The sequence below is a fragment of the Pseudomonas sp. SK2 genome (genome assembly GCF_016772395.1).
Classification (GTDB): domain Bacteria; phylum Pseudomonadota; class Gammaproteobacteria; order Pseudomonadales; family Pseudomonadaceae; genus Aquipseudomonas; species Aquipseudomonas taiwanensis.
This window is the reverse complement of the sequence record NZ_CP061944.1, coordinates 1,548,326-1,605,996: the sequence shown is the minus strand read 5'-3', so window position 1 is coordinate 1,605,996 and position 57,671 is coordinate 1,548,326. Positions and strand designations below refer to the sequence as shown.

Below are 57,671 nucleotides of genomic sequence, written 5' to 3'. Positions count from 1 at the left end.
CAAGGATTACTCGTCAGCGCCCTTGTCGATCACTTTGCGACCACGGTATACGCCTTCTGGCGACACGTGGTGACGCAGGTGTACTTCACCGGTGGTTTTCTCTACCGACAGCGCGTTTTCCGACAGGGCGTCGTGGGAACGGCGCATGTCACGGGCAGAGCGGGATTTTTTGTTCTGCTGAACAGCCATAATTGATTAACTCCTAAACGTTTGGGTCACGCTTTAACTGCGCCAAAACACTGAACGGGTTGGACCGCGATACCTCGTCCTTGCTCGATTCGGGCTCGTCTGCGCCCGCCGGCTGCTGGCATTCTTCCGGATGATGAGCAGGCACGATTGGCAAGGCGAGCAGAAGCTCTTCCTCGATCAATGCCTGCAGATCCAAAGGATCTTCGCCCAGTTCCAGCACGTCATAGCCTTTCGGCAACGACTGGGTATTCGCACCCTCCTTCACCACAGCGTATGTACATTCGCTGTGAATCGGCAGGGTGACCAGCTCAAGACAACGCTGGCAAACCATTTTGACTTCGACATCCAGCTCGCTGTGGATAACCACCACGTGCTGTTCATCTCGTTCAAAATCGAACTTCGCCTGCACCGTACCGACATCGTCGGAAAGCGGGTCGCAGAGTCTTTCCAAATCAGCGAGTAGCAGCGAACCATTAATGGTTACGCCACGATCGGCTAATTTGCGCGGGTCAACGTGAGGTGGAATCGGGTCATTCAACATAGGCGCAGCATTCTAGGGATGCCCCCCGCCCCTGTCAAAGGAAATTCGGCGGCATCTCACATGTTAGAATTCGGTTCAAACGATCAGGAGTCTATCATGCTTCCCTTGTTACTGGCTTCCAGCTCTCCCTATCGGCGCGAACTGCTTGAGCGCCTGCGCCTGCCCTTTATCTGGGCAAGCCCCGACGTAGACGAGCGCAGGCTTGATGACGAGCCGGCTACGGAGCTGGTTCGACGTCTTGCCAGACAGAAGGCGCAAGCACTGGCGGTCAGCTACCCGGACCACCTTATTATCGGCTCCGACCAGGTAGCGGTGCTCGGCGAACAGATCCTCGGCAAGCCCCATACGTTCGAACGGGCCTGCGAGCAACTGCTGGAGGCCAGCGGACAGCAAGTGACCTTCCTGACCGGCCTGGCGCTACTGAACAGCGCCACAGGGCAATGCCAGGTCGATTGCGTGCCGTTCACGGTGACGATGCGAGAGCTAGATCGAGCGCGCGTGGAGCGTTACGTGGAAGCGGAACGACCACTCGATTGCGCGGGCAGCTTCAAGGCAGAAGGGTTGGGCGTGAGTTTGTTCAAAAGCACCCATGGGTGCGATGCGACCAGCCTAATCGGGCTGCCGTTGATTCGGCTGGTGGATATGTTGAAGGTTGAGGGGGTGGCAGTGCCCTAGTACGGCCTGGGGGCTTCGGCGCGAGTGAGATCGAGCGCCGCCCGCGCGGCGCATCGCGAGCAAGGCTCGCTCCTACGTCTGTTTCGGGCCAATTATGCCTGTGGGATCTGCGCGCGACCGCTTTGGTGCTGGGCGCGATATTGAGCCGTACAAACAAGGCGGTCGCGCGCGCCTATTGCTGGGGTTACTGGCCCGAAACAAACGTAGGAGCGAGCCTTGCTCGCGATGCGCCGCGCGGGCGGCGCTCGATCTCACACCCACCTCAGCGCGCGCGACGATCACTCAACGCAACTGAACCCCCTGGAACCCCATCCACATCGCCAGGTGCTCCGCCACACTGGCACCAATGCGCTTGGAGAACCGATCGAACGGCGACTCTTCCACAGTGAAGTCCACCAGTGTTTTCTCGCCAACGACCTCACGCGCCACATAGCTGGCACTGCCCAGGCCATCCACCAACCCCAGCGCCTTGGCCTGCTCACCGGACCAGATCAGGCCACTGAACAGCTCCGGATGCTCCTTGTCCTTCAAACGATCGCCCCGCCCCTGCTTGACCATGGCGATGAACTGCTGATGCGTGGTGTTCAGCACACCCTGCCAGAACGCCCTCTCCTCAGGCTTCTCAGGCGAGAACGGATCAAGGAAGGCCTTGTGCTCGCCTGCCGTATAGGTGCGACGCTCGACACCGAGCTTCTCCATCGAGCCAACGAAGCCATAACCCGCCGCGGTAACCCCGATAGAACCCACCAAGCTAGCCTTGTCGGCATAGATTTCGTCAGCGGCGCTGGCAATGTAGTAGGCACCGGAAGCCCCCAGATCGCTGATCACCGCATAGAGCTTGATAGCCGGGTATTCGGCCCGCAGACGCCGGATCTCGTCATACACGTAACCCGCCTGAACCGGACTGCCCCCCGGGCTGTTGATGCGCATCACCACGGCCTTGGTCTTGGCATCCCTGAACGCCTCGCGCAGCCCCTTGACGATATTGTCGGCGCTGGCTGCTTCCTGGTCGGCAATCACCCCACGCACCTCGACCAGCGCGGTGTGACTGGCACTGCGCGAAGCCGCCTTGTCCACATCCATCATCGGCATGAACAGGAACAAGATGCCGAACAGGTAGAGAAAGGTCAGCAGCTTGAAGAAAATCCCCCAGCGGCGCGCGCGGCGCTGCTCCTGAACACCCGCCAGCAGGGTCTTCTCCAGCAACTTCCAGCTCTTGCGCTCTTCGCCGTCACCTTCGGGCTCGGGCGCCTTCCATTCGTCAGCCATGCTCACCTACCTTGGAATTGAACGTGCGCGGGACCGGACAGCCAGTCGCGCAACTGAGAAAAATGATCGATGCACACTTGCGGGCCAAATTCGGCCAACGCGTGCAGCGACATGGCGCCATAACCCACTGCAACCGAGTGCATGCCGGCATTGCTGGCCATTTGCAGGTCGAATGCCGAATCCCCCACCATCAACGCACGCCCGGCATCGACCCGGCAGTGGCCGAGAATCTGCTCGAGCATCAGCGGGTGCGGCTTGCCGCGCGACTCATCCGCCGCACGCGTAATATCGAAAAAGTGCTCCCAGCCATTGGCCTTGAGCACCCGATCCAGGCCTCGACGGGCCTTGCCAGTGGCCACCGCCAAGCGGTAGCCCTCGGCACGAAACGCTTCCAGCGACTCCACCACGCCGTCGAACAACGGCGAAGGCTGTTGATCCAGAGCCACGTAAATATCGGCATAGTGCTGACGGAAACGTTCAACCTGCACAGCATCGAGATGCGGATACAGCGTGGCAATGGCCTCATCTAGCGCCAGGCCGATGATCCCTTTCACCGCCTCATCATCACTTGGCAACTCGCCAGCGCGCTCGGCAGCGACGTTCATGGCATGAACGATGCGACCAATGGAATCGGCCAGAGTGCCGTCCCAGTCGAAGATCAACAGCTCGTAACGGCTTCGCATGGATCAGCTCGCACTCAAGCGTTCAATGGTCTTGGCCCACATTTCATCCACGGGCGCTTCGAGCTTGAGCTCACCACCATCCGGCAGCGGCACGGTCAGGGCATAGGCATGCAGGAACAGGCGCTTGCCACCCAGCTCGCGGATCTCGCGGGAGAAATCTTCGTCACCATACTTGCTGTCGCCGGCAATCATGTGACCGGCATGCAAGGTGTGCACGCGTATCTGATGGGTACGACCGGTGATCGGACGCGCCTCGACGATGGTCGCGAACTCACCGAAACGGCGCAGGACGCGGAACAGCGTCAACGCCTCCTTGCCCTCTTCATCCACCTCGACCATACGCTCACCGGAGCGCAGGTTGCTCTTCTGCAAGGGCGCACTCACCTGCTTCTTGGACGTCGGCCAATGTCCGCGCACCAGCGCCATGTAGCGCTTGTCGACGCCATCACCGCGCAACGCGGCATGCAGGTGGCGCAACATGCTGCGCTTCTTGGCAATCATCAGCAGGCCAGAGGTGTCGCGGTCCAGGCGGTGCACCAACTCCAGCTCCTTGGCTTCCGGACGCAATTGACGCAGCGCTTCGATCACACCAAAGCTCAGGCCGCTACCGCCATGCACGGCGATGCCAGCCGGCTTGTTCATCACGATCAGCGCCTTGTCTTCGTAGACGATGGCCGCCTCCAACCGCTGCAACAAGCCCTGGGCGACCGGCGCTGGCTCGTCGCGCTCAGGCAGCCGGACAGGCGGTACACGGACGATGTCGCCAGCCTGAATCTTGTATTCAGGCTTGACCCGCCCCTTGTTCACCCGCACCTCACCCTTGCGCAGGATGCGGTACACAAGTGTCTTGGGCACGCCCTTGAGGGCCGTAATGAGAAAATTGTCGATGCGTTGGCCGGCAAGTTCCGGCGCGACTTCGATCAGCTGAACGCCGGAAGTCGGAGGGGTATTGGTCGTCATGGCGGGATCATAACAATTTTTTATGGAATTGAAGCACTTAATCATTACTGCTATAGTCGCGAACGCCGCCAAAAGCGGCAGGCCAGCGGCACCAGGCTCTTCGCCGGCCCTGACCAACGCAATTCTCGAGGACGCGAGGCCGTCCGACGGGGTTTTCGCCAGTTTACCGAATTGCCTGGAATCGCCACCAGCGCTGTGTAGAGAAGACCGAAAAAAAACGACAAGTGCGGTGTTTCACCTGCTTACCCGATTCTTTTCGCTGCACCTCTGCCCGCCCGTCGCTTCCACGCAACGTTTGGCGAATGCTTCGGAAATACCTGCCTCGGACATGAATGGCGCCAGCCCAGAACATGCGCTGGCGAAAAATGCAACCCGTTGCGGATTCAGCGCGCGGCAGCACCCGAATTATCAGGGATACGTGCAGGGTGGAGATGCACAGCCCTCGGACCGTGTAGCACCGCGTCCGGCCACCGGCCCACTGAATGGCCGGCGAGCGGATAAGGTCCTGAACAGATGCCTCCGGGCGTCCACGGCTGACGGTTGATTCCTCCTCCTGACTGAGTGCACGAGGCCTGCTTGGTTGATTCGGATACCACAGGCTTCATGACACCGCAGCAAACAGGACGCGTCGTCGCGACAACGGCAGGCTGGGCAACCGGCTGGTGCCGAACGTCGCCAGACACGGGGGTGGCCTTACCACCCTTTGCGCACCTTGGCACCGACCATGAGAAGTCGTGTGTGCCGAACGCCGTTTCCGGCAGCCCGGAAACCGACGGTACAACATGAAAAGAATGCTGATTAACGCGACTCAACCCGAAGAGTTGCGTGTAGCCCTGGTGGACGGCCAACGTCTCTACGACCTGGACATCGAGTCCGGGGCCCGCGAGCAGAAAAAGGCCAACATCTACAAAGGCAAGATCACCCGGATCGAACCTAGCCTCGAAGCCGCCTTCGTCGACTTCGGCTCCGAACGTCACGGCTTCCTGCCGCTGAAAGAAATCTCCCGCGAATACTTCAAGAAAGCCCCTGAAGGCCGCGTCAACATCAAGGAAGTCCTCAGCGAAGGCCAGGAGGTCATCGTCCAGGTCGAGAAGGAAGAACGCGGCAACAAAGGCGCCGCCCTGACCACCTTCATCAGCCTGGCTGGTCGCTACCTGGTATTGATGCCCAACAACCCGCGCGCCGGTGGCATCTCCCGCCGCATCGAAGGCGAAGAGCGCAACGAGCTGCGCGAAGCCCTGAACGGCCTCACCGTTCCCGGCGACATGGGCCTGATCGTGCGCACCGCCGGCCTGGGCCGCAGCAGCGAAGAAATGCAGTGGGACCTCGACTACCTGCTGCAGCTGTGGACCGCCATCAAGGAAGCGTCCCAGGATCGCGCCGCGCCTTTCCTGATCTACCAGGAAAGCAATGTCATCATCCGCGCCATCCGCGACTACCTGCGCCAGGACATCGGCGAAGTGCTGATCGACAGCATCGACGCCCAGGAAGAAGCCCTGACCTTCATTCGCCAGGTCATGCCGCAGTACGCCAGCAAGGTCAAGCTGTACGAAGACAGCGTGCCGCTGTTCAACCGTTTCCAGATCGAAAGCCAGATCGAGACCGCCTTCCAGCGCGTCGTCGACCTGCCGTCCGGCGGCTCGATCGTGATCGACCCGACCGAAGCCCTGGTGTCCATCGACATCAACTCGGCGCGCGCCACTAAAGGTAGCGACATCGAGGAAACCGCCCTGCAGACCAACCTGGAAGCGGCCGAGGAAATCGCCCGCCAACTGCGCCTGCGCGACATCGGCGGCCTGATCGTCATCGACTTCATCGACATGACCCCGGCCAAGAACCAGCGTGCCGTCGAAGAACGCGTGCGCGAATGCCTCGAAGCCGACCGCGCCCGTGTCCAGGTTGGCCGCATTTCGCGTTTCGGCCTGCTGGAAATGTCCCGTCAGCGCCTGCGTCCGTCGCTGGGCGAAAGCAGCGGTATCGTCTGCCCACGCTGCTCCGGCACCGGCATCATCCGTGACGTCGAGTCGCTGTCGCTGGCGATTCTGCGCCTGATCGAAGAAGAAGCGCTGAAAGACCGCACCGCCGAGGTTCGCGCCCAAGTGCCGATCCCGGTCGCGGCCTTCCTGCTCAACGAGAAACGCAACTCGATCACCAAGATCGAACTGCGTACCCGTGCGCGCATCATCATCCTGCCGAACGATCACCTGGAGACACCGCACTTCGAAGTCCAGCGCCTGCGCGACGACAACCCGGACGTGCTGAACAACCAGTCCAGCTACGAAATCGCCGCCGCCGAGACCGAAGAAGCGCCGCAGCCGACCGCCACCCGCACCCTGGTTCGTCAGGAAGCCGCTGTCAAGACCGCCCCGGCCCGCGCCAACGCACCGGTCCCGAGCGCTGAAGAACAGCCTGCCGCAACACCCGCCCCGGCCCCGGCCCCGAGCGCACCAGAACCAAGCCTGTTCAAAGGCCTGGTGAAGTCGCTGGTCAGCCTGTTCGCCGGCAAGGAAGAGCCTGCCGCAGCGCCAGCGGTCGCCGCCGAGAAGCCCGCTACTGAACGCCCTCAACGCAACGAAGAGCGTCGTAACGGTCGCCAGCAGAGCCGCAACCGAAACGGCCGTCGCGACGACGAACGCAAGCCGCGTGAAGAGCGTGCCGAGCGCGCCCCACGCGAAGAGCGCCAGCCGCGTGAGGAACGTGCACCGCGCGAGGAGCGTGTCGCCCGCGAAGAGCGCGCCCCACGCGAGGAGCGTCAACCACGCCAACCCCGCGAAGATCGCCGTGCCAACCGTGAAGAGCGGGTACGCGAACTGCGCGAACCGCTGGACGCCGCACCGACCGCGCGTGAAGAACGTCAGCCCCGAGAAGAACGCGCACCGCGTGAAGAGCGTGCGCCTCGCGAAGAACGTGCACCGCGTGAGGAACGCGCGCCACGTGAAGAGCGCGCTCCGCGTGAAGAACGAGCACCACGCGAAGAGCGGGCTCCGCGTGAAGAACGCGCTCCACGCGAAGAACGCGCCCCCCGTGAGGAGCGTGCGCCGCGCCCACCGCGTGAGGAGCGCCAGCCTCGCGCTAGCGAACAGGCTGCGGAGCAGGCCGAAGAGCAACTGCCGAACGAAGAGCAACTGCAGGACGAGCTGGAAGGTGCCGATGGCGAGCGCCCACGCCGCCGTTCGCGCGGTCAGCGTCGTCGCAGCAACCGCCGTGAGCGCCAGCGCAATGCCAACGGCGAGCTGATCGAAGGCAGCGAGGAAGAAGGCAGCGAAGAGCAGCCACAACAGCACCAGGCCACCGAGCTGGGTGCCGAACTGGCAGCCGGCCTGGCCGTCACCGCCGCGGTCGCCACCAGCAACATCAGCGCCACCGCCGAGGCCGAAGCCAATCAGCAGGCAGAGCGTGCCACCGCTGAAGTCGCCAGCACTGAAACCGTCGAAGCGCCTCAGGCTGCCGAGCAGGTTGAAGCAAGCGTCAAGGCTGAACAGGCTGAAGAAGTGGCGATTGCCCCTGCGGTCGAACAGCCAGTCAGCGAGCCGGTCGCTCCGGTTGAAGCCAGTGTCGAGCCGGCAGTGGAAGTCGCGCCACAGCCTGCGGTAGAAGAAGCCTCTGCGGTGGTTGTCGAAGCGCCGGCGGAAGTAGCCGCCGTTGAAGCACCTGCCGTCGAAGTCGAGCAGGCACCTGTGGTCGTTGAAGCGGCCCCGGTTGCCGAGCCCGTGGTCGAGGCCCCGGCGGTCGAAGCCCAGCCCGAAGTAGCGGCCGAGCCCGCCCCTGTGGTTTCCGAGCCAGCAGCGGCTGAAGCACCTGCTACCGTGATGCTGCCAAACGGCCGTGCACCGAACGACCCACGTGAAGTGCGCCGCCGCCGCCTCGAAGCCGAAGCAGCGGCCAAGGCTGCGCAAGAAGCGGCTGCGTCGGCTGGAGAGCCAGCGCTGGAAACCGCTGACGAGCAGAAGCCACACCACGGTTGATGCCATCGCCTGAGTGAAAAAGCCCCGCCAGTGCAAACTGGGCGGGGCTTTTTCTTGGGGAGCGTTTTGGTTTGAGGATGGATGCGCTTGTCGGAGGTTTTTCAGCGGCTTTGAGATCGAGCGCCGCCCGCGCGGCGCATCGCGAGCAAGGCTCGCTCCTACGCTTGTTTCGGGCCAATGAGTCCTGCGGGATTTGCGCGCGAGCGCTCTGTCACACGACGCAAGAAAGCGGTCACGTGCGCCTGTCACAGACATGTTTGGCCGTAAACAAGCGTAGGAGCGAGCCTTGCTCGCGATGCGCCGCGCGGGCGGCGCTCGATTTACCCACCACCTCTAAACCCAAGACAAGCGCAAGGCAACCCCAGCCCTCAGTAGAGGTTGGGCTCCATCTCCAACTCAACCCCAAACCGTTCGTAAATATCCGCTTGAATCCGTCGCGCCAGATCATGCAACTGCGCCCCACTTGCCTGGCCATGATTGACCAGCACCAGCGCCTGCAACCGATGCACGCCGGCATCCCCATCACGGTAGCCCTTCCAGCCCGCCTGTTCGATCAACCAACCCGCCGCCAGCTTGACCTGGCCATCGGCCTGGGCATACGCCACCACGCCTGGATGCTGTGCACGAATTCGCTCAGCCACCGCTGCGGGTACCACCGGGTTCTTGAAGAAGCTCCCGGCATTGCCAAGCTCGGCCGGATCAGGCAATTTCTCGCGACGAATGCTGCAGATCGCGTCGCTTATCGCTTGCGCAGTCGGCTGTTCGATGCCTTGCTCCGCCAGACGCTGGCGCACCGGGCCGTAATCCAGATGCGCCTGCAAGGCTCGGCTCAGGGCAAAGCGCACGCGCAAGATCAGCCAGCGGCCTGGGTTGCGCTTGAATACGCTGTCACGGTAGCCGAACGCGCATTCTTCCAGGGCAAAATCCCGCACCTCGCCGGTTTCCCGGTCGAGCGCGGTCAACCCAGCGAACACGTCCTTGATCTCGACGCCATAGGCACCCACGTTCTGAATTGGCGCCGCGCCAACAGTGCCGGGGATCAAGCTCAAGTTCTCAAGACCACTGAAACCCTTCGCCAACGTCGATTGCACGAAAGGATGCCAGGGCTCACCGGCCTCGGCCTCGACCACCACGCGACTGCCATCGTCCAGCAACACCCGCTGGCCGCGACTGGCCATGTGCAGCACCAGTGCGTCGATGTCGCGGGTCAGCAGCAGGTTACTGCCTCCCCCCAGAACGAACACCGGCACGTTACACTGCTGCGCCTCGGCCAACGCCGCGCGCACTTCGGCATCGCTGTGGGCCTGGACAAAATATCGTGCCTTCACGTCGATGCCGAAGGTGTTGTAGGCCTTGAGCGATACCTGCTCCTGCCAATGCGCCGTCATAACCGCCCCTTGATTTCCACGACCAGCTCGCGGCATGCCGCTTCGATCAGGTCCAGCACGCGCTCGAAACCTTCTGCCCCACCGTAGTAAGGGTCTGGCACTTCGTCGAGCTCAGCACCGTAGCGGCGCAGGAACAGGTCCAGCTCGCCTTTTGCCGTATGCGGACGCAGGGCGCGCAGGTGGCTGAGGTTGCTTTCATCCATGGCCAGAATCAGGTCGTACTCGGCGAAATGCGCCGCCTTCACCTGCTGCGCACGTTGCCGCGACAGGTCGTAGCCACGCGCCAGCGCCGCCTTGCTGGTGCGGCTGTCAGGGGCTTTGCCCACATGCCATTCAGCCGTGCCGGCCGAGGCCACGTGCACCTGGTCGGCCAGGCCAGCGGCCCGCAGTTGATGGCGTAGCACCCCTTCGGCGGTTGGCGAACGGCAGATGTTGCCCAGGCAGACGAACAGAACGCGCATCAGGCCTCCAGCAAGCGCCGGACGCGCTCCAGGTCTTCAGGGGTATCCACACCCACCGCTGGCGCTTCGATCGCATCTTCGACGTGAATACGCACGCCATGCCACAGGGCGCGCAGCTGTTCCAGTGCCTCGGTCTGCTCAAGCCAGCATGGGCCCCAGCTGACGAAGTCCTGGAGGAAGCCCACGCGGTAGGCGTACATGCCAATATGGCGGCGGTAAGGCACGCTCTCGGGCAGTCGATCGCGGTCCTTGGCGAAAGCATCGCGAGCCCACGGCAGTGGCGCGCGGCTGAACGTGAGGGCCAGCCCGTTCTTGTCGCTGACCACCTTGACCGCGTTGGGATTGAACACCGCCTGCGGCTCGTGGATCGGCTCTGCCAGGGTGGCAATGCCCGCTTCCGGATGGGCCGCCAGGTTAGCCGCCACCTGGTCGATGATCACCGGGGGAATCAGCGGCTCGTCGCCTTGCACGTTGACCACGATGGCATCGGCAGGCAGTCCCAGGTGGGCCGCCACTTCGGCCAGACGGTCGGTGCCGGACTCGTGGTCGGCACGGGTCATCAGCACTTCGGCGCCGAATGCCTGGCAGGCTTCGACGATACTGCTGTCGTCGGTGGCGATCACCACGCGGTTGGCACCGCTCTTGCGGGCCTGTTCCCAGACGTGCTGGATCATCGGCTTGCCGGCGATCGGCAACAGCGGTTTGCCCGGAAGGCGCGTGGAGCGCAGGCGGGCCGGAATGACCACGGTGAAGTTCAGGCTCATTTGTCCAGACGCTCGTCGTCGGTCAGGGTGCGAGCCTCGCTCTCCAGCATAACCGGGATGCCATCGCGGATCGGGTAGGCAAGGCCTGCACCTTTGCTGATCAGCTCGGTCTTGTCGGCGCTGAGCTTGAGCGGGCCCTTGGTGATCGGGCAAGCCAGGATGTCGAGCAGTTTGGTGTCCATGGAAAGCGTCCTTGAGGCCAGGTGGCCGTGTGTTGAATAAGGGCTCAGGGCTGGGGCAGCAAGCGCTGCAGCTGGCCGTCGAACCAGCCGACGAACGCTGGCGAGGGCTGCGCCTCGACGGTGAGGTACCACCAGTCATCCGCTGCGAAGGCCCGGCATTTGACCGCATCTTTCTCGGTCATGACCAGCGGCAACGGCGGGCTGAAGGCCAGGCTTTCAGCGCTGAACTGCGCGTGGTCAGCGAAAGGATGCGGCACCGGCTGCCAGTTTAGCCCTAGGAGGGTGTTGAAGAAACGTTGGGGGTTGCCGATGCCCGCCACGGCGTGCAGTGCCTGGCCGGCAGGGAAATGGTCCAGCGCACGACGCTCGCCACTGCGCAGGTTGACCAGCGCAGAGGGCTGCAGGCTGAAGGCGAAACCACCCTCGCGGTCAGCGCTGGCGCCGTTGAGCAGCACCGCATCGGCCGCCTGCAGGCGCTCGGCTGGCTCGCGCAAGGGCCCAGCCGGCAAGCAGCGGCCATTGCCCAGGCCACGGGCGGCGTCGATCAGCACCAGTTCCAGGTCGCGGGCAAGGCGGTAGTGCTGCATGCCGTCGTCGCACAGGATCAGGTCCAGTGGTTCGCTGGCCAGCAGCGCCTGCACGGCGCGGGAGCGGTCTGGGTCGATCATCAACGGCACGCCTGTGCGCTGGACGATCAGCAACGGCTCGTCGCCGGCCTGTTCGGCACTGTGCTCGGCGCTGACGCGCCACGGCAACTGCGGCGGCTTGGCGCCATAGCCACGGCTGACCACGCCGACCTTGAGCCCGCGCTGGCGGCAGTGGTCGATCAACCACAGAATCATCGGTGTCTTACCGGTACCGCCGACGGTGATGTTGCCCACCACGATGACCGGCACCGGCGCACGGTAGCTGGGGCTTTCGCCGCTGAGAAATCGCGCGCGCTTGCCCACCACCACACGCCGGTACAAGGCTTCGAGCGGGCGCAGCAGGGCCAGGGCCGGGTGCCCGGCATACCAGGCCGCGAGCAGACGGTCAGCGAAGGCCATCAAGGCGTCCCCTGGGCAGCCTCGACAGTGGTCATGCGCAGGTGGCTGAAACCGAGCTTACCGGCAGCATCCATCGCAGTGACCACGGCCTGGTGCGGGGTTTTGCCATCGGCGCTAATGGCCAGTGGCAACGTAGTGTCACCACCGGATTCGCGCTCGATGGCCTCGGTCAGGGTGGCCAGGTCGCTCTTGGGCAGCAGGTGGTTGTTCACCGAGTACACGCCATCGGCACTGATGGTGATTTCCACCAGTTTGTCCTGGTCGGCTGGTGGCTGCTCTGCACTGGCGGCCTCGGGCAGTTCGACCCGCAACTGGGTTTCGCGGGTGAAGGTGGTGGTGACGACGAAGAACAGCAGCAGCACGAACACCACGTCGATCAGCGACGCGAGGTTGATGTCGACGTTCTCCCGCTGGCGATTGCGCCGGAACTTCACGCCTTGCCTCCAGCCACTTCCACTTCGCGGTCGCCCTGGATCACTTCCACCAGCTTGATCGCTTCCTGCTCCATGCCGACCACCAGCTCATCGATGCGGCGCAGCAGGAAGCGATGGAAGAACACTGCCGGAATACCGACCATCAGGCCCGCAGCGGTGGTGACCAGGGCCTTGGAGATCCCCCCGGCCAACACGGCAGCATTGGCGGTCATCTGCGAGCCCATGAAGGCACTGAAGATGTCGATCATGCCCAACACGGTGCCCAGCAGGCCGAGCAGCGGAGCCATGGCGGCGATGGTGCCCAAGGTGCTGATGTAGCGCTCCAGTTCGTGGATGACGCGCGAGGCGGCTTCCTCGATGCACTCTTTCATGATTTCGCGGCCATGGCGGGAGTTGGCCAGGCCTGCGGCGAGGATTTCACCCAGCGGCGAGTCGGCGCGCAAGGCCTTGAGCTTGTCACTGGTAAGCTGTTTGTCCTTGATCCAGATCCACACCTGGCCCAACAGGTGCGGCGGAGTGACACGGCTGGCGCGCAGGGTCCACAGGCGCTCGACGACGATAGCCATGGCGGCGATGGAGCTCAGAATGATCGGCAGCATCATCCAACCGCCGGACTTGACCAATTCCCACACAGTAAACGCCCCTTCGGAAAAAGGCCGCCACTCTACCATAGGACCGGAGGGGGCTCATCTGCCGGAGGTCAGGGAATTGTGCCGACGGCACTGGCCCTATCGCCGCCAAGCCGTCTCCCACAGGCATCAGCGCGGTACCTGGCTGGATGGCGAGGGGGCTGCCGCACGCCAGAAACGCCGCTGCGCACGCAGGCCCTCTACCCCACCGCGATGCCCCAGGCGCAAGCGCAATGCCCCCTCCACCGCCGTATCATGGATCACCACGCCATGGCGCCGGTAGCGTTCGATCACCTGCGGGTGCGGATGGCCAAACCCATTGTTGCGCCCTCGCGAAATCAACACGCCACGCGGCTTGGTGGCCTTGATGAAAGCCTCGGTGGACGACGTGCGGCTACCGTGATGGGGCGATTGCAACCAGTCGATGTCGGGCTGCTCGCTGGCGGCCAGCCAGGCACGCTCGGCACCCGCCTCCATGTCACCCGCCAAAAGCAGCCGCTCGCCTTGCGCCTCGACCAGTAGCACGCAAGAGCGGTCATTGCTGCCTTGCGCCTCGGGCCATCGCCACAGCGAAAAGCGCACGCCATCCCATTCCCAGCGCTCATCGCTGACGCAGGGCTGCGCTCCAGACAGCGCCTGTGCCTCTCCCGCCAGCAGGCGCCCGATGGGCAACCCGCGCGCCACAGCCTGCGCGCCACCGGCGTGGTCGGCATGGGCATGGCTGATCAGCATCATGTCCAGGCGGCTCACCCCCAGCTTGCGCAGGGTCGGCAGCACCACCCATTCACCCAGGTCGCTGTCACCGCGTGCCGGCCCTGCATCGTACAGAAGGCTGTGGGTTCGGGTTCGCAGCAGTACCGCCAACCCTTGGCCGACATCCAATTGCCAGACCTCCACCTGCCCCTGCGGCACCTGCTCTGGCGGTACCCACAAGGCCAGCAGCATCAACCCACCCAAGCCACGCAGTGGCACGCCTCTGGGCAACAACACCAGCAGTGCCCCGCCCGCCACCAACAGCCATGCCCACAGGGGCAATGCAGCGGGCATCCAGGCAGAACGCCAACCCGCCACCTTGCCCAAAAGCCAGAAGAGCAGCTCCAACAAGCCACCCGCCAGCCACAGCAAGCCCTCGCCCACACTGCCCAATGGCAGCAGCAGCGTGCCGAGCAACGCCAGCGGCAACACCGTCAGGCTGATCAAGGGCACTGCAAAGAGGTTGGCCAGGGGCGCACTCAGGCTGACCGGCAGCCCTGTGGCGAGCAACACTGGCAGCAGGCCAATGGCGATTACCCACTGCGCACGGGTCCAGGCTTGCCAGGGTCGCCAGCCACCCAGACGTGCGCTGAAGCAGTAAATGAGTACGGCCACCGCGGCGAAAGACAACCAGAACCCGGGCAACAACGCAGCCAATGGCTCGAACAACAGCACCGCGATGAGCGCCAACAGCAAGGGTATCCCGGAACCGATGTGGCGGAAGCGCAGGCGCCAGGCCAGTACCACGGCCAACATCAAACAGGCTCGCTGCACCGGCACGCCCCACCCCGCCAGCCCGCCATACCCCAGCGCCGCCGCCATGGCCAGGCCACAGGCCCACGGCAGCCAAGGCTGGCGATGAGGCCAGAGCCCCCAGCGCGCCAGCCCGGCGACCAACCCGTACAGCAGGCCGGCCACCAGACCGATGTGTTGCCCGGAGATGACCAGCAAGTGCACCGTGCCCGTGGCCTGCAAGGTTTGCCAATCGTCCCGGGCCAATGCCGCTCCATCGCCCAACACCAAGGCAACCAGCGCGGCTTCACGGCCCTGTGCCTGGACCGCGAGCAGCCGCTGACGCAGTTGGTCGCGCCAACTGCCCGCTACGGACGACAGCTTCTCGCCGGCCTTGACCGTGCCGGTTGCGCCGATCCGTCGGGCCAACAGGCTTGCCTCGCGGTCCGGGCCATGGGGGTTGAGCAAGCCTGTCGGACGCTGCAAGGTCACGGCCAGACGCCAGTGTTCGCCCGCGCGCAGCGGCGGACCGTCGAACCAGCTCAGTTGCAGACGGGTCGGTAACTCGGCTCGGCGCGAGAGTGGCTGCGACAACTCAAAACGCACGCCTTGCGCGGTGCGAGTCGGCAACCCGACCACCCTGCCCTCCAGCCATAACGTACGGCCATCGAGCTGCGGCGCCAACCGATCATCCAGGGCCTGCTGGGCCGACCAGCAGGCCCAGCACACGCCCAGCAGAAAACAGGCGACCGGCCACCACCGAACACACAGGCAGCCCAAGCCACAGCACAGCAACAGCAATAGCCAGCCGACCGACGGCAAGGCCGGCAGAAACCCCAGGCACAACAGCCCAATGGCGAGCGCAAGCATCCCTTTGCGCATGAGATAGAGCTCCAGAAGCGAAAATACCTTCTGAGGCATAGACGAATTGGCGCCTGAGCTTGCTCAACAATTGTCACAAACTCTGAACAAGGCAGAGATGGAATCAGGGCATACTGCCTTCATCAACGCCCCGGGAGCCTACATGCCGCGCCGACTTTTCAAACGCTACATGCCGGACCCGACCAGCATTCGGGAACACAAGTCCTTACGCTTTTTCGGCAAGCTGCTGCATGACCCGAACCTCTGGCACCTGAACCGCCACTCGGTGGCGCGGGCCATGGGGGTTGGCCTGTTCGCGGCGCTCATTCCCATTCCCATGCAAATGCTGCTGGCAGCCAGCCTGGCCATTCCGGTGCGCGGCAACCTGCCGATCGCGGTCAGCCTGGTGTGGCTGACCAACCCGCTGACCATGCCGCCGGTGTTCTTCGTCACCTACATGACCGGTGCCTGGTTGCTGCAGACACCGGCACGCACGCTGCCCGACGACCTGACCTTCGAATGGATCACCGACCAGCTGTCGACCCTCTGGCAGCCCTTCCTGCTGGGTTCGGTGGTATGCGGAATCGTCCTCGGCATCCTTGCCTACTTCACCACCATGGCCTACTGGCGCTGGTGGGTGGGCCGGCAGTGGCGCCGCCGCCAATGCCGGTGCAAGGCCTCAGGCGCGCATGCCGCGGCCGCTGACCAGCAGGCGAACGCACACCACGTAGAGCACTGCGGTGGCGACCAGCATGAAGGTGATCGCCGTGCCAATGCTGATGTCCGACACCCCTAGGATGCCGTAGCGGAACGAGTTGACCATGTGCAGCACCGGGTTGGCCAGCGACACGGTCTGCCAGAACGGCGGTAGCAGGTTGATGGAGTAGAACACCCCACCCAGGTAGGTCAGCGGCGTCAGCACGAAGGTCGGGATGATCGAGATATCGTCGAAGTTGCGCGCAAACACCGCATTGACGAAGCCCAGCAGCGAGAAGATGGTCGCGGTCAGCAACACCACCACCACCGTCACCCCCAAGTGATGGACCTGCAAATGGGTGAAGAACAACGACAGGATGGTCACGATCACACCCACTGCCAGGCCCCGCAGCACGCCACCCAGCACGTAGCCGACCAGAATGGTGTGCGGCGAAACCGGCGACACCATCAGCTCTTCGATGGAACGCTGGAACTTGCTGCCGAAGAAGCTCGACACCACGTTGCCGTAGGAGTTGGTGATCACCGACATCATGATCAAGCCCGGGACGATGTACTCCATGTAGGTGAACCCGCCCATGTCGCCGATCTGCCGACCGATCAGGTTACCGAAGATAACGAAGTACAGGACCATGGTGATCGCAGGCGGCAGCAGGGTCTGCGGCCAGATGCGCAGGAAGCGCCGTACTTCGCGGTAGACGATGGTGTTCAGGGCGACCCAGTTGGTGCGCAGTTCCACACTCATACGGCCACCTTCGACAGGTTCTTTTCCACCAGGGACACGAACAGCTCCTCGAGTCGGTTGGTCTTGTTGCGCAGGCTCTGCACCTCGATGTTCTGCAGCGCCAGCTGGCCGAACAGCGCGGTGATGCCAATATCCTTGTCCACCTGCACCTCCAGGGTGTGCGGGGTCAGCAAGCGGCAGGGGTATCCTTGCAATGTCGGTGCGCTGGCCAGGTCTTGCTTGAGGTCCAGCACGAAAGTCTCGACGTGCAGCTTGCCCAGCAACTGGCGCATGCTGGTGTTCTCGACGATGGTGCCGTGGTCGATGATGCCGATGTTGCGGCACAGCTGCTCGGCTTCTTCGAGGTAGTGAGTGGTCAGGATGATGGTGATGCCCTTCTGGTTGAGCTCGGTGAGGAAGCTCCACATCGAGCGGCGCAGCTCGATGTCCACACCTGCGGTCGGCTCGTCGAGAATCAGCAGACGCGGCTCATGGATCAACGCGCGGGCGATCATCAGACGGCGCTTCATGCCGCCGGACAGCGAACGCGACTGCACGTCACGCTTGTCCCACAACCCCAGTTGGGTCAGGTACTTTTCGGCGCGCTCCTTGGCCACCTTGGGCGGGATGCCGTAGTAACCGGCCTGGGTCACGACAATGTCGAAGGTCTTTTCGAACTGGTTGAAGTTGAATTCCTGGGGGACCACGCCCAGGCAGCGCTTGAGCGCCGCTGGCTCGCGGTCCAGGTCATGGCCGAACACGCTCACCGTGCCACTGGTCTTGTTGACCAGGGTCGAGAGGATGCCAATGGTGGTGGACTTGCCAGCACCGTTGGGGCCAAGCAAGGCGAAGAAGTCACCTTCGGCGACGTCAAGGTCGATGCCCTTGAGGGCCTGGAAGCCGTTGCCGTAGGTCTTGGTCAGCTGTCGGATGGACAGGGCGGAACTCATAGCGGGTCACGTACCGAGTGAAAAGGTCAGGACACGCCAGGGCAGGTCACTGGCGCAGTGAGTGCGGCCATGGTGCAAGGCCTGGCCGCACAAGTACAGTCATGTCTATTGATAGTGACTATCGAAGCGGCATCAAGTCAGCGCAGTCATCACCGCGGCCTGGTAGGCGGGCCGCTGTTTCAGGCGCGCGTACCAAGCCTCCAGATGGCGCATTTCCGGGCGCTCGATAGGCATTTCGAACCAGGCATAGATGAAGCAACCCAGTGGGATGTCACCCATGCCGATCTGGTCACCGGACAGGTATGGCTGGTGGGCCAGGGTCTGGTCGGCGATCGACAGCAGTTCGGCACATTGCTTGTGCGCCGCATTGATCGCCACCCAGTCGCGCTGGTCTTCGGGGGTGCGCAGCAGGCCCCAGAACAATGGGCGGAACGGGCCGGCGAAGGATGAGGTGGTCCAGTCCATCCATTTGTCCGCCAGGGCGCGCTGGTGCGGGTCGTCCAGGTACCAGCCCTGCTCTGCACCGTATTCTGCGCACAGGTAGCGGACGATGGCGTTGGATTCCCACAGGGTCAGGTCGCCGTCTTCGAGCAGGGGCACCAGGCCATTGGGGTTGCGAGCCCGGTAGTGCGGCTCGTTGACCACGCCGAAGGCACCGCCGGCATCGATGGACTCGAAATCAAGGCCCAGCTCATGGGCGATCCACAGCGCCTTGCGCACATTGCTCGAATTCTTGCGGCCCCAGATCTTCAGCATGGCAACGTCCTTATGAATGCGGGAGGGGCACAGTCTACTCCAGACCTTCGCCGCCTGTACCGGCCCTTTTGCGGGTAAACCCGCTCCTACAGGATCGCCCCAACCTTCAGGCCATCGATATTCCTCTAGGAGCGGGTTTACCCGCGAAAGAGCCGGCACAGGCAAACAAACAACTGAAACTCCCACCGCCACACCCTGTCACTGTTGTGAACCTGTCGTTCACAGCGATGCGTCTAAGCTATCTGGGACGGCTCAAGCCCCTGGTTCCAAGGAGGACCGATTATGTTGCTGTTGTGGTTGGTGGTGCTGGTGATCGGCGCAGCGTACCTCACGCATCGGCGCTTGGCGCCCTTGCAGATTCTCGGCACCATGGCGGCCTATGTGCTGCTGATGAGCATTTTCAGCAGCGCACCTGGCTGGCTGCTGGCGCTACTGTGGATCGTGCTGGCCCTGAAGACTGCCCTGGTTGCACTGCCGGAATGGCGGCGCAAGGTATTCACCGGCCCGGTGTTCAAATGGTTCAAACGGACCCTGCCGCCGATGTCGCAGACCGAACGCGAAGCCATCGAAGCCGGCACCGTCTGGTGGGACGGCGAACTGTTCAGCGGCCGCCCCGACTGGGGCACCCTGCTTGCCTACCCAGCGCCCAGGTTGACCGAAGAAGAACAGGCATTCATCGATGGCCCTGCCGAAACGCTTTGCGCCATGGTCAGCGACTGGCAGATCGGTCAGGACATGGACCTGCCGCCCCAAGCCTGGCAGTACATCAAGGAACAGGGCTTCTTCGCCCTGATCATCCCCAAGGAATACGGCGGCAAAGGCTTCTCGGCCTACGCCCACTCGCAGGTAGCCATGAAGCTCGCCACCCGCAGCGGCGACCTGGCCTCGACGGTGATGGTGCCCAACTCGCTGGGCCCCGCCGAACTGCTGCTGCATTACGGCACCGACGAGCAACGCAACCACTACCTGCCGCGCCTGGCACGCGGCGACGAGATCCCATGCTTCGCCCTCACCGGCCCGCTGGCCGGCTCCGATGCCGGCGCGATGCCCGACACCGGCATCATCTGCAAAGGCCAGTGGAACGGCGAAGAAGTGCTCGGCCTGCGCCTGAACTGGGAGAAGCGCTACATCACCCTCGGCCCCGTCGCGACGTTGCTTGGGCTGGCATTCAAGGCCTATGACCCGGACCATCTATTGGGTGAAGAGACAGCACTGGGCATCAGCCTGGCCCTGATCCCCACCGACACCGCTGGGGTCGAAATCGGCAGACGCCACCTGCCTCTGGGCGCTGCCTTCATGAACGGCCCCAATAGCGGCAAGGATGTGTTCGTACCGCTGGACTTCCTGATCGGCGGCCAGGCCATGCTCGGCAAGGGCTGGATGATGCTGATGAACTGCCTGTCGGTGGGCCGCTCGATCTCGCTGCCGGCCGTTGGCACCGGTGCGGCCAAGTACACCAGCCTGGTCACCGGCCAGTACGCCAACATTCGCGAACAGTTCAACGTGCCATTGGCAGCCTTCGAGGGCATTCAGGCGTCGCTGGCGCGCATTGGCGGCAACGCCTGGCTGATGGACAGTGCCCGACTGCTGACAGCAAAGGCCGTGGACCTGGGGGAAAAACCCTCGGTGCTGTCGGCGATCCTCAAGTACCACCTGACCGAGCGTGGCCGCGAATGCATCCAGCACGCCATGGACGTGCACGGTGGCAAGGGCATCATCATGGGGCCGAACAATTACCTGGGCCGCAACTGGCAAGGGGCGCCGATCTTCATCACCGTCGAAGGCGCCAACATCCTTTCGCGCAACCTGATGATCTTCGGTCAGGGCGCCATTCGCTGCCACCCGTTCGTGCTCAAGGAGATGGCCCTGGCCGGCCGGGAAGACAGTGACCAGGCACTGAAGGAATTCGACGACCTGCTGATGAAACACATCCTGTTCGCCGCCGGCAACGCCGCCAGTACGCTGATACTCGGGCTGGGGCTAGGGCGCCTGGAGAAAGTACCGGGCGATACGTTGAGCCAGGGCTACTTCCGCGCCCTCAATCGCCAGGCTGCCGCCTTTGCTCTACTGGCGGACCTGTCGATGATGCTGCTTGGCGGTGCGCTCAAGCGCCGCGAACGCCTGAGTGCACGCCTGGGCGATGTGCTGAGCTACCTGTATCTGTCCAGCGCCGCACTCAAGCGCTACCACGACCTGGGTTCGCCAGGACACATGCAGCCCTTGCTGCGCTGGGCCATGGAAGAAAGCCTGGGCCAGGCCGAGGAAGCCCTGGATCAGTTGCTCGACAACTTCCCTAACCGGTTTGTCGGCTGCGCGCTGCGCGTGCTGGTGTTCCCGTTCGGCCGCCGTCATACAGGGCCGAGCGATGAATTGGATGCCGAAGTGGCGGCACTGATCGGGCGCAGCAAAGGCGACCCGGCGCTGGAAGCGTTGTTGGCCGGCTGCTTCCGACCACACGCCAAAGACGACCCTGTGGCAGCACTGCAGCGGGCCTGTGATCTACTTGATGAAGTAGGGCCATTGCGCAAGGTGCTGCATCAGGCAATCAAGGAGGGAAAGGTGCAAACGGCGCTCGGTCAATCGGTGATCGACGCGGCAGTCGAATGCGGCGTGCTTCAACCCGGCTCGGCACAACGGCTGCGCGAAGCAGAGCAAGCCTGCCGCGCAGTGATTGATGTGGACGCTTTCGACAAGGGGCAGTTGCTACCGCAAGCGGGTAAGGTGCGCTAGGCGATAACCCCATTCAGGTGCCAGGGCGGCGCTTGGCCAAGAGGCAGCGTCATCCGCGTGCCTCCCCGGCACGCCCCCGCACCTTGCAATCACCGATACTCATATGCCGGGGTGAGATCCGTTCAGGCGCTGGGCGGCGAGCTGGAAAGTCTGACGTAACAATCGATTTGATGGTCCGCCAGGACATCAGCCTGACGGGAAGGTCCGGCCTTTTTTGCAATCACCTCCACACCTAGCGCCTCACTGATGAAATCGCCAACGGCATAGGTGTTCAAGAGATAGCTGTATTCGGTACGGTTAAGCGACGCGGGTCTGTGAGTGGTACGCAGTGTAATGGAGGATAGGACAGTCCAGTCGTCTGGGGCTGGTCTGTAGACCAACTTGATGGTCGTGGCAGAAGGGATGTCACTCATCTCGATTTTGCTGTGGTTGGCGACAATTGTCTTGCTGACGCTTTCGCCGCTTCCTTCTGCCGGCAAGTTGAGTCCAACGCTATCGTTGCTGCCATTCCAGAAGATGATAGAACCGCTCTGCTTTAGGGTGTTGTCGTTTGCCATGGTGCTGATCTCGCGCAGAAAATTGTATGCCCTCGACACCGGCCATCACCTGTTGAAGGACCGCATCGTTGACTCAGGCTTGAATCTAAATCAGCGGCGACAGGCACGCACCTGGCAGAAATGATAGGTCGGCACACATCATGGGCAGACAGGCGGCTGGTCCGGCGGACGTTCCACAATAGGCCTACAACCGGCGTATACTTCTGCCTTGTTTGAATTACCCTCAAGGATCACACGATGGCCAACCCCCACCTGGAATACCACCTGCAACTGCTGCATCACCTGCGCACCATCTTGGTGGCACTGGGTGAGGCCGAGCAGGTACCGGAGGAAAGCCACGGCCTGTTCCTCGAACGCTTCGACGAACTGCTGACCCTGCTGCCGAAAGACCCGTTGCAAAGCCAGTACCTGGGCCAGGACCTGATCTGCCAGGTGATCCAGCGCTACCCGCAAATTGCTCACCTGGTTCCGCGCGACCTGTTGTGGTTCTTCGGCGGCGACTGCCTGCACTTCATGCCTGACCCAGAGCTGGAGCTTTACCAACAGCTGGAAGAACGCCGTTACGAGGCTGAACAGAACGGCGAAGCCTTTGACTGGAACCAGCATAAGCAGTTGCTGAGCCAAGCTGGCGGGAACCTCCAACACTGAGTCTGTGCATCTAACCACGTCGACCGACCGGCGTGGTTCGCTGCGCCGTCCCGGTTTTTGTCCATCGCTCCTGCATCCATTGTTGAATTGCCCTACAGCCTCGGCCCGCCTCCCCTGAATATCCTGCCGACCGAACATTCAGATGCATGTTCGAACGCCTCCCAACACCAGGATATAAACAATGAAACGGACCCTTATCGCTCTCGCCATGAGCCTGGCGAGCACTGCAGCATTTGCAAACACTGGCAACATCAACTTCCACGGCACCATCACCCCAGGCGGTACCTGCCCTATCGAAGTGGTCGAACCGGGCACTGGCGGTGGTCTGCCTCGCGTCGTGATCGGTAGCTATCACCCAAGTTTCTTCGACAAGGTCGGCAAGCAAACACGCCCTATTCCGTTCGCCCTGCGCCTTACCCCTGGTACTTGCACCATCGCCGCTGGCGAACAGGGCTATGTCACCTTCTCGGCGATCTACGGCCCCGAAGGCACCGACCTCTACGCACTGCGCCCAGGCGGCACCAGCGGGCTGGCACTGGCCATTCAGGACAAGAGCCTGACCAACCTGGCCCCGGACAAGGAATCGGTCGCCTACCTGCTCGATGTTGCAAAACCCACCGACATGCTGTTCTACGCCATGTATCAGTCCACCGCAGCTACCGTAACTGAAGGCGACGCGGCATCGGAAGTCACCTTCCTCGTGGACATCAAGTAATCCGTTGCACTCCAGGCGCGTCCGCGAATGCACCTGGAGTCCCCTGCGAAATGCAGCAGAGAGACATGCCCATGCCCCGCCCCAACTCCTTTGCCTCCAGGCTTGCCATGGCAATCGGCACCTGCTTTGCCTTGCTCGTCCAAGCCAGCGCCCACGCTGCCCTGACCATCAGCTCTACCCGAGTGATCCAGCCCAGCGACCGTCAAAGCACCAGCATCGTGGTCGCCAACCCCAGCCAACGCCCTTACGCGGCCCAGGCCTGGATCAATACCGAGGCCGACGACAGCACCACCGCAGTCCCCCTGATCGCTTCACCTGCCCTGTTCCGCATCGATCCGACCGGCGAACAGACGGTTCAACTCAACCGCCTGCCCAATGATCTGCCCAACGACCGTGAGTCGGTGTTCTACTTCAATCTGCAGGAAATTCCGCAGGCAGACGATAAGCCGAGCAATAGCCTGACCATCGCCCTGCGGACCCGCATCAAGGTCTTCTACCGCCCCACCCAACTCAAGGGCCGTCCACAAGACTACCTGCAAAGCCTGGCCTGGTCGGTGCAAACGCTGGACGGCAAGCCTCACCTGGTGGTCGACAACCCATCTCCGTACTACTTCACCTTCAACCAGCTCACCTTGCACAGCGCCAAGGGCAGCGAAAAAATCGATGCCAGGAAGATGGCTATCCCCATGGGCAGACAAACCTACCCACTCAAAGCTGCAACCGTGCAGGACGGCCTGAAGGTCCAGTTCACAACCATCAATGACTACGGCGGCCTCACGCCCGAATTGTCGCGCCCAGTGGGGCGCCTGTGAATGCACTCAAGGGATCAGCTTGGGGCTGTAGAGCGGGAAGTCGACCCATGTGGTACCGCCGTCAAAACTGACCTGGACATGGAAGGTGAACGCCTCGCCTCTGCGCAGCGTTTCAAGATAGGCCCTGGGCAGGGTCACTTCCTTGTTCGCGCCAATGCCCTGCCTTACTTGCGCCTGCGTGACTGCATGGGCGGTCAGGACATTGTAGGGGCGCGCATCCGCCCCACTCTGAAGCACCCCGGTCACCGTGATGTTGACCCGCTGCCCTACGGCAATCCCCCTCCATGTCCCCAGGCTGACAGGCACCTGCTGTGGCGCTGAGCCGAGGCTGAAGCCGCTGGAATTGGCCCCTTCGAGCGCGACTCTGGGCAATCCCCCCGTAGCAAATTCGATCACTTTCAGGCTGCATGGCACACTTGCGAAATCTTGTTTTCCATCGTTCACCACATATCTGACTTCCAGCGTGCGCTTGCTGTACGCCAATACATTAGGCTCTGGAATCAAAAACCGGTCATTCGTTCCCGGTTGCGGCTCGGACGAGGTGTAGTAACCATGGTCACCCGGCGCCCCCCACTGCACGGTGATCCGCTCGTCCGGATAGATCACCGCATCTGCCGGTACGATGACCACCAACGGGTCGGCATAATCATCCAACCTCATGGAAAGGTCGCCCTCGGCACCAACGGCCTGGGGCACCTCGATCCACGGCAGGCTTCTGGGAATGGGCGTGGCATCCACCTCCAGCACTGCCGGCCTGGAGCGCGCACTGAGGTTACCCGCACGGTCGCGAATCTGGTAATGAACATAGCGCTGCCCATCGCCGCGGGCCCTGACATCATCCCCTGGTATCGACAGGTAAATCGTCTTGTCAAGGTCTTGCCTGGTGACAATGCGCTCACTTAGCCGATCATTGGCGAACGGCTGATCATCCCAATACAAGGTGATGACATCACCCACAGCGGGCGCATCGTAAGGGGGCAACTCAGCAAGTACAACATCCTCGTGCTGCTCCAGATAGCGCGCCGTTAACCCTTCGCGCAGGACCGCCTCATCGAAAAGCAGAAGTCCCTCAGCACTGCCGAGCACTGGCGGCACTTTGTCTATCGTCACTATCAACACTTGGGAAGGTGTAATGACACTATTGAAACCCTGCACCTCGTACGATACTTCTGCCCGGCCATGCTGCAGTACGGAAACCGGGGCCTCAACGAACAGGTCCGCTTCGGCAATCGGAGCCTCCCATCGCTTTTCATCAACCAGCGCATCGTTCCAGTACAGCCGAAGCATTTCCGGGGTGGCCGGTGTCGGGTTGGAGATCGGCCACATGGGCACTGTAATCTTCAAGGGCTGACCTAGGATTGAAAGCGGCAGCAGGTTTGGCTCGCCGTCAGGAATATCCTCCAACGCATCTGGCGCGTCTGGCGGGGCAAGCAACTTGGTCTGGAAAAAGCCAGGCCACAGTGCGCTCAGCCAACCCAGCGCCCGCTTTAGAATCATGCGCATTACACCACCCTCTTTTTGCCAGCCACAAAAAAGGAAGGCCCAGGCCTTCCTTCGTCTTGATACTTACCAGCTGTAATGGAGCCCTACATTCGCCCCCCACGGCTGTTCGATCTTCTCCCCGTTGGAGTAGTCGAAGTCGGCATGCAGCTGCATGCGATCATTCAGATTGATGGCGACGCCCATTCCCAGTTCTGCCCGTGACCCTGACAAGTCGTTGTCGAACCGATGGTCATTCACCTTCACTTCATTGTTGCGAATGAACTCATGCACGTAGGCAAGCCGTACATAAGGCTGGACCTGCTGGCCATTACCAAGCTGCAGAGTACGCCCGACAGTTGCCCCCGCCTTGCCCAGCACCGACCGCGCATCATCACCACGCGCTTGCAGCCCATTGTCCAGGTGATAGTCCTTTCCCTGGATCGATACCACCGACCATTGGGTATAGGGCTCCACGAAGTAGCCTTGGCCCAGGTCGATATTGCGCCCGAATTCAGCAGAGGCACCCACGCCCACGTTGTTGAAATCGCCCTTGCTGCGCTTGCCGTCGCTCATTTCGACCTTGGCGCTGTTATCGAAGCGGTTGGCTTTCACCACGCCGTCGAAGTAGTAACCGCTCTGGGCATCCAGCCAAGTGGTATAGAGCCCGACGTAATAACTTTTGACCTCGGCAGAACTCCCACGGATCAGGTCCAGGTCCGACGAACTGTGACCCGCCATCACCCCGACCAGCCACTGGCCATCGCCAACCGGCAGCGGCGCATCGGCACCGATCGAAAAGCCGCGCTGAACTTGGCTATAGGGGCTGCCGGCACTGTCCGATACGTTGTACTTGTTGCCGTAGGCGCGCATCCAGGCGCCCGATTTACGTTCATCCAGGCGCAACTCGCCCATGCGGCTGCGCAGCGTCGTCAACTCGCCGTACCATACGGTGGGTGCAGTATTGAACAGCGCCAACGCCGATGCGGTACCAGGGCTGATGATCTTGCGCGAACCGTCAAGGTACCAATCACCCCCTTGCTGCAACAGTTCGTATGAGAAGGCCCCCAGATCCACCACCCCGCCGAGCAGGGAGAAACTGGCATCGCCAGCTGCGGTATGCACCAAGTGAATCCGGTTTTCAGTCAGCGGGTCCGCACCACTGCTGCTCACAAGCAGGCTATGGGTGCCGCTGGCGTTACCTACATCGAGGAAGTCGGACTCACCCGTACTGAAATCGGCATCCATGACAAAAGTACCGTTACCGGCCAGCGTGCCGAGTGTGAGCCGCTGAAATTGCCCAGGTTCGCCAAAATTGACTACACCACCGTCGAGCGCCAGGCTGCCGACCTGGCTGTCCTCCACCATGTTCCAACGTGCCTGGTTGCTCAAGCTCAACCCAGCCACGTTCTCCAGCCTGCCGGTCAGGCTGGCCTGGTTGTCCAGCATCAACGAGGCCGTAGAACCCGCTTCGACTCGTACGTCCCCCACCAAGTGGCTGTTGTCTACGGTCATGTTGGCGTCCGACCCGCCGACCACATCAAGCAGGACGCCATTGCTCGCCACCAGGCTGGTACCGCCAGCAACGATGATGTCTGCCTTTGCCGGGCCGATCAGCGGATTGCCCACCACAATTGCCGAGCCGTCCTTGCCCTCAACTGTGGAGCCCACCAAATTAACCTTGGCAGGCCCGGTAAAGGCGGAGTCCGCCAGCACGCGCAAGCCATCGCTGCCTCCCACTATCGTGCTGTCTTGCGCGATCAACTCGGCATTACCAAACAGTTGGGCTGCCGTTGCCGTGCCACTGCCTACCAAGGTGCTGCGTTGCAACGTCAAACGTGAAGCGGCAGACACCAGCGCCCCGGCATTGCCCCCCTCGACATAGCTATCAGTCACAACAGCCGAAGCGCCTTCGGTGTCATTACGCTGCAAACGCAAGCCAAAACGATCGCTGACCACTCGTGAATTACCCGCTACATTGGCGGACGCCCCCGCTACCAGGGCAACGCCATCAGCCCTCGATGCCTCAACCGTGCTCGCCTGCATGTTCAGTTGAGCACCTGCACCAACATTGACCTCACGCAGGGATGCACCTGTCGCATTGAGACGGGCATTGGCGCTCAGACGGTAGCTGTCGAGCGGGGTAGTACTGTCGATGTCATACGTACCCTCAACAACAGTCACTGCTGCGGCAAAAGGGCTGGCCAGCAATAGTAACGGTGCCATGCGAACAGCATGTGCCATAGGACTCAGAAAGAAATTTCGTATTTTCCCCATCTAACTCATGACCTCATTCATGTCGAAATATCAAACAATCACCGACAAGGCTACCGAGGGATTTCCCAAATTCCTGTAGGAAAACCCCTCAAACAGCACATGAAGATCTCAACCGCTCGCAAATTACCCCACGGCCATGAGGTTTCGCTCAAGGCCTGAGCGGGCAGCTAGTTACCGCGTCATGCATGGCAACAATTTCTTCCACTTGTTTTGACACAATTGGCTTGCCGTCCAGATCAAAACTGTAAGTAACACGCCCGCGCCCCAGATGAAGCGTGGCGCTGTAGTCAAAGATTGGAAGGATGTAGTCTGTGTAGGGTTGCACACGCCATACAAATTCGTCGAGATCGGCTTCTTTAAGCTCGACGGGGTCATCGAATACGGTCTCTTCGATTTTTTCTTCGCCGGTCATACCATGTACTGCATACCAATGAAACGTCACGGTATCCCCGGCCTTCAAGCCGTAACCACGCAGGTCTTTCACCAAAACCCGGATGGCCGGGTCCAGTGGGTTTGGATTGGCATCGTCATACAAGGCATTACAAGTTAGCCAACCTACGGGAACTTCCGTGTTCCCGCCGAGGAATTCTGGAGCCTCCGGGCGCAAGATAATCGCTTCAACATTTACAATGGTCGCGGTGGACTTGGCGCGATTAGGTACGCCTGGGCGTTCGACCACGTAATGCACGGGTATTTGCCCGTTATTCCGCACCTCAATGTAGGACCAGGGAATGGCCTCCGTTATTTCCGCCCCCACCTCCGTAGTTATAATCGTATGGTCGGCCTCTGGAATATGAACGCCTTCCCAATAAAACTTTATGACATCATTTTCTCTCAAACTTGCATCAACGACCACTTTGACAATGCCATCTTCACCCTCATCAGCGGGAGCCAAATGGTTGTCGACATTTGAATTCTTTCCTAACACTTTAACCTTGGGCAACCTTGGGTTAACCGGATCTGGCCATTCAGGGTCGACAATTGGGTCCACAGGCCCCACAACTTCCAAGTTGACCTGTACATCAATAGCCTTGCGGCCCTGCGCGACCGTCCCCCGGCGCAACGCATAACTGACATTGGTTACTTTTTCACCCGTGGTGGTGGCGCCATACTGATCCCATAACTGCCCACCCGACAGTGTAAATTCCAATGGCCATTTCGGGGCACTACCAATTTCCCGCCAGCCCAGCTCCAGCCCGCCCCAGGTAACTTGCACCCAGTCCGTGGGTTTCCAATTGCCAAACAGTGGAATCTCGACTGCCACACCCGTCCAGGCATCTTCCTGATCAATCAGTCCGTCGTCATCCGCCAAGGGTACCTCAGGGTCCTTGAGCCCACTGGGCAAAGGGCCTATAGCCACACCCACAGGTAAAGGCATCGAGAGTCGGCTGATATTACCAGCCTTGTCGACCAGTACATAAAGCACATAAACGCCACCGTCACCGATTGCTTCGACTGCAGCCTTTGGCACCGTCAATGGTTTCGGTAACGTATCGACCTTTTCAGTAACAACCGGCGCCACCAAAGCAGGATCATCCGGCACATAGTTTAACCAGTAAACGTAGACCGTATCACCTGCAGCATGAGTGTCATATTCAGGCAACGTGATAACAACGTTATCAATATTACTATCCGTGACATCATAGCCCAACGCAGGCATGGCCGCAGGCGTGGCATTGCCATAGGGAGGGGTACGGTCAAATATCAACTCCAACGGTTCAGAGGCTGTCGGATTCGTAGCATTGAACGGAGCGACCTTGTAACTGAAGGTTTGCCTACCATCTACCCAGTTTTCGATATTGTCTTTAGTGATCACAAACGTCACAGGAAACGAGGTGACATCTGATCCCGTGTACTGCTCACTCGACAACAACGTCTCTGTACCATTTACACTTGTGTGGTAGATTTCAAGCGTATCGTAATAACCCGCCGGCACCGACCCTAGCATAGGCCAGGCGTCAACGGTAATAGCAAGAGACTTCGAAGGGTCAGTCAAAATTGCGCTAAACACCGTGCCATCTGTCTCGTCCGCCAACAGTGCCCGGTCAATGCCGGGCTTTGCAAGCGTGGCAACCGTGCGCTTTTTTGCCCTGCCCTGCCTGACTTCTTGACGCACTTTCTCAGCCGCTAAGTAGATTCCGCTTTCTTTGCTCATGGTCTCACCTGTCATGGTCGACGCCAGTCATTAAATACAGCACCCATAGCCGAGCATGCATTTAATCACTGATTGACCACCCCCAAAACTGGCATTTTTATCAGTTGACAATACGGCTCCTGAATTAAAATAAAAAAGGCCTGCACGCGTGCAGGCCCTGGCCTTTGCCGATAATCAATCAAACCCTAAAACTGTTTGCTCAAGCCTCCTGCGACGCCAAACGGTCCAACGGGTCATAACCGTAGTTGGCAGTAATACCTTGCGAAGGCACAGATACACTCACCAGGCGCCCCAGCGGGTCATAGGTTAACTGGCGTTTTTTCTCATCCAGTTCCAGGTTGCCGTCAGGGTCATAATGCAGTTCGATAGTTTCCTTTTCGTAAGGCGCTTCTTGGTCGCCGCCCTGCGTTTTGACCACGGTTGCCCACTCCATTTCAATGCCCATCAGTTGCACTGGATCCTTTTCATTGGTGAACTGGTAGGTGGCATTGAGCCTGCCGCCCTCGAAGTCGGTCCTGACCCGGGTAATGTTGTCCCGGCCATCGAAGCGGAACAACTGGCTGGCTATCTTGTTACCATATGGGTCGACAGGCACATAGTCGTTTGCACCCTCACACGTATACTTCGACAACCTCGCCCGATTATCGTAGTCGAAGGTTTCATGGCGCAGCTTCCGCCCCTCTTCCTCACCCTCTGTCAGCGTCTTGCTGTCGATGCCATCGACTTCGTTATACGTTTGCGCCAATGTCTGCACCGCATCGCCAAAGTCGAAGCGACGGCGGATTTCGCGATCAAACTCGTCGTAGAACAGTTCAGTCTTCAGGCTGCGCAGGGTCCCGTCCTCGTCCTCGGTTTCAGTGAGAATACTGGAGGTCCTGCCCAATTCATCATAACGGAAGGTGCTGGTGACATTCTCCAGGCTGGTTTGTTGCAGTTGTCCAAACGGGTTGTATTCATAAGACTGGGTTTTACCCAGCACATCGGTATAACTCACGATGCGGCCTTTCAGGCTGTGCACATACACCATTTCGTGCGGTTGTGCTTCGTCACTGCGCTGGCGTCTTTCAACCTTCAATTCACCGGTACTGAAATACTCGCGCTCTAGCGTCTCATCGTTCTCGGTGCAATGCAGCAGGCGGGCATTCTGCGCGTCATAGGTGTAGTCCGCATTTTTTCCCAGCGTCTTGCGACTCAGTGGTTCCTCGCCCAACTGCGGGACATATTCATAGTCAATGCGGTTTTCTGCCGGCGTGATCACCGCCTCAGGCTGACGCTGCCCGACGCCATACAACATGGTACGCACGCGCCCACCCGTGACCGACTCAATCATACGGTCAAGGCCATCGAAGGTTTGTGTACCCAGCACGTGATCGATGCCATCGGTGCTGTCGAGCACCTTGATCAGGACCGGCAAATCATCCTTGCTGTGCAAGGCATAGTCGCGGTGCACCACCGAACCATCAGGCAGCTTCTGGTCCACTTGCCTGTCAAACTCATCATAGGTGGTGGCCGTTTCATAACCGCGCGCATCCACTTCGCGCACGGTGCGTCCCAGGCCGTCGTAGAAGTACTGGTGCAAACTCACCCGCTTGCCTTGGTTGTCGATGCGCTCGACATCCACAGGTTGCTCGAACAGGTTCAGCCGGGTAATGGTGGTGCCGGTGAACAGCTTGCGCGGAATGGACTCGCGCCACTCCTTGCGTACCGGCCCAAGGCAGTCCGGCAACCCCACCGGGTCGGTCTGCGTGCAGATGCGCACTTTGTCCGGGCCCATTTCACTGCTGCGCTGGCGCCAGTCGTCGTACTCATACAGAGTTCGCAGCGGCAGGTTCTTCAGTGCCAGCCAGTCATACTCGACCTCTTCCACCAGATTGCCCAGTGCGTCATAGCGGGCAGAATAGCTGAGACGCCCCTCTTCCCTGGCTTTTCGGGTGGGGCCAAAGTCCGGGTCCTGGCGCGTTACACGTACGGCGCGGTTGAGCCCGTCCACAAAGCTCCAGGTTTTGACGCCTTTCACATCCTTTTGCATCTGCCACGCCTGTTGACCATCGGACGACAGGTAGTACTGATACTCGCGCGTTGCCTTGTACTTGCCCTTGGGGTCGACTGTCTCGCTCGTTACGCGACGCAGTTCGTCATACGTGTAGGCAATCTGTACCTGATTGTCGTCATAGTTGAGCAACGGTTCGCCAATCAGTATGGAATGCTGCAGCGTATTGACTTTCTGGGCATGCCGCGCAACTTTCCCCTTGGCATACTTCACCTCACGCGGCTGCAGGGGTTGACCGTGATCGAAGCCGGTCAAGGTTTCTTCTGTCTGGACCGCCGCGTGCCCCTCTACCGAAACCTCACTGTATGCGTAGTCGGTTTTGGTGACCTTGCCATTGAGCGTCAGCTTCTGTTCAGCGAGACGACCATGCTTGAGAGAGTCAAGCGGCGCATCGTGATAGAGGGTATCCACCTGCGACAACAACACCCCGTCACGCACGCGCAGCTGTTGCTCCTGGCTACGCAATAGGGCTCCGCGTGCATGCCCGTCGTTATCCAGGGAAGAAACCCGCTGATAGCGGTACTCGTTGCGCAAAGCTTCGGCACCCGCTTCGCCAGGCCCCGGAACAACCTCTTCGGTCTCGAGCGAACGCACGAACCTTTCCGGGTCGTCCGCGGACGGGTAGTACGACATCAGCGTGCGCTTGCCGGTGGCTTCGATTTTCTCCACCAGGTTGCCATGCTCGTCGTAACGGGTGGTTAACGTCTCTTCTCGGGGCGCCCCGGCCAAGCCCTTGCGCCAGGACGTGGTGGTGGTTTCTGCCAGCTGGAAGTTGTTAGGCTGGTCCTTGAACTGCCGGTTGGCAATTTCCGGGTAGACAAGGGTCTGCGTTTCGATGCAATCGTTCTGCGTGGTGACCTGCTCGACCATCAAATGGAAACGGTTGAATGTCGACTTGACCGTATACACCGGCTGGTCGCCCTTGTAATGCGTGGCCGTGCCGTCATAGCGGTAGTCCGCACCCGTGGCCTTGTAAAGGTTGTCTTCGCCGTCATCGCCCCAGGTAATACCTGTATTGTTACCCAGGAAGTTATTGGAGCTGAATGCATAGTCAGTGCGCAGTGGCGGCTGGTTTGAACCCGGGTTGACCACATGCCGCTCTACATGAGGCAGCGTCCTGCGCTCACCGCCGGGCAGCGCATGCCCGCGTTCTTTGTAGATAATTTCTTCACGGCCATTGACAGGAGTCCACAGCTCCTCAATGCAACGTACCGTGCCGAATAGCCTGTACCTGAACGCCCAGCGGCCTTTATCCGCAGTCGGCAACGTGACCTTGACCAGCTCACTGTTGTTACACTCCAGTGTATAGACAGCCTGGGCCACCGAACCTGGGTTGAGGGTGATCAACACTCGATTCAGGTTCGAGTAATCGATTTCCAGCAGCCTACGTTTACTGTCGTCTTCCACCCGCTCAAGGCAGGGCACGCGCTTGGCTGGAACACCCGGCTGTGGTGAGCGCACATCCACCTGTTTGTAGGTCAAGGAAATCCCATGCCCGGTCGGCGTCAGCACGCGCACCGGCAGCGCCACTTGCCGGGTGGGTTTGCCTTGCTCGGCCATGTCGTGCAACCCCAGCACTTCGATCATCTCCGACTTGTGTGCCACACGATAAAGGGTGGCCTTGTCATCAGAAATATTCTCGAAGTGGAAACTCTCGATCTTGCGTTCCGGTATCACGGGCTCGTTGCCCGGGCCGTTGTCGAACACCTTGAACCGCTCACCGCTGTGCAGGCTGAGCATCTGGCTTTCCGGGTCATATTCGCTCAGGTTCAAACGCCAACCCGCGCCAAAGCCAGAATCCTCGGGATTCATGGGGTTGAAGCCAATGCGCAGGGGCAAGTGGGGACCGTTCAAACGGTTGGCGACCAACGCCGGCAACTCAAGCGACACATTATATTGACCCGTTCGTGGGTCAACGCCGCCTTGAACGAAACTCATAAAGTTGAATGCATTGGAATGCACCAGCGAATTCGTTGTCATGTGTTATTCCCTCATTCGAAGTACGTGCTGCCCCCGCAGGGGCAGGCGCCATCACTGGAGCTTCCAGTGCAGATAGTTGCGTGAATCAATAGGGCTTATAGAACCATCGTCCAACTGCAATCCCCAGTTGATATAAAGTGCGTGGTCCGTCCCATAGTTATCGATCACGATGAATTTCAAGGGGCCGTCCAGACGCTTGGGCCAATGATCACCCGGACCGGCATACCAGAACTTCATATCTGAAACCCGCTCGAGCGAAACCAGCAATGTGCCTGAGGACAAGTGCTCATTGTTTGCGAACTCGCGATTCAGTGGGGTGCCCGCCCGATTCAAGGCCATCAGTTCCAGCTCTGCCTGATATTCAATCCGTCGATCCACGGTGCGCCCCGGCAGCACACGCGGAACATAGGCAACGCCGACGTAACTGCTGAACGCTTCATCCAACAACTCGCTTTCGTACTTCAGTATGGAAACATGATCGAAGCGCACATCGACAAAGCGGCGCTGCCCCCTGGCGCGCAAGACCCAATAGTCCGTGGTGTAGTGCCAGTAATTGTGGCCGTCGACAACTCTTCCGCGTTCATCGACCACATCAAACCCTGATGCCTGGGCCACGCGTTTTCCCGTAAACGGTTCGAGGTCTGCTACATCCAGCTTTCTGGGTACCAGCCCACCCAGTTCCACCTCCCCCTCTCCACTGGGATGCTGTACAATAGAGTAATGCCAGGTGTTGCGATGGCTCTGGAACTTGGCCCGAATCCAACGCACTTCGGCTTCCGTGGTTTGAAGGTAAACCGTGACGATGCGTAGTGCCTCCTCCGGCCCCTTTACCGCCACGGCCTGGGACTGCTCCTTCCTCGCCTGCGGTTGTTTTGCCTCCTGCTCAGACACCAATCCTTCGCCGGCGGGTAAATAATCAAAGCGGTTGCGAAACTTGCTAGCTGCCCAATTTCTCCCGTCCGCCCTCATTGCCTCAGTGTCAGCCGGCAACCACTCGATCGGGGTGCCATCGCGATGAGTGAGCTGCAGCGTCGCCAACTCTGCATCGCTTACCGGATCGTAAATATTATTGCCATCTTCATCTTTGAGTGGCGCGGTTTTGATGTGGATATCGATACCCACTTGTTGCCTGCCGTTTGCCCATACTTTTTTTCGCGATGTGTCATTGAGCAACAACTTGAACTCACTCAGCGCCATCCAGCGCTGCAAACCAATGGTATTACGCGGGCCGGCATTATCATTGTGTTCAATCACTGCAATGCCAGCCTGACCGCCAAATACACCCACCGCTACACTGGCTGGACCTGAACTCGTGGCTGGCGCGGTGTACTTCCCATCTACAAGTTCGCCCTCACCGTACAGCTCCCACGTTGTACTTTGCACCGCCGGGCGCCCCCCCCATGTGTCATGCGCGGGCTGTTCGGCGAACACTGGGTTCAGGTCAAACCGCTGCGAGCCTGACGCAGGCATGTTCGGCACGTGGAATGGCTGCAGTTGCAGGGCCGCACGCGAAGCCAGGATCACCACCGTCGCGTAGCCACTGTCCCCGCCCCAGTTGGTGACCTTGATTCGCTGCAGTCGAACGGGCGGGCTGAATGTGGGCTCCTCCGGTGTATATAGAGCATGCGGTGTTTCACTGTCGCCCTCAGGGTCCCGCACGATGGTGCCAAACGTGTCGCCATCAGGCTCCCACTCCAACCGACCACCCTGCGATGCGGTCAGCCGCACGGGGCCATCCCCCTTGGTCCAGATCACCACACGCGGTAAAATGACCAGCGGCTCGCTGGAAGCCACCACCAATGCCGACTTGCTCGCCCCTTGCTGAATCTCCGCAAAGTTTGCCTTGACGTTCACCAGGCGCTGGCGAAGCGGGAACGTTCTGGCCCCGGGCGCGGTGTACTTGCCAGCTTCGATTTCACCCGAGTCGCGTGGGGTAACCACGTCACGTGCCGTCCAGAAGTCAACGGACTGATTGGCGACCGAGAACTGTGCGCTCTTACCTGCCGATGCTTTGGCAATTCGTGGCACGGGTCGACGGGAGGATGCAGTAGCACTGACATCGCCAAAGACGATCATGTCGTGCGGGTTGTGCTCCTGCTGCTCCAACACCACTTCGTAGGCGTCGGGCAATACCAGTTGCTCCAGCGTTACACTGGGTCGTTCCTTGGCAATTGGCGCACGTTCCCGGCTGACCAACAGTGCACTTGTATAGTTGGCAGTGTTATTCTTGCGCGGCAACAAATACGGGATGGAGCTGGTCGTCTGCCCAACCTCTTCGCCTCCAACCAGTTGCATCAGCACCAACAACGCTCCATCGTCTTCCGGTGATGCACCACCGCCACCTCCGGCGGGTGCTTGCTGCGCAACCACATCGATACGACGCGTTGACAGGCCACTGTGCCCGAAAATATCAAACTCCAGCACCGGCAATGGGCTGTTGAGCACCCATTCGTACTTGAGTTGCTCCAGGATGAACTCGCCCATCTTCACCGCAGCGTAGCCATTGCCGCCCAGTGTACAACTGGGCTCGCTGGCACCGCTGAAGTCGAGCACCACTTGATACTTCTCGAGATACGGGTGTGGTTGAGCCTTCAGTTGCGCGTAGGCTTCGAATCGATAGCCCATGCCCATTTCCAACAGGTGGCTTCGTCTGAACTGCTCTACATTGCCAGACATGACCGTCGACGAAACGCACTGCCCGGTGAGCAACTCCATGCTCACCCTCACCTGCGTCGAAACGCCCACGGCGCCTTTGAAAGACACCTGTGGCGCGCCCAGCGTAAGGTTCTGGAACGCCACCCTTTCGGTTCTGGTGGCAGGGTCGATGAAATACTCCCCGTTGATGACAGGCAACCCACCGCGCTGATCGAACTGCTCGACGAAATTGGCCTGCAAGGCATCGTTGACAGCATCGCGGCCAAGCGCCAGTACCGCGCCCCAACGCCGCATGCTGTCGCCTTTTGCCAGTTCTTCGAGGAGTGTTTCCTTGGTATTGGTAGTCATGATCAGGTCCTTGTCACACTCTGGCTGCCGAAGATCTTTTTCACTTCCTCCATGGCTTGGAGTTGCTCGGCGGTGTGCGCAACCCTGGTGTTCGTGCCTTTGATGGCGTTGTTCACCTCATGGAAGATCTTGGCCTCATCGGCGGTGTACGGCATGGGCAGCACAGCGTAGTTCCACTGCCCCGAAGCCCGGCCCACACCGGCGATGATCACGTAGTCACCTTCATCCGCCGCTGGCTTATAGGTACCAACGGTTTCGTCGAGGGTGCCTTTGCCCTTGGCCACGAACCATATTGTCTGGTCAGGTGGCAGATCCACCGGACCACCGCCCCACGACTGAACAGCCAGCACCAGCTTCAGTGCGTCACCTTGCGCCTCGACCTTCAGGGTGGCGGTAGTCGCATGCCAGAGCACCGTGATATCGATGGTCTCGGTACGGCCAGCACCTGTGACGTGCACCTGGTCCAGGTGCATGAGCGCACCCAGCACCTCCCCAAAGTCAGGATCTTTTGCGGGTGCGACGTAGACTTTGGTGTTCTTGTCCCTTGGAATATTCAATTCCTCGAATTCGCTAGGGAGTGGATCACGCAGTTCTCCCTTGAAACCGGTACCGGTTGTCCAGTCCAGTACCGATTCGACGCTGCCACCTTCCAACACGTAGCGCTGGGGCACACCGGGAAGGGAGAAGAGCGCATTTTGCAAGTTCGGCCTTACCGCCACGGCTTTGGGTACGATGGTGAACAGGGCGCTGCTGCTGATGACACCCACCGTTGCGGTAATGATGACCTGGCGGAATCTGCCGGCGATCGTTTCGGCCTTGGGCGCCTTGTACACCTCGTTGACGACTTCACCCAGTTTTTCGGGCCCTACGGGTGCTTCGGGGTCATCGGGCAGCGCCTTCACCTCCCAGGTGACCGTCTCGCCAGGCTGAGGTTTAGGCGTAAGCGTGAGCTGTTGCGTGCTGCCGGCGATAAGCCTTTTTTCAATTGGGTCGATCGCGAAGGCCGTAAGGGTGGGGGCGAGTTCACCTAGCATCGAGATATCGCCAGTGGCGAACAATGTATCCATGACTGAGCGTTGACCGTTGCGGAAGAGCAAGCCATTCAGACGTAAGAGGTCCACAACTTCTATTCGACCGACAATAGAGGCCATTGCCTTTTCAATTGCAGACTTAATTTCAGCCTTAATAGCAGGCACACTGTCTTTAAACTTACCCGTCGCTCCGCCATTTTCGTCACCTCCATTGTAGGGTACAGTCCATGCACCACCGGTAACCTCTACATCGCCTTTGACCATGGTCAGGACGTGACTTGTCTTGTCTAGACTAAGTGTGCAAACCGCCCTAAAGTCAGAGTGAAGCGTCGACATATACGATAAAAATACATCTCTTGGGCTATAGACCTCTATTTGTCCAATTTTCTCTTCAGGCTTCCATTCAACTTGAATATCACCTTCACCGACAGCAGTAAATCGAAAATGGCCCAACAACTCAGCATCATCTCCAACACGCGCAGCCCAGTAGCACCCTTTTAGAGGTCCATCGGTGGCTCTCACCAACTCCTCATATCGACTGTAACGAAGTCGAACCCCAGAAACCGCGACAACAAATGTTTTATCGTCGCGCTCATACTTAAGTTCAGCAACCTCGATCCCATCCATACTTTCAGCGAGTAACGAAACCACCTGCTTAAACCACGCTTCGTTGGATAAAACAACGTTCATCGTATACGCACCACCAGACTCGCGCTCAGGCAGCAGAAACGGCATATCCCCATCCGCATCAGGGAAACTGCCATCCGTGCCACCATTGAACTCCAGCCCCACAATGACCGCGCCTTCTTCCAGATCCGCCTGATTCGTACTGGCGACCGTGCTCCCTGCCTTGGCCAGCGAGTGTGTGCGCACTCTGAATGAAGTCGGGTTTAAACTCCCTTCAACCGGCGCGAGCTTATTAAGCTCCCAGATCTGCTCCCCCCTCTCGGGGTCCTTGAACTTCTCTTCGATCAACTCACCCAGTTTGGTATTCAGTTCTTCCCATTGGCTCACTTCAAAGGAGTAACCGCTGCTTTCCGACAAGTCCAGATACACGCGACCGTCTTCATCAACCACACCACCTGCACCTTCACTGAGTCTGATGTTCATCTTGACGCGTGGTGCGGTCAGCGGGTCCATGTGCGTGATACCCACCAGCGTTGGCAGCTCGGCCCCTGGCTCTCGGCTCCATTCGGTCAGCTTGCCACCCACAACCGGTATGCTCAGCGCAGCCCTCGAACTGCTGATGTTGGAATTTTCAAACGACAGTACCGGTGCACCAAAGGCAAAATCCGACAACCTTGAAAACTTACCGTTTTCAGTTTGCTTTTCACCCGACACCGGTTCTATCCAGGCCTGTTTATCGGCCCGCAAGATATGCTCCTGCATCAACAATAAGTTGGCCTTTTGGCGATCATAGACCAGAAAGGCCCCGAACCCCCGGGTGCGGGGCGCCGCACGCATGTATTTGCTGTATTGATCCAAGTTCAGCCTGGCCATACTATTCTCCCTAGCAGACACCCGCACGATCACCGTGGAGCCTGCATGCACAAAAGTAATGAATTTCTTAAATTACGGGTTCAACTTCGACGACTGCGAAGGGCATTTCAAATAGAACTCACCACCATTGAAGCTAACCCTGCCATACAAGGTAAAGCTTTCCCCTACCTGCAACTTTCGAAACTCTGATTTTGCAAGCATTACACTCACACCCCGCAGGCTCTCGGACTCCGTCACCGCCTGTTGGTCCCGAACAATGACCTCTACCGGCGCGTTCTGCCCACTCACCCCCTCCATCACTATCGTCAGTAGTTGGCCTGGCGCAATGAACGGCCAAGTCCCCATGGACAGTTTGACTCCCGCCTCAGGCATCGCGCCGAGAGAGACTGGTCCAGGCGGTAGGTCAACCGTCGGAAGTCCACTGTCCAATGGTTTGATACGCAATTTGTAAGGCAGTGAATCGATATAATCGCCTGGCGCTTTCGACAATCTATAGAACACGTCGAATCGGAAACTGGTGTCCACCGGAGTGCGGCCCATATTGGCAGGAACATATTTTGCCGGGATGTGGAAGCGCAACGGCTTCTCTGCTGAGAACGGTGCTTCGGCTACATACTCGCCAAGCGGCCCATAGCCACTCCAATGCACATGCAGCACCTCATCCGGCAATACGATACCGGCAGGCACATTAATGTAGACACCACCAGGGTTGGCGCTATCAGCCAGTATATGGCCACGATCACCCGCGCCATCCTGATCGGCGCCTTCTACCCTAGGCCCCCCCAGGGAACGTACAAGTTGCACATCGACTTGCAGCACTTGCGAGCTCAACGCAGCACCCTCGCGGCCATACAAGTACGAAACATTCACAGTGCTACCCCGGCTGATGGCCAAGAGCTCTGGGCTGATCTGGAACACGATCGAATCGGCAGCCCGCGTGCTGGGGTCCACACGCGATGGCAGGTATTGCGCTCCCCCCGGGATAGACCAGATCAGGATGAGGTGGTCCGAATCTGCAATGCCTGGATACTTGGGCAACTTGATCAGCAAACCATCGGGGTATTTGTTCGGGTCCAGCGGGTCGCCTTCGCTGTGGCCTTCGATGGCCGGCTTGTCGAGATAGCCAGGCAAACTGCCGCTTCTCGATTCGACCTCCAAGCGTTGCACCGGTGATTTCAGGCGCCCACCCACTGCGAATTCAATCTCGTAGTAGGCCAACACATAGCCTGGGTCGATCCAATCGAAGTAACTTCTGGGCACGCCATCACTAATGGTATTTTGATCGAGGTGGGTTTTACCGACCGTGACCACCTTTTTCCAGGTGTCATCGCGCGTCCCGTCCGGCTCATAGCACTCGACCGTTAGAGTGACCTTGTCTCCCTCCTGCATTGACTGGTAGCGGGGCACCACAACGGTCATACCTGCGCCTGGCAGCTTATCGGGTTGAATGATCAATCCATGGGAATGAATAGCGTGCAGTACAGACGGTGTTTCAACTTGTCCGCGCGGCCTCACGCCGATATAGCAAAACGTTCGTAACGACTCAGCGTCAGGCACCGGGCCATCAGCCAGACGGGTATAGGAATAAAATGCCTCACCGCCTGCGGCATTTGCGATATAACCATTCGCGATCTCTATTTGGAGTCCGTCGTCCAGATGTTCGTCCTGGACGGGATAGTCCGCTGCGAAGTCATACGCTTCGCCGGCAACACTACGGCCCAGCCAGCGCACCCGCACCAGATCGTCAATCTTCATACCTGTGTATTTGATCAAGGTCTTCAGAGGCTTGTTGCCGAGTTCATCCAGATCAATTTCACCGAATGCAGTCAAGCCCTCAATCGCGGGCGCCTCCAAAGCCTCGTCTTTATCAAGCTGCTCATTCATATCGAAACTTCCATAAAAGGGCGAACACCTGCACTTCGCTCAGGTGCGCATCCATCAATTAGCTAAATAAACAGCGCGAAAACGGCATTCTTACAATGCCTGTCACCCGGCTCAGTTGCTTGCCCGGACAGTTTTAGTCCGACCTCGCCTGCCCCACAACTAGCAAAAATAACAGGTTGACCGCGTACGGCCCGAAACGCGGGGAAGCGCACAGACCTAGCAGTTTTGCCAGGTGCATGTAGTTGGCTTTTTTCTTAGCCTTCGGGGTAGACAGCTTGTCTCGAATGCGATCCCTGACTACCGCACAGCAGTTATGACGAGGGCGTATCCGCCCCAGCGGAAAAATTCTGGTAGTGGGCCCATCGCTGAACACAGGCCATTCAACGCATACCGCCCCCCCAGGAACCTGCATCATGGCAACCACATCGAATGCATTCAATTTCTCAAGTTTCATGCAGAGCAGCGTCGACCCTCGTACTGGCCTCTACACGTTGTCCATTGCCCTTCCCGCTTTGAATGCCAACGATCAGTGCGGCCCAGACCTGCCCTTGCAATTGAACTTCAACCCAATGAGCAACGATAACAACGGGTTTGGCATGGGCTGGAGCCTTAAACTAAGCACGTTCAATATCAGCACCGGCATGCTCGCCCTGCACACCGGCGAATCGTTTAACGTCGCCGACAACGGACCGGGCAATCCGCCTGTTATCGTAGAAAAGAAACTGGACAGCTTTCGCTTCAGCAACATCAGTAAAGGCAATCGGAAACGCCTTCGCGTTGCCCATAAAGGCGGCCTGGTGGAGATACTCGAGCCTCAGGTAAACGACGCGACCATTGCCGTGCCTGTCCGTGTCATGGGAGCCTCTGGCCATGGCATCAATCTGAGTTACGACACCCGTAAGTCCAAGGCACGTCTGCAGCTCATCAAAGATGACACGGGTCGTACACTGCTGGAGATAAAATACCCCTCCGACATCCAGGCAGAGGTGATCGTCAACCCCACAACGCGCCGCCCGGCCAAGTACACGTTGGACCTGGAGAACAACGAACTTAGAAAATTAACCCTGCCCACATCGGCCGACGAATACTGGGAACTGAAATACAAACATTACGATCAACTGCCCTTCCTCGTCAGTGTCGAAAACCCCGACAAAGGCCTGGAAACGATCAGTTATCACGAGGGGACTGCTGGCCATAAATATCCAGGCATCGACCGATACTTACCCTCCGTCAATGAGCACTGGGTCAAACCCGATGAGCGTGACAGCAGCACGCATATCCTCACGAAATACACTTATTCCAGCAATAACTTCTTAGGTAACGGCACAGGGCTGGTGTATGGCACTGAGGATGGAACGGACCAACTCTACAAGTTTACAGGTCATACCTTTGAATACGGATCTACCGCCGAGCACTACCGCGACAATAAAATCTACCGAACGGTCGAAAGCACGTTCAACCGGTTCCACTTGATGACGTCTCAGGCGACCACGGATAACGGCTGTATCGAGACCATCAAAACGGTGTATCACGAAAGAGCAAACGTACAGTTCAAAGATCAACCTACGTATTTCCAGCTGCCAGCCAGCGTGACGAAGTCCTGGGGTAAGGTGGGCGATCCGACGGTGGGCGACTACGAGCAGACGCAAACCACCTACGATGACCATGGCAACTTGTTGACGGAGCTCAAAGCTGACGGCTCGCGCATGGAACGCACCTATTACCCTGGTGCGGATGACCCGGAAGGCTTTGAACGCAACCTCAAGTCCGTCGTCATCCACCCTGCCGCCCCATCCAGCCCGGGAGAACCACAGGCCCAGACCATCAGTAGCGAATACGTCTATACCCGCCTGGCCGCACTGCCACAAACGGATCCTGACCTGGACCTGCCAGCATGGTTGTCACTGGAACAGGAAGACACATTCGAAGGTCTCGGTAAAGAACGCAAACTACTGAACAGCAAGCATCGCCGCTACCTGGACAAAATGGACACGCCGTTCCTGCATGGGCGACTCGATCAACAATCGCTGACGATCAACGACAAGACAACCACCAGCGAGTGGAAGTACGAAAAGGTCAAGGACGACAACGGCGAACTCACCTGGAGCCGCAGTACCGAAACCTTTACCGACCACACCCATACGCTTGTGAAAAAAACGGCCACCACCTATTCCATGTACGACGGCCAGGTGGTGCTGGAACACGATGCCAACGATGTGTTCACCCGCTACCACCATGATGTACTTGGCCGCGTCACTGCGACGATCGCAAGCCCCGGTACTGACTTTGCCACCACACGTACCACCGTCTATAAGCTGATCGACGACAACCGCCGCAAACGCGCTTGCGAAGAAACCACCGACAGCAAAGGTGTAATCACACGGATCGTTTTCGATGGCAGTCACCGCCCGATCCGGGAGGAGCGCGAAGCCAAGGATGCCGTGACCGGGGTGGTCGTCAAGCGCACGATGGCCGAGCAGCATTATGACTCGGCCGGCCGCTTGCAGAGCGAAACCACCTATGACTATCTACCGGGCAAGGACGGGGCGCCAGAGCCGCGCGTTCTCGAGCTGGAGTCACGCTACGCCTATGATGGCTGGGGCCAACTGTGTGAAACCGTGCGCCCCGATGGCATCAAGGAATGCGTTGACACATCGCCGCTCGAACCCGGTGGCCCGCTGGTCACCCGCTGGATCGAGAGCCCGGACGCGCCTGGGCGCAGGCTGCAGCAGACCGTAAGCAAGCTCAATCGCTTCAACAAACCCGTTTATGAGTACCGCCTGGTAGAAGAAGCAGTGGATGACCCCGAAGCCCCTGAAAGCGGTGCGAAATGGGTTTCACGCGTGGCCGGTCGCACTGACTCTACCTACGACGGCCTTGGTCGCTGCCTGAGCCGAACCGAAACACTCAACGTTCCGGAACTCAGAACATTCACCAGCAGGTTTACCTACGACGCCCTCGGGCGCATGACCACCCACCAGCGGCCTGACAACAGCACCCTGTCGCGCACGTTCGCCAACCACAGCATGGGCGAGCTGGTCACGGAACTGCATTTGAAAGTGGACAGCAGTTCACCTGAGCAAATGCTCTACGAGCGCAAGTTCGACGGGCTTGGCCGCCTTGTCCACATGAGTGTGGGTGCGCGGGTAGAAGAATACACCTATCAGGGCATGACCCACCTGGTCGACACGCGCACATCATTTAGCCGCGAAGCAACAGGCAAGGGCGTCCGCAAGCGGGTCATCGCCTATGAATACAAGCCGGAGCTGACCGAGCAACCCAGCAAGCTCGTTGCAACACGGGAAGATGAACACGGGCGTGCGACACAAGAAGGCCAGCAGGCAGCAGACTTCGACTATGACGGTGAGAGCTCGGAAATTATCCATGCCAACAACGCGTTGGGTAAACGCCGATATGTGTACAACGACCAGGGCGACCTTAGCGAAGAGCACTTGACCGACACTGACGGCACGTCGTACAGCGCCACTTACCAGCACTCCTGGCAAGGGCTGCCCACGCGACGCAAGCACAGCGATGGCCAGGCCTGTGACTACGCCTATGATGAGTTGGGCCGGCTGAAAACGGTGACACAGGGCAAACTCCAGTCGACGCTGAGCTACTCCAAAGACACCGGGCTGCTGGAAAGCACAGAGACGCGCGACACGACCAACCCCGACCTGAAAAAACAGCCCGTCACCCTGTGCACCCTGCACTACGACACCCTGGGCAGGGAGACCCGCCGCACGTTGAGCGCCGGCACCCACGTGCGCACGTTGGTGCAAGTGTGGCTGGACAACGACATGCTGCATTCGCGAACACTTTGGCAAGGCGAGCAAAAGGTGCGTGAGGAGATGTTCGAGTATGACGACCTCGGCCGCCTGATCAGGTACGATTGCCCCGTCGAAACCGCCGGCGGCCAGCAGATAACAACCCAACTGTTCAGGTTCGACGCGGTAGACAACATCGAGCGTTGCCGCACAACGTTCAACAACGGAGACCGGGACGACGCGAACTTTACCTACTCATCTCAAGACAGGTTCCGGTTACAGAAGGTCACCCATACCCTGCCTCCTGAAGGGTGCCCGGCAGAACAGTCGTTCCAATACGATGAGTTGGGCAACATGCTCAATGATGAATGCGGCAATGCCCTGTACTACGACAGCCTCGGTCGCCTGCACCGGGTGCAGGATGCCAACAACAAGGTAGCGGCACAGTACGGCTACGACGGGCATGATCAGTTGCTTTACTCGGGCACCGATGAGCGCAAGTCGCAGCGGCGCTATCAGGGGCATACCCTGGACAGCATTCTGGAAGACGGCCTGCTCACAGAGTACTTGTATGCCGGCGGCCAAGCCCAGGGCCAGCAGCAAGCAGGCAGCGCCATATTGCTGCTGACCGACCATGCAGGCAGCGTGAACACCGAGCACGATGCAGACGGCACGCGCCATGCCCACTATGCCCCCTATGGTGAGCAACTGCCTGAGGATACTGAAAAGCAAATGCGCAGCCTGCTGGCCTTCAACGGCGAGGCGCGCGAGCGTGCTTTTGGCTGGTATCTGCTGGGCAGCGGCTACCGGGCCTACAACCCGGTCTTGATGCGCTTCCACAGCCCTGATTCGCTGCCGCCCGAAGAGGCCGGCATCAACCCGTACGTCTACGCCCTGGGCAACCCCGTTTACTGGCAAGACCCGAGCGGCCACCGCAACGTGCCCGTAACCCGCGGCCGCGAGGCACCACTGGAACGCATCGAAGAGGACAAGCCCAAGGTGCCTTGGTATGCCTGGATTGGCGTGGCTGCCGCCGCCGCCATTTTCGTGGCATCGGCGATAGCAATGCCATGGACGGCACCGGCCATCATCGGCGTGACCACCAGTTATGTCGTCGGCGTGATCGGTGTGGCAGCCAACGGCATCGCCTTGGTCATGCAAGGGGTGGCGACGGCGATGACTTACAGCAACCCGGAAGTGTCGGGCCTGCTGCAGAACTTTGCGATCGTGTTTTCCGTCATCGGTATGTTCGCGTCAGGGTATGGGGCTGCGGCGACCAGAGGGGCGGTGAAAGCACTCAGAGCGGGGGCGAATTCAACGCAGGCGGCGGCGGCGCCTGTAATGACGGCGAATACAGGTGGGAAGACAATAGTTCAGAACATTACGAACAATTATACAACTCACATTTCCTACTCGAGTAGATCATCAAGAGGTATTATTCAGCGACCTCGCGCGAGTTTACGGTCATTGACCGAACGACCTTCGTCAGCTCCGGGACCAAGCTCGGCATCTACGCCTGCCCCTGCCGCAAGCAGCAATGCTACCGGGTCTGCACAAGCGACCCGCTCCGTAGCCGCTCCACAAAACGGAGGTATGGCACTACCAATGCAAAACGGTGCACCGGCGGCGCCGAATGGCAACCAATGGGGAGTTTTCATTGTTGGCAAATACAAAGGCGGGGTATTTAAACCCAGTAGTCTTAGGGGCGGCAGGATAGACTCGTCACGGGTGGCCCCGCCAACGCTGCCCGGGTACTGGTGACCACACCGACCCTGCACAACCCCACGGCGCCTGCATGGACGACGCGCGCCGCCAGTCAATCTCGAAGCCCGCTGCCGAAAGGTGGCGGGCAAGATCCCGAAGGCCTCCCAACACTTACTTCGTCGAATCATCCCCTTCCAGCTACTGGCTTTTCCTACATTTCAAACCTCCCCCTCCCACCTACCCTGTCCCCGCCTGAAAACCGTGACCCGGCAGCACCACCTGCCTTCACCCCTCATTTCCAGCTTCAGGCGCCCACCACGAGCCCACCTGAGCATCGTCCGTAGGCGCCGCCCAGGACACGCTCATGCTCCAGCTCGAATGGCGCAGGCTATTGCCGTTGCGCCCGCGCTTCGCCCCGCTGCCGCCCCTGCTCGGCGGCTGCCTGGCGTTGGCCCTCGCCCCCGCCGCCTTGGCAGACCAAGCCGGCATTGCCTTCCTACCCGGTTTCATGCGCCAGCCCCCCGGCCAGTCTTCCGAGGCCGGTGCCCTGGCGCTGCAAAACCTGGCCGCGCAGGCACACCTGCCGCCAGGACGCTACCGGGTGCGGGTCTCGCTCAACCTCAGCCCTCAGCCCGAGCAAGACATCAACTTCTTCGAGGCCCGGAATGGTAAAGGGCTGCAGCCCTGCCTGACGGCCGAGGTTTTACGCACCCTCGACCTGCGTGAACAGGCCCTGGAAACGCCACTGCCAGACGACGACAGCTGCGTGAACCTGATGCAACTGGTGCCGCACGCCAGCGTCATGTTCGACCCTGCGCAGTTGCACTTGTCCCTGTCGATCCCGCAAATCGCCCTGCGCCAAGACCGTTCAGGCAGCGTCCCCGAGGCCAGATGGAGCAACGGCATCAACGCCGCCTTCATCAGCTACCAGGCCTCGGCCCAGCACAGCAGCCAACACGGCGGCGGCAACCGCAGCAGCCAGGACCTGTACCTCAACAGCGGCCTCAACCTGGGTGCCTGGCGGCTACGCAGCAAGCAGGCGCTGCGCGAGGAGGCCAACGGGGCGCGCCGCTGGACCCGCAGCGACACCTACGCACAGCGCGACCTGCCAGGCCTACAGGCCAACTTCACCCTGGGTGAAACCTTCACCAACAGCGACATGTTCCGCAGCGTACGCTTTACCGGCGCACAGGTGGCCTCGGACATCGGCATGCTGCCCGACGCGATGCAGCATTACGGCCCGGTGATCCGCGGGGTGGCCCAGAGCCGCGCCAAGGTCGAGATCCTGCACAACGGCTACCCCATCTACTCCAGCTACGTGGCCCCCGGGCCCTATGCCATCGATGACCTCAGCGTGGGCTCCGGCCACGGCGAGCTGGAAGTGGTGATCACCGAGGCTGACGGCCAGGTGCGTCGCTTTACCCAACCCTATTCGAGCATGGGCAGCCTGCTGCGCGAAGGCGTATGGCGCTACAGCGCGACCGTGGGCCGTTACGACGGCGCCGAGCAGCTTGACGACCCACTGTTCTGGCAAGCCACCCTGGCCCGTGGCGGGGCCTGGGATACCACCCTCTACGGCGGCCTGCTTTCCAGTGAGTACTACAACGCCAGTGTGCTGGGCATGGCCCGCGACGTCGGCCATCTGGGCGCGCTATCGTTCGATGTCACCCGTTCCTCCAGCGACCTGGGCAACACCCTGGGTGAGACCCAGGGCCACAGTTTTGCCTTGCGCTATGGCAAAAGCTTCCAAACCCGCACCAACCTGCGCTTTGCCGGTTATCGCTACTCGACCCAGGGCTACCGCGACTTCGACGAAGCCGTGCAGCAACGCAGCAATGCCAGCCGCTACCTGGGCAACCGCCGCAGCCGCCTGGAAGCATCGGTGTACCAGCGCGTGAGCGAACGCAGCGCGCTAAACCTGACCTTTTCCCAGGACACCTACTGGCAAACCAGCCTCCAGCGCCGCCAGTACCAACTGCAATACACCACCCGCGTGGGCAAGGTCGCGATCAACCTGTTTGCCTCCCAGGCGCTGGACTCGAAAAACGACGATAGCCGCCTGTTCGGCTTGAGCTTGAGCGTGCCGCTAGACTTCGGCCGGCAGCAACAGGCCAGCTTCGACCTGCGCAACGACAATGGCCGCGCCAGCGAACGCGCCAGCCTGAGCGGCGGCTTGCTGGACAACCAGCTGACCTACAGCACCTCGCTGACCAACGACAGTCAAGGTCGCAGTAGTGGCGGGCTGTCCATCAACTATCAGGGCAGCCAGGCCAGTGTCGGCATGGGCTACAACGAAGGCAACGATTACCGCAGCATGTCGGTGAACGCCAGCGGTGCCGTCATGCTGCATGGAGACGGCGTGGCATTTGGCAGCCACTTGGGAGAAACCATGGCCCTGGTGCATGTGCCCGACGTGCCAGGTGTCGGCGTGCAGAATACACCCTCGGCGCGCACCAATTCCCATGGCTACGCGCTAGTGCCGTACCTGCGCCCCTATCGGCTCAATGCATTGGTGCTGCAAACCGACGACCTTTCGCCGGAAGTGGTGATTGCCAATGCCAGCCAGCAAGTGGTTCCGCGCCGCGGCGCCGTGGTCAAGGCCAGCTACGAGGCCGAGCATGTGGCCCGCCTGGTGCTGACCCTGCTGCAAGCCAATGGGCAACCCGTGCCATTTGGCGCCCAGGTGCTCGATGCCGATGGCCAGAGCTTGGGCGTGGTCGGGCAGGCCGGCCAAGCACTAGTGTCCACCCGCACCACAGGCCCGCAGGCGATAGGCGTGATGTGGGGCGAGGCCAGCGATACGGACTGCACACTCAACATAGACCCGCAGGCACTTGCACAAGAAGGTGGCTACCGCCTGCAAACCCTGCGCTGCGCACGGCCCGTGGCCAGCGGCCAGCCTCTTCTGCCCGGCGACAATACCCAGGAAATGCTTTGATGACCGCATTGACCTTCAACATCGACCGCAGCTTGCGGCTGACCGCCTGCTGCCTGACCCTAGGCCTGTTCTCTGGCAACGCTTACGCCAGCTGTTCGTTCCAGACAGCCAGCAACTACATGACCTTCGAGCGTGACATGGGGACATTCTGGGTACCCCGCGATGCCGCAATCGGTACCGTGATCGGTACCAGCTCGCTTACCAGAAGCAACAACGAAGGCGCGAGGGCCTCGTGCCTTTGGGACTCCGCCAGCCCGCCCCAGGCAAGGCTGCCCAACACCGCGCCAATCTTCACGGGCACCCTGCCCCCGCTGGGTGGCAAGGACATCAATGGGCATGTCATGGAAACCAACATTCCCGGGATCGGCGTGTACATGGAGCTTGGTTCACCTTTTGACGGCGCAGCCAACAACTCCTTTATCCCTGATCCTGGCACCTCTGCGGTTATCCCCTACTCGGGGACCCTGCGAGACCAGCCCTTCAACGTACTGGTGTCGGTCATGCGCGGCAATGCCTGGTTCATCAAGACCGGGCCAATTGCACCCGGCCCCCAACGTGTCAACGGCGAGATGTTTCATGGATTCTTGCATAATCTGGGCAAGGTCATGGAATACCGCTTGAGCGCGACGGTGAACCAGGCACAGTGCTCCCTGAAATCCAATGCCGTAAGCGCCGACCCCGTGAAACTGGGTGATCACACCCTTGCTGACTTCACAGGGGTAGGTACCACGACCGCGTCCGTCCCGTTCCATATCACGCTCAGTGATTGCGAAGACGCCAGCGCCCCCAATCCAGCGGCCGCGAATGTGTACATCGAACTGGATGGCGCCAACGGCTCGGTACCGACCGTTCCGGCCGAGGGGCGCTTCAGCCTGGGTGCCGCTTCCGATGCCGCCGGGGTTGAAATTCAACTACTGCGCAGCGATGGAACGCCCATGCCACTTCAATCCGACGAGCTGGTCAAGCCAGTCAGTATTGGCATCACCCAGCTGGACTTTCAGGCACGCTATTACCAGAGCGCACCGGTGGTAACGCCAGGCTTGGCCGAAGGAGGCTTGACCTTTACCGTAAGCTACAAATAACACGCAAAAAAGGCCACAGGGCGAATACCCTGCGGCCTTTGTCACGATAAGAATAAATGGTCAGAAACGAAAAAAGACGCCTAAGCGTCTTTTTTTGAAGGTTTGCAAGGTTGGATTCAGCCTTGCATACCTGTATTTGGAGCGGGAAACGAGACTCGAACTCGCGACCCCGACCTTGGCAAGGTCGTGCTCTACCAACTGAGCTATTCCCGCATTGTGAAACTTTACCGCCAATCGGCGTGAAGCGCCTTTACGACCTTCACCACCACTGCACCGCATAGACGCCACAGTATCTAAACTGGAGCGGGAAACGAGACTCGAACTCGCGACCCCGACCTTGGCAAGGTCGTGCTCTACCAACTGAGCTATTCCCGCATTTGGCGTCCCCTAGGGGACTCGAACCCCTGTTACCGCCGTGAAAGGGCGGTGTCCTAGGCCACTAGACGAAGGGGACACAACACTTTTCAGTGCACCAGCACATGAACCTCACGATTCAGCCTGGATTTTCTTTTCCTGCCGCGCCGCAAGGCGTTGCCGGAGAAACTGGAGCGGGAAACGAGACTCGAACTCGCGACCCCGACCTTGGCAAGGTCGTGCTCTACCAACTGAGCTATTCCCGCATTGGCGTCCCCTAGGGGACTCGAACCCCTGTTACCGCCGTGAAAGGGCGGTGTCCTAGGCCACTAGACGAAGGGGACACGCTGCAAGCATTCACATGCTGCTTTCACTCCCTGCTGCGTTTCGCTGTGTGCTTTACGCTGCAAGTGGCGCGCATTCTATGGATGCCTTGGCAGGTCGTCAACCCCTTTGTAGAAATTTATTTAAATCAATGACTTCCACCCTTCGGGCCGGCCACGGCAAGGGGCGTCCGAGGATTGGCGTTGATTTTCTGACGCAGCCCAAGCAAAGTGCCATCAGGCTTTAGATAACGCAGCCCGAGCCGACACAGAGTCGTCCGCCAGGCTGCGCTGTTCGCCCCTCGGCGAACTCACTACACTCAATAAAGCAAAACTTCTTGATGAGGCGTTAAAGGTGACACCACTTCTGATCACTCTGCTCATCGTGGCGGGCATCGCGTTGCTGATCGTGATCGGCTACCTCAACAACGTGGTCGAAAACAGCAAGCTCGAACGCGCCCGGTTGAAGGTCGAGCTGGCCGACCGTGTACGCCGCTGTGGCGAAATCACCGAAACCTTCCCAGGCCAGTTCATGACGCCAGCGCTGAAGCTGATGCTCGCCCGGCTCGAGCTCAACCTCAACCAGCGCCAGTTGGCACTGGACAAGCACAACGGCGACCTGAAAGCGCGCATCGCCGAGCTCGAAGGCCTGGTCGCCAAGGGTGAGCAGATTCCGGTTAACAACCCGCCAAGCCCGATCCAGACCGAGGTCAAGGCCAAGGACGTGCGGTTTCTGCTTGAGGCACTGCACACCCAGATCGTCCGCGCCACCCAGGAAAACGTCCTGCAAACCAACGAGGGCAAGTATTGGGTAAAGGAAATCCGCCATATCCTGGTGCTGCTGCATATCGAGTTCTTCAACAACCTCGGCCAGCAGGCCCTGCAACAGGAACAACCCGGCCAGGCACGCCTGGCGTTCGAACGGGGCGTGCAGTACCTGCGCAAGCAGCCTGAGCCGAAGCTCTACGAAGAGCAGCTGACTTATCTGGAAAAACTGCTGGCGCGGGCCAATGCCCAGGTGCTGGACAAGATGGAGCCGGCCGAGAATGACGAGAACGCGCTGACCCAAGGGCTCAAGACCGATGAAGAAGAGACCTGGAAGAAGCGCGTCATCTACGACTGAGCGCGGAAGCTGGTGGGCAGCCTTGGGGCGCGAAAAGGCAGCTCGCCAGCTTCAGTCATTCTGGTGAATACGCCGGCGCTGCGGTCTCAGCAGTCGGTCAAGTCGAGAAAAATCGCGGCCAAACGCTCCAGCCCCACCTGATCCGCCTCACTGAAACGCGCAAGCTTCGGGCTGTCCAGGTCCAGCACGCCAATCAGCCTGCCCTCCTTGACCAGCGGAATCACCAACTCACTGTTCGACGCACTGTCACAGGCGATATGCCCTGGGAATGCGTGCACGTCCTCCACGCGCTGGGTCTGACGCGTTGCCGCCGCCGCCCCGCACACGCCCTTGTCGAACGGGATGCGCACGCAGGCCACCTGACCCTGGAACGGGCCGAGCACCAGTTGTTCGTTGCGATTGAGGTAGAACCCCGCCCAGTTCAGGTCATCCACCTGGTGGTAGAGAAACGCGGAAAACTGCGCGGCATTGGCGATGAAGTCGCGCTCGTCGGCGAACAGCGCCTGCACTTGCGCAGCCAGCAGGTCATAGCCATCGAGGCCAGTGCGACTGGCGTTGAGGTCGATCATTTATTTCTGCTCCAACAATTGCAGCCCGACCCAATAGCGGGCGAACTGATAGGCACAACGGCCATTACGGTTGCCGCGCCCGGTTGCCCAGCGCACGGCGAGAATATCCAGGGCTTCGTCACGCTGCCAGCGCAACCCGGCCTTGGCGGCCAACTGGCCGATCCAATGTTCCACCACATTGAGGAAGTGGTCCTGGGTGAAGGGGTAGAACGACAGCCACAGGCCAAAACGGTCGGACAACGCGATCTTGTCCTCCACCGCTTCACTGGGGTGCAGCTCGCCATCGACGCGCTTCCAGTTTTCGTTGTCGCTCTCTTTTTCCGGGACCAGGTGGCGGCGGTTCGAGGTGGCGTACAGCAGCACGTTGTCCGGGGCTTGCTCCAGCGAGCCGTCGAGCACGCTCTTGAGCACCCGGTAGTCGCCCTCCCCAGCTTCGAACGACAGATCGTCGCAGAACAGGATGAAGCGCTGCGGCAGCGTCTGCAGTTGTTCGACCACACGCGGCAGGTCGGCCAGGTGATCGCGCTCGATTTCGATAAGGCGCAGACCGGCACCGGCATGTTCGGCCAGCAGCGCACGCACCAGCGACGACTTGCCAGTACCGCGCGAGCCCCACAGCAAGGCATGGTTGGCCGGCAGACCGTTGATGAACTGATGGGTGTTGCGGCCCAGCTGGTCGCGCTGCTGGTCGACGCCGATCAGGTCGCTCAGGCGGATGTCGAGGCTGACCTCCAGCGGCATCAGGTAACCGGTGCGGCCGTCGCGCTGCCAGCGGGCGGCCAGGGTGGTATGCCAGTCGATGTCCGGGCGTGGTGCTGGCAACAGGGGTTCAAGACGCGCCAGTACCGATTCGGCGCGTTCCAGGAAAGCATACAAGCGGGCGTCCATGACGACTCCTAGCAAGACAACATGAGTTTTACGGCGGTACCGGCCCTGTCGCGAACAATCCAGCCCCCTGAAAGGTGGCTACGGCCTGTATAAGCGGGTCTACCCGCGAAGACACCGGTACAACCAACAACAATCAAGTTTGAATGTTTGACAGACCCGCCAGCAGCCGGGGCTGATCGGCTATGCTTGCGCAGCGCAAGGGACATGAAACCGGCTCGGGACCCATGGATATCAAGTTCACCAATCGCCTGTCATACAAGCAAGCCCGGTTGACAGTCCTGGTCGGCTTCATCCTGGGAACATTGCTCAGTCTCATCCAGATCGGCATTGATTATGCCAGTGAAGACGCGTCCATCAACCGCGAAGTGCAGGCGTTGCTACAGATCAGCCACAACCCGGCCTCGCGCATCGCCTACAACATCGACGCCGAACTGGCCCTGGAGCTGACGCGTGGCCTGCTGCAATCGCCAGCCGTCATCCGCGCGCGGCTGATCGACAACAACGACACCGTACTGGCCGACGTGCAACGCTCGCGCCTGGAGGACCGCTACCGGCCGCTGAGTGACTTCCTGTTCGGCGAACAGCGCCAGTTCCAGGACCGCCTGTTCCTGACCCACATGCCCAACGAGTACCTGGGCACCCTCTACCTAGACGTGGACACCTACGCCTTCGGCAGCCGCTTCCTCGACCGCGCCGGCGTCACCCTGGTCAACGGTTTCGCCCGCAGCCTGGTGCTTACCGGCATCCTCCTGGCCCTGTTCTACTTCATGCTGACCAAACCCCTGGTGACCGTCATCGGCGCGCTCAGCAACGACGCGGGCCAACGCAGGCAAACCCGGGTGGACTGCCCGCACGGTCACGAAAAAGACGAGATCGGCGTATTGGTGAAGGTCGCCAACCAGCAGTTCGTCAGCATGGCCACCGAAATCCAGCAGCGGCGCAGTGCCGAGAACCGCCTCACCCAGTACCTCAATGAACTGGAAGACATCGTCTCGTCGCGCACCACTGAGCTGAAGGCCAGCAACAGTCGCCTGAGCCAGTTCAACCAGGAACTGGAAGAAGCCCGCCAGCGTGCCCTGGACATGGCCCAGGCCCGCGCCGCCTTCCTGGCCAACATGAGCCACGAGATCCGCACCCCGCTCAACGGCATGCTCGGCATGATCGCCCTGGCCCTGGACAGCCCGCTGGCCGGCGAGCAGCGCCAGCAGCTGTCGATCGCCCACGACTCGGGCAAGGTACTGGTCGAGCTGCTCAACGATATCCTCGACCTGTCCAAGTTCGATGCCGGCCAGCTGGAGCTAGAGCGCATTCCGTTCGACATGGCCGCGATGATCGAGGACACCGCCAACCTGCTGTCGCAGAATGCCGCGCAAAGCGTCGAACTGACCTGCCTGATCGCCAACGACTTCCCCAGCATGGTACTCGGCGACCCGACACGCGTGCGGCAGATTGTCAGTAACCTGTTGTCCAACGCGCTGAAGTTCACCCGTTTCGGCCGCGTCGACGTGCGCCTGAGCGTCATCGTCGGCGGTGTGCGCCTGGAAGTGCACGACACCGGCATCGGCATTCCCGAGGAAGCCCAGGCGCGCATCTTCCAGCCCTTCATCCAGGCAGGCGCCGGCATTACCCGCCAGTACGGCGGCACCGGCCTGGGCCTGGCGCTGACCCGCAACCTGTGCAAAGCCATGCAAGGGCACCTGCACATCCAGTCCGAGGCGGGCTTCGGCAGCCGCTTCAGCGCCGACCTGCCACTGGCCGCACACACCGAAGCCATCGCGCCAGCGCCGCTGCACGGCCAGGTGGTGGCCCTGACCCGCGCCGGCAGCGGCCTGGGCGAACTGCTGCAGAGCCTGTTGCCCGCCTGGGGCCTGCACTACAGCCGTCATGACGATGCCAGCAACGTGCGGATGAAAGCCGTCGACGTGCTGATCACCGATGACCTGGACCACCTGCAGGACCTGCGCCCAGCCTTCAAGGCGCCGATTCTGCTGGTGACCGCCTATGGCAATTTCCTGCCCAGCGAACAGTCCAGCCTGCTCGCCCCGTTACATCAACTGGCCCGTCCGCTGGCGCGCAATCCGCTGTACCAGATGCTGCGCCGCACCCTGCAAGGACAGGCCCCCGAACATCCACTGGCCAACCCCAGCGCCACACTTGAGGAAGGCCGCGCGCGCATTCTGTTAGTGGAGGACAATCCGGTGAACCAACTGGTGGCCAAGGGCATGCTGGCCAAGCTCGGTTGCCAGGTGCAGCTCGCCACCCAAGGCGCCGAGGCGCTGGAGATGCTCGAGGAAAATCAGTTCGACATGGTGCTGATGGACTGCAACATGCCGGTGATGGACGGCTACGAAGCCAGCCGGCGGATTCGTCAGAGCGGTCGCTGGCCCGAGCTGCCCATCGTCGCGCTGACTGCCAATGCCATGCCCGAGGAGCGCGAGCGCTGCCGCGCGGCGGGCATGAACGACTATCTGGCCAAGCCGTTCCGCCGCGAGGAGCTGTTGGCGCTGATCGACCATTGGGTACCGGTCAACGGCTGAGCAAACGCTCGATGTCTGCCTCCAGGGCCTGGGGCTTGGTGGTTGGCCCGTAGCGCTTGACCTTGCCGCTGGCCGGGTCGAACAGGAACTTGGTGAAATTCCACTTGATCTTCTGGGTGCCCAGCAGGCCTGGGGCGCGCTGCTTGAGCTCGACGAACAGCGGGTGGGCGCCAGGGCCGTTGACGTCGATCTTGCGAAACAGTGGGAAGCTCACGCCGAAATTGCGCTCGCAGAACTGCGCGATTTCCCGCGAATCGCCCGGTTCCTGCTGGCCGAACTGGTTGCACGGGAAGCCCAGCACCACCAGCCCACGATCACGGTACTGCTGCCATAGCTGCTCCAGGCCCTTGTACTGCGGGGTGAAGCCGCATTGGCTGGCGGTGTTGACCACCAGCAGTGCCTTGCCGGCGAAGTCGCCCAGCACCTTGTGCTCACCGCCCAGGGTCACGCAGGGAATGTCGAGTATCGATCCAGCCATGTTCAGCTCCGTTCAGTCACGCGGCTTGAGGTCCAGGCACACCGAATTGATACAGTAGCGCAGCCCGGTCGGTGGCGGGCCGTCGGGGAACACATGGCCCAGGTGGGCATCGCAGCGGGCGCACGTGACCTCGGTGCGAATCATGCCGTGGGAGGTGTCGCGGATTTCGATCATCGCGCTGTCTTCGATCGGCTGGTAGAAGCTGGGCCAGCCACAGCCGGAATCGAACTTGGCCTGTGCGTCGAACAATGGCAGGTCGCAGCAGATGCAATGGTAGATGCCGTCGCGCCGTTCGCTGTTGTACTTGCCGCTGAACGGCCGCTCAGTGCCCTTGAGACGGCACACCTGGTACTGGGCCGGGTCGAGCATGGCACGCCATTCTTCAAGGGTTTTGTCGATCTTTTGCATAAG

40 protein-coding genes, 5 tRNA genes and 1 pseudogene (1 of these 46 cut by a window edge) are annotated in these 57,671 nt (G+C 60.3%); 12 read left to right on the top strand and 34 right to left on the bottom strand.

The window, feature by feature from the left end; translation table 11 throughout:
• The 3 genes in view from plsX to IF103_RS07140 are tightly spaced (at most 13 nt apart) and all read right to left on the bottom strand, a layout consistent with a single transcriptional unit that may run on beyond the window.
• On the bottom strand, window positions 1–3 hold the beginning of the coding sequence (plsX, locus tag IF103_RS07150; protein WP_081669717.1) for a phosphate acyltransferase PlsX. The gene continues 1,008 nt to the left of window position 1, outside the view; 3 of the gene's 1,011 nt are visible here — the first part of the coding sequence; it begins with the start codon at window positions 1–3; its stop codon lies beyond the left edge, outside the window.
• A gap of 3 nt (window positions 4–6) precedes the next feature.
• Window positions 7–189 (bottom strand): 50S ribosomal protein L32, encoded by a 183-nt coding sequence (rpmF, locus tag IF103_RS07145; RefSeq protein WP_010223221.1) that lies wholly within the window; start codon window positions 187–189, stop codon window positions 7–9.
• Window positions 190–202: 13 nt separating this feature from the next.
• Window positions 203–730 (bottom strand): YceD family protein, encoded by a 528-nt coding sequence (locus IF103_RS07140; protein ID WP_023379405.1) that lies wholly within the window; start codon window positions 728–730, stop codon window positions 203–205.
• 96 nt (window positions 731–826) lie between these two features.
• Between IF103_RS07140 and IF103_RS07135 the strand changes: the two genes are divergently transcribed.
• Window positions 827–1,405 carry a Maf family protein gene (locus IF103_RS07135; RefSeq protein WP_027907749.1) on the top strand — a complete coding sequence of 193 codons (579 nt, stop codon included), beginning with the start codon at window positions 827–829 and terminating at the stop codon, window positions 1,403–1,405.
• Window positions 1,406–1,687: 282 nt separating this feature from the next.
• On the opposite strand, the gene IF103_RS07130 is transcribed toward IF103_RS07135, so the two are convergent.
• From IF103_RS07130 to rluC, 3 genes are read right to left on the bottom strand one after another with little or no spacing between them, the layout of a single operon-like run.
• On the bottom strand, window positions 1,688–2,674 hold the full coding sequence (locus IF103_RS07130) for a S49 family peptidase (protein ID WP_023379403.1): 987 nt from the start codon (window positions 2,672–2,674) through the stop codon (window positions 1,688–1,690).
• A 2-nt stretch (window positions 2,675–2,676) separates the two neighbouring features.
• Window positions 2,677–3,357 carry an HAD family hydrolase gene (locus tag IF103_RS07125; RefSeq protein WP_023379402.1) on the bottom strand — a complete coding sequence of 227 codons (681 nt, stop codon included), beginning with the start codon at window positions 3,355–3,357 and terminating at the stop codon, window positions 2,677–2,679.
• A gap of 3 nt (window positions 3,358–3,360) precedes the next feature.
• A complete protein-coding gene (rluC, locus tag IF103_RS07120; RefSeq protein ID WP_023379401.1) occupies window positions 3,361–4,317 on the bottom strand; it encodes a 23S rRNA pseudouridine(955/2504/2580) synthase RluC in 957 nt (318 codons plus the stop codon).
• Window positions 4,318–5,099: 782 nt separating this feature from the next.
• Here rluC and rne point away from each other — a divergent pair.
• Window positions 5,100–8,282, top strand: a complete 3,183-nt coding sequence (rne, locus tag IF103_RS07115) for a ribonuclease E (protein ID WP_202675985.1) — start codon at window positions 5,100–5,102, stop codon at window positions 8,280–8,282.
• Window positions 8,283–8,650: 368 nt separating this feature from the next.
• On the opposite strand, the gene murB is transcribed toward rne, so the two are convergent.
• The 8 genes from murB to IF103_RS07075 all read right to left on the bottom strand — a co-directional run bounded on the left by murB (window position 8,651) and on the right by IF103_RS07075 (window position 15,553).
• Entirely contained in the window at window positions 8,651–9,670 is a 1,020-nt protein-coding gene (gene murB / locus IF103_RS07110; protein WP_202675984.1) for a UDP-N-acetylmuramate dehydrogenase, read from the bottom strand.
• Window positions 9,667–10,131: a low molecular weight protein-tyrosine-phosphatase gene (locus IF103_RS07105; protein ID WP_104882033.1), complete on the bottom strand. Its 465-nt coding sequence runs from the start codon at window positions 10,129–10,131 to the stop codon at window positions 9,667–9,669. Before IF103_RS07105 ends, murB begins: the two co-directional genes overlap by 4 nt.
• Window positions 10,131–10,895 (bottom strand): 3-deoxy-manno-octulosonate cytidylyltransferase, encoded by a 765-nt coding sequence (gene kdsB, locus IF103_RS07100; RefSeq protein ID WP_202675983.1) that lies wholly within the window; start codon window positions 10,893–10,895, stop codon window positions 10,131–10,133. Before kdsB ends, IF103_RS07105 begins: the two co-directional genes overlap by 1 nt.
• Window positions 10,892–11,077: a Trm112 family protein gene (locus IF103_RS07095; RefSeq protein WP_003247142.1), complete on the bottom strand. Its 186-nt coding sequence runs from the start codon at window positions 11,075–11,077 to the stop codon at window positions 10,892–10,894. The genes kdsB and IF103_RS07095 overlap by 4 nt, the downstream gene beginning before the upstream one ends.
• A gap of 44 nt (window positions 11,078–11,121) precedes the next feature.
• On the bottom strand, window positions 11,122–12,123 hold the full coding sequence (gene lpxK / locus IF103_RS07090) for a tetraacyldisaccharide 4'-kinase (protein ID WP_023379396.1): 1,002 nt from the start codon (window positions 12,121–12,123) through the stop codon (window positions 11,122–11,124).
• Window positions 12,123–12,557, bottom strand: a complete 435-nt coding sequence (gene pocB / locus IF103_RS07085; RefSeq protein ID WP_023379395.1) for a flagellar polar localization protein PocB — start codon at window positions 12,555–12,557, stop codon at window positions 12,123–12,125. Before pocB ends, lpxK begins: the two co-directional genes overlap by 1 nt.
• The gene (gene pocA / locus IF103_RS07080; protein WP_023379394.1) at window positions 12,554–13,189 is read right to left on the bottom strand and encodes a flagellar polar localization protein PocA; all 636 of its coding nucleotides are present in this window, start codon (window positions 13,187–13,189) and stop codon (window positions 12,554–12,556) included. The genes pocB and pocA overlap by 4 nt, the downstream gene beginning before the upstream one ends.
• Window positions 13,190–13,315: 126 nt before the next feature.
• Entirely contained in the window at window positions 13,316–15,553 is a 2,238-nt protein-coding gene (locus tag IF103_RS07075) for a DNA internalization-related competence protein ComEC/Rec2 (RefSeq protein WP_202675982.1), read from the bottom strand.
• Window positions 15,554–15,695: 142 nt separating this feature from the next.
• Between IF103_RS07075 and IF103_RS07070 the strand changes: the two are divergent.
• A pseudogene (locus IF103_RS07070) lies at window positions 15,696–16,202 on the top strand (DUF2062 domain-containing protein); the annotation flags it as partial.
• Window positions 16,203–16,211: 9 nt separating this feature from the next.
• Here the strand turns inward: IF103_RS07070 and IF103_RS07065 are convergent.
• The 3 genes from IF103_RS07065 to IF103_RS07055 form a co-directional block, all read right to left on the bottom strand.
• Window positions 16,212–16,991: an ABC transporter permease gene (locus IF103_RS07065; protein ID WP_023379390.1), complete on the bottom strand. Its 780-nt coding sequence runs from the start codon at window positions 16,989–16,991 to the stop codon at window positions 16,212–16,214.
• A complete protein-coding gene (locus IF103_RS07060) occupies window positions 16,988–17,920 on the bottom strand; it encodes an ABC transporter ATP-binding protein (RefSeq protein WP_023379389.1) in 933 nt (310 codons plus the stop codon). The genes IF103_RS07065 and IF103_RS07060 overlap by 4 nt, the downstream gene beginning before the upstream one ends.
• A 132-nt stretch (window positions 17,921–18,052) precedes the next feature.
• Complete coding sequence (locus tag IF103_RS07055; RefSeq protein WP_023379388.1) at window positions 18,053–18,676, bottom strand: glutathione S-transferase; 624 nt, start codon at window positions 18,674–18,676, stop codon at window positions 18,053–18,055.
• Window positions 18,677–18,958: 282 nt separating this feature from the next.
• Between IF103_RS07055 and IF103_RS07050 the strand changes: the two genes are divergently transcribed.
• Window positions 18,959–21,406: an acyl-CoA dehydrogenase gene (locus tag IF103_RS07050; protein ID WP_202675981.1), complete on the top strand. Its 2,448-nt coding sequence runs from the start codon at window positions 18,959–18,961 to the stop codon at window positions 21,404–21,406.
• Between the two features lie 122 nt (window positions 21,407–21,528).
• Here IF103_RS07050 and IF103_RS07045 read toward each other — a convergent pair whose 3' ends face one another.
• The gene (locus IF103_RS07045; RefSeq protein ID WP_104882381.1) at window positions 21,529–21,963 is read right to left on the bottom strand and encodes a hypothetical protein; all 435 of its coding nucleotides are present in this window, start codon (window positions 21,961–21,963) and stop codon (window positions 21,529–21,531) included.
• A 237-nt stretch (window positions 21,964–22,200) separates the two neighbouring features.
• Between IF103_RS07045 and IF103_RS07040 the strand changes: the two genes are divergently transcribed.
• The 3 genes from IF103_RS07040 to IF103_RS07030 all read left to right on the top strand — a co-directional run bounded on the left by IF103_RS07040 (window position 22,201) and on the right by IF103_RS07030 (window position 24,138).
• Window positions 22,201–22,611, top strand: coding sequence for a PA2817 family protein (locus IF103_RS07040; protein ID WP_023379385.1), 411 nt, complete (start codon window positions 22,201–22,203; stop codon window positions 22,609–22,611).
• Window positions 22,612–22,792: 181 nt separating this feature from the next.
• Complete coding sequence (locus IF103_RS07035) at window positions 22,793–23,326, top strand: fimbrial protein (protein WP_023379384.1); 534 nt, start codon at window positions 22,793–22,795, stop codon at window positions 23,324–23,326.
• Window positions 23,327–23,397: 71 nt separating this feature from the next.
• The gene (locus IF103_RS07030; RefSeq protein ID WP_084212800.1) at window positions 23,398–24,138 is read left to right on the top strand and encodes a fimbrial biogenesis chaperone; all 741 of its coding nucleotides are present in this window, start codon (window positions 23,398–23,400) and stop codon (window positions 24,136–24,138) included.
• Between the two features lie 6 nt (window positions 24,139–24,144).
• Here the strand turns inward: IF103_RS07030 and IF103_RS07025 are convergent, their stop codons facing one another.
• The 7 genes from IF103_RS07025 to IF103_RS06995 all read right to left on the bottom strand — a co-directional run bounded on the left by IF103_RS07025 (window position 24,145) and on the right by IF103_RS06995 (window position 41,497).
• Window positions 24,145–25,641 (bottom strand): hypothetical protein, encoded by a 1,497-nt coding sequence (locus IF103_RS07025; RefSeq protein ID WP_023379382.1) that lies wholly within the window; start codon window positions 25,639–25,641, stop codon window positions 24,145–24,147.
• A gap of 63 nt (window positions 25,642–25,704) precedes the next feature.
• Window positions 25,705–27,843, bottom strand: a complete 2,139-nt coding sequence (locus IF103_RS07020) for an autotransporter outer membrane beta-barrel domain-containing protein (protein WP_252189431.1) — start codon at window positions 27,841–27,843, stop codon at window positions 25,705–25,707.
• A gap of 199 nt (window positions 27,844–28,042) precedes the next feature.
• Complete coding sequence (locus IF103_RS07015; RefSeq protein ID WP_202675979.1) at window positions 28,043–30,049, bottom strand: hypothetical protein; 2,007 nt, start codon at window positions 30,047–30,049, stop codon at window positions 28,043–28,045.
• Window positions 30,050–30,248: 199 nt separating this feature from the next.
• Window positions 30,249–34,079: an RHS repeat domain-containing protein gene (locus IF103_RS07010; RefSeq protein ID WP_202675978.1), complete on the bottom strand. Its 3,831-nt coding sequence runs from the start codon at window positions 34,077–34,079 to the stop codon at window positions 30,249–30,251.
• A 51-nt stretch (window positions 34,080–34,130) separates the two neighbouring features.
• On the bottom strand, window positions 34,131–37,082 hold the full coding sequence (locus IF103_RS07005) for a hypothetical protein (RefSeq protein ID WP_202675977.1): 2,952 nt from the start codon (window positions 37,080–37,082) through the stop codon (window positions 34,131–34,133).
• A gap of 2 nt (window positions 37,083–37,084) precedes the next feature.
• Window positions 37,085–39,613, bottom strand: coding sequence for a hypothetical protein (locus IF103_RS07000; RefSeq protein ID WP_202675976.1), 2,529 nt, complete (start codon window positions 39,611–39,613; stop codon window positions 37,085–37,087).
• 72 nt (window positions 39,614–39,685) lie between these two features.
• The gene (locus tag IF103_RS06995; RefSeq protein ID WP_202675975.1) at window positions 39,686–41,497 is read right to left on the bottom strand and encodes a hypothetical protein; all 1,812 of its coding nucleotides are present in this window, start codon (window positions 41,495–41,497) and stop codon (window positions 39,686–39,688) included.
• Window positions 41,498–41,910: 413 nt separating this feature from the next.
• Between IF103_RS06995 and IF103_RS06990 the strand changes: the two genes are divergently transcribed.
• The 3 genes from IF103_RS06990 to IF103_RS06980 all read left to right on the top strand — a co-directional run bounded on the left by IF103_RS06990 (window position 41,911) and on the right by IF103_RS06980 (window position 50,988).
• On the top strand, window positions 41,911–47,025 hold the full coding sequence (locus tag IF103_RS06990; protein WP_202675974.1) for an RHS repeat domain-containing protein: 5,115 nt from the start codon (window positions 41,911–41,913) through the stop codon (window positions 47,023–47,025).
• Window positions 47,026–47,332: 307 nt separating this feature from the next.
• Complete coding sequence (locus IF103_RS06985) at window positions 47,333–49,906, top strand: fimbria/pilus outer membrane usher protein (RefSeq protein ID WP_202675973.1); 2,574 nt, start codon at window positions 47,333–47,335, stop codon at window positions 49,904–49,906.
• Entirely contained in the window at window positions 49,906–50,988 is a 1,083-nt protein-coding gene (locus tag IF103_RS06980) for a fimbrial protein (RefSeq protein ID WP_023379376.1), read from the top strand. Before IF103_RS06985 ends, IF103_RS06980 begins: the two co-directional genes overlap by 1 nt.
• Before the next feature lie 137 nt (window positions 50,989–51,125).
• Here IF103_RS06980 and IF103_RS06975 read toward each other — a convergent pair.
• The 5 genes from IF103_RS06975 to IF103_RS06955 form a co-directional block, all read right to left on the bottom strand.
• Window positions 51,126–51,201 (bottom strand) — tRNA-Gly (locus tag IF103_RS06975).
• Between the two features lie 86 nt (window positions 51,202–51,287).
• Window positions 51,288–51,363 (bottom strand) — tRNA-Gly (locus IF103_RS06970).
• 3 nt (window positions 51,364–51,366) lie between these two features.
• Window positions 51,367–51,442 (bottom strand) — tRNA-Glu (locus IF103_RS06965).
• A 90-nt stretch (window positions 51,443–51,532) separates the two neighbouring features.
• Window positions 51,533–51,608, bottom strand: a tRNA-Gly gene (locus tag IF103_RS06960).
• Between the two features lie 2 nt (window positions 51,609–51,610).
• Window positions 51,611–51,686, bottom strand: a tRNA-Glu gene (locus IF103_RS06955).
• A 334-nt stretch (window positions 51,687–52,020) separates the two neighbouring features.
• Here IF103_RS06955 and IF103_RS06950 point away from each other — a divergent pair.
• On the top strand, window positions 52,021–52,788 hold the full coding sequence (locus IF103_RS06950; protein WP_023379375.1) for a hypothetical protein: 768 nt from the start codon (window positions 52,021–52,023) through the stop codon (window positions 52,786–52,788).
• A gap of 86 nt (window positions 52,789–52,874) precedes the next feature.
• Here IF103_RS06950 and msrC read toward each other — a convergent pair whose 3' ends face one another.
• Both msrC and IF103_RS06940 read right to left on the bottom strand, forming a co-directional pair.
• Window positions 52,875–53,357 (bottom strand): free L-methionine (R)-S-oxide reductase MsrC, encoded by a 483-nt coding sequence (gene msrC, locus IF103_RS06945; protein ID WP_202675972.1) that lies wholly within the window; start codon window positions 53,355–53,357, stop codon window positions 52,875–52,877.
• Window positions 53,358–54,245 (bottom strand): ATP-binding protein, encoded by an 888-nt coding sequence (locus IF103_RS06940; RefSeq protein ID WP_023379373.1) that lies wholly within the window; start codon window positions 54,243–54,245, stop codon window positions 53,358–53,360. It abuts the gene before it with no gap.
• A gap of 182 nt (window positions 54,246–54,427) precedes the next feature.
• Here IF103_RS06940 and IF103_RS06935 point away from each other — a divergent pair, with 182 nt between their 5' ends.
• Entirely contained in the window at window positions 54,428–56,782 is a 2,355-nt protein-coding gene (locus IF103_RS06935) for a response regulator (RefSeq protein WP_023379372.1), read from the top strand.
• On the opposite strand, the gene IF103_RS06930 is transcribed toward IF103_RS06935, so the two are convergent.
• The gene (locus tag IF103_RS06930; RefSeq protein WP_027907254.1) at window positions 56,772–57,260 is read right to left on the bottom strand and encodes a glutathione peroxidase; all 489 of its coding nucleotides are present in this window, start codon (window positions 57,258–57,260) and stop codon (window positions 56,772–56,774) included. The two genes, IF103_RS06935 and IF103_RS06930, sit on opposite strands and share 11 nt — an antisense overlap.
• Before the next feature lie 12 nt (window positions 57,261–57,272).
• Entirely contained in the window at window positions 57,273–57,668 is a 396-nt protein-coding gene (msrB, locus tag IF103_RS06925) for a peptide-methionine (R)-S-oxide reductase MsrB (RefSeq protein ID WP_023379370.1), read from the bottom strand.
• Window positions 57,669–57,671: the final 3 nt, after the last annotated feature.

Bases quoted from the DNA above. Each gene is read 5' to 3' on its own strand.
- rpmF (WP_010223221.1), bottom strand. From the start codon at position 189: ATGGCTGTTCAGCAGAACAAAAAATCCCGCTCTGCCCGTGACATGCGC.
- IF103_RS07140 (WP_023379405.1), bottom strand. From the start codon at position 730: ATGTTGAATGACCCGATTCCACCTCACGTTGACCCGCGCAAATTAGCC.
- IF103_RS07135 (WP_027907749.1), top strand. From the start codon at position 827: ATGCTTCCCTTGTTACTGGCTTCCAGCTCTCCCTATCGGCGCGAACTG.
- IF103_RS07130 (WP_023379403.1), bottom strand. From the start codon at position 2,674: ATGGCTGACGAATGGAAGGCGCCCGAGCCCGAAGGTGACGGCGAAGAG.
- IF103_RS07125 (WP_023379402.1), bottom strand. From the start codon at position 3,357: ATGCGAAGCCGTTACGAGCTGTTGATCTTCGACTGGGACGGCACTCTG.
- rluC (WP_023379401.1), bottom strand. From the start codon at position 4,317: ATGACGACCAATACCCCTCCGACTTCCGGCGTTCAGCTGATCGAAGTC.
- rne (WP_202675985.1), top strand. From the start codon at position 5,100: ATGAAAAGAATGCTGATTAACGCGACTCAACCCGAAGAGTTGCGTGTA.
- murB (WP_202675984.1), bottom strand. From the start codon at position 9,670: ATGACGGCGCATTGGCAGGAGCAGGTATCGCTCAAGGCCTACAACACC.
- IF103_RS07105 (WP_104882033.1), bottom strand. From the start codon at position 10,131: ATGCGCGTTCTGTTCGTCTGCCTGGGCAACATCTGCCGTTCGCCAACC.
- kdsB (WP_202675983.1), bottom strand. From the start codon at position 10,895: ATGAGCCTGAACTTCACCGTGGTCATTCCGGCCCGCCTGCGCTCCACG.
- IF103_RS07095 (WP_003247142.1), bottom strand. From the start codon at position 11,077: ATGGACACCAAACTGCTCGACATCCTGGCTTGCCCGATCACCAAGGGC.
- lpxK (WP_023379396.1), bottom strand. From the start codon at position 12,123: ATGGCCTTCGCTGACCGTCTGCTCGCGGCCTGGTATGCCGGGCACCCG.
- IF103_RS07075 (WP_202675982.1), bottom strand. From the start codon at position 15,553: ATGCGCAAAGGGATGCTTGCGCTCGCCATTGGGCTGTTGTGCCTGGGG.
- IF103_RS07065 (WP_023379390.1), bottom strand. From the start codon at position 16,991: ATGAGTGTGGAACTGCGCACCAACTGGGTCGCCCTGAACACCATCGTC.
- IF103_RS07060 (WP_023379389.1), bottom strand. From the start codon at position 17,920: ATGAGTTCCGCCCTGTCCATCCGACAGCTGACCAAGACCTACGGCAAC.
- IF103_RS07055 (WP_023379388.1), bottom strand. From the start codon at position 18,676: ATGCTGAAGATCTGGGGCCGCAAGAATTCGAGCAATGTGCGCAAGGCG.
- IF103_RS07050 (WP_202675981.1), top strand. From the start codon at position 18,959: ATGTTGCTGTTGTGGTTGGTGGTGCTGGTGATCGGCGCAGCGTACCTC.
- IF103_RS07045 (WP_104882381.1), bottom strand. From the start codon at position 21,963: ATGGCAAACGACAACACCCTAAAGCAGAGCGGTTCTATCATCTTCTGG.
- IF103_RS07040 (WP_023379385.1), top strand. From the start codon at position 22,201: ATGGCCAACCCCCACCTGGAATACCACCTGCAACTGCTGCATCACCTG.
- IF103_RS07035 (WP_023379384.1), top strand. From the start codon at position 22,793: ATGAAACGGACCCTTATCGCTCTCGCCATGAGCCTGGCGAGCACTGCA.
- IF103_RS07030 (WP_084212800.1), top strand. From the start codon at position 23,398: ATGCCCCGCCCCAACTCCTTTGCCTCCAGGCTTGCCATGGCAATCGGC.
- IF103_RS07025 (WP_023379382.1), bottom strand. From the start codon at position 25,641: ATGCGCATGATTCTAAAGCGGGCGCTGGGTTGGCTGAGCGCACTGTGG.
- IF103_RS07020 (WP_252189431.1), bottom strand. From the start codon at position 27,843: ATGGCACCGTTACTATTGCTGGCCAGCCCTTTTGCCGCAGCAGTGACT.
- IF103_RS07015 (WP_202675979.1), bottom strand. From the start codon at position 30,049: ATGAGCAAAGAAAGCGGAATCTACTTAGCGGCTGAGAAAGTGCGTCAA.
- IF103_RS07010 (WP_202675978.1), bottom strand. From the start codon at position 34,079: ATGACAACGAATTCGCTGGTGCATTCCAATGCATTCAACTTTATGAGT.
- IF103_RS07005 (WP_202675977.1), bottom strand. From the start codon at position 37,082: ATGACTACCAATACCAAGGAAACACTCCTCGAAGAACTGGCAAAAGGC.
- IF103_RS07000 (WP_202675976.1), bottom strand. From the start codon at position 39,613: ATGGCCAGGCTGAACTTGGATCAATACAGCAAATACATGCGTGCGGCG.
- IF103_RS06995 (WP_202675975.1), bottom strand. From the start codon at position 41,497: ATGAATGAGCAGCTTGATAAAGACGAGGCTTTGGAGGCGCCCGCGATT.
- IF103_RS06990 (WP_202675974.1), top strand. From the start codon at position 41,911: ATGGCAACCACATCGAATGCATTCAATTTCTCAAGTTTCATGCAGAGC.
- IF103_RS06985 (WP_202675973.1), top strand. From the start codon at position 47,333: ATGCTCCAGCTCGAATGGCGCAGGCTATTGCCGTTGCGCCCGCGCTTC.
- IF103_RS06980 (WP_023379376.1), top strand. From the start codon at position 49,906: ATGACCGCATTGACCTTCAACATCGACCGCAGCTTGCGGCTGACCGCC.
- msrC (WP_202675972.1), bottom strand. From the start codon at position 53,357: ATGATCGACCTCAACGCCAGTCGCACTGGCCTCGATGGCTATGACCTG.
- IF103_RS06940 (WP_023379373.1), bottom strand. From the start codon at position 54,245: ATGGACGCCCGCTTGTATGCTTTCCTGGAACGCGCCGAATCGGTACTG.
- IF103_RS06935 (WP_023379372.1), top strand. From the start codon at position 54,428: ATGCTTGCGCAGCGCAAGGGACATGAAACCGGCTCGGGACCCATGGAT.
- IF103_RS06930 (WP_027907254.1), bottom strand. From the start codon at position 57,260: ATGGCTGGATCGATACTCGACATTCCCTGCGTGACCCTGGGCGGTGAG.
- msrB (WP_023379370.1), bottom strand. From the start codon at position 57,668: ATGCAAAAGATCGACAAAACCCTTGAAGAATGGCGTGCCATGCTCGAC.